This window comes from Amycolatopsis sp. NPDC104819 (assembly GCF_055583145.1).
In genome coordinates, this window is record NZ_JBVJON010000012.1 from 273,709 (window position 1) to 321,993 (window position 48,285).

Annotated in this window: 45 protein-coding genes and 1 tRNA gene; 21 read left to right on the plus strand and 25 right to left on the minus strand. The window is 70.4% G+C overall.

All coding sequences use genetic code 11. The features are described 5' to 3' along the window. Nucleotides 1-228 precede the first annotated feature (228 nt). Entirely contained in the window at nt 229-732 is a 504-nt protein-coding gene (locus tag ACZ63E_RS34255) for a DUF3145 domain-containing protein (protein WP_465314411.1), read from the plus strand. A gap of 111 nt (nt 733-843) precedes the next feature. Next, a complete protein-coding gene (locus ACZ63E_RS34260) occupies nt 844-1,437 on the plus strand; it encodes a hypothetical protein (protein WP_465340359.1) in 594 nt (197 codons plus the stop codon). Nucleotides 1,438-1,488: 51 nt separating this feature from the next. On the opposite strand, the gene ACZ63E_RS34265 is transcribed toward ACZ63E_RS34260, so the two are convergent. The 5 genes from ACZ63E_RS34265 to ACZ63E_RS34285 form a co-directional block, all read right to left on the minus strand. Beyond that, the gene (locus ACZ63E_RS34265) at nt 1,489-2,739 is read right to left on the minus strand and encodes a beta-ketoacyl-[acyl-carrier-protein] synthase family protein (protein WP_465340360.1); all 1,251 of its coding nucleotides are present in this window, start codon (nt 2,737-2,739) and stop codon (nt 1,489-1,491) included. 28 nt (nt 2,740-2,767) lie between these two features. Next, nucleotides 2,768-3,013: an acyl carrier protein gene (locus tag ACZ63E_RS34270; RefSeq protein ID WP_004559006.1), complete on the minus strand. Its 246-nt coding sequence runs from the start codon at nt 3,011-3,013 to the stop codon at nt 2,768-2,770. A 75-nt stretch (nt 3,014-3,088) separates the two neighbouring features. Next, complete coding sequence (locus tag ACZ63E_RS34275; protein ID WP_465340361.1) at nt 3,089-4,072, minus strand: beta-ketoacyl-ACP synthase III; 984 nt, start codon at nt 4,070-4,072, stop codon at nt 3,089-3,091. After that, entirely contained in the window at nt 4,069-4,992 is a 924-nt protein-coding gene (locus ACZ63E_RS34280; protein WP_465340362.1) for an ACP S-malonyltransferase, read from the minus strand. The genes ACZ63E_RS34275 and ACZ63E_RS34280 overlap by 4 nt, the downstream gene beginning before the upstream one ends. A 171-nt stretch (nt 4,993-5,163) precedes the next feature. Continuing rightward, nucleotides 5,164-6,378: a PucR family transcriptional regulator gene (locus ACZ63E_RS34285; RefSeq protein ID WP_465340363.1), complete on the minus strand. Its 1,215-nt coding sequence runs from the start codon at nt 6,376-6,378 to the stop codon at nt 5,164-5,166. A gap of 125 nt (nt 6,379-6,503) precedes the next feature. Here ACZ63E_RS34285 and ACZ63E_RS34290 point away from each other — a divergent pair, with 125 nt between their 5' ends. From ACZ63E_RS34290 to ACZ63E_RS34305, 4 genes are all read left to right on the plus strand, one after another. Then, entirely contained in the window at nt 6,504-7,412 is a 909-nt protein-coding gene (locus ACZ63E_RS34290) for an ABC transporter ATP-binding protein (RefSeq protein WP_465340364.1), read from the plus strand. Then, a complete protein-coding gene (locus tag ACZ63E_RS34295) occupies nt 7,409-8,632 on the plus strand; it encodes an ABC transporter permease (RefSeq protein WP_465340365.1) in 1,224 nt (407 codons plus the stop codon). The genes ACZ63E_RS34290 and ACZ63E_RS34295 overlap by 4 nt, the downstream gene beginning before the upstream one ends. A 300-nt stretch (nt 8,633-8,932) precedes the next feature. After that, the gene (locus ACZ63E_RS34300) at nt 8,933-9,709 is read left to right on the plus strand and encodes a mechanosensitive ion channel family protein (RefSeq protein ID WP_465314419.1); all 777 of its coding nucleotides are present in this window, start codon (nt 8,933-8,935) and stop codon (nt 9,707-9,709) included. A 186-nt stretch (nt 9,710-9,895) separates the two neighbouring features. Continuing rightward, complete coding sequence (locus ACZ63E_RS34305; protein ID WP_465314420.1) at nt 9,896-10,534, plus strand: nicotinamide mononucleotide transporter family protein; 639 nt, start codon at nt 9,896-9,898, stop codon at nt 10,532-10,534. Here the strand turns inward: ACZ63E_RS34305 and ACZ63E_RS34310 are convergent. Continuing rightward, nucleotides 10,515-12,125 carry an L-lactate permease gene (locus tag ACZ63E_RS34310; RefSeq protein ID WP_465340405.1) on the minus strand — a complete coding sequence of 537 codons (1,611 nt, stop codon included), beginning with the start codon at nt 12,123-12,125 and terminating at the stop codon, nt 10,515-10,517. The genes ACZ63E_RS34305 and ACZ63E_RS34310 overlap by 20 nt on opposite strands. A gap of 142 nt (nt 12,126-12,267) precedes the next feature. After that, nucleotides 12,268-12,858, minus strand: a complete 591-nt coding sequence (locus ACZ63E_RS34315; protein WP_465340366.1) for a TetR/AcrR family transcriptional regulator — start codon at nt 12,856-12,858, stop codon at nt 12,268-12,270. A gap of 82 nt (nt 12,859-12,940) precedes the next feature. Between ACZ63E_RS34315 and ACZ63E_RS34320 the strand changes: the two genes are divergently transcribed. Then, nucleotides 12,941-13,684, plus strand: a complete 744-nt coding sequence (locus tag ACZ63E_RS34320; RefSeq protein WP_465340367.1) for an SDR family oxidoreductase — start codon at nt 12,941-12,943, stop codon at nt 13,682-13,684. On the opposite strand, the gene ACZ63E_RS34325 is transcribed toward ACZ63E_RS34320, so the two are convergent. Together ACZ63E_RS34325 and aceE are read right to left on the minus strand one after the other, a co-directional pair. After that, entirely contained in the window at nt 13,681-14,892 is a 1,212-nt protein-coding gene (locus ACZ63E_RS34325; protein WP_465340368.1) for an alpha-hydroxy acid oxidase, read from the minus strand. The two genes, ACZ63E_RS34320 and ACZ63E_RS34325, sit on opposite strands and share 4 nt — an antisense overlap. A gap of 83 nt (nt 14,893-14,975) precedes the next feature. Further along, nucleotides 14,976-17,771 carry a pyruvate dehydrogenase (acetyl-transferring), homodimeric type gene (aceE, locus tag ACZ63E_RS34330; protein WP_465340369.1) on the minus strand — a complete coding sequence of 932 codons (2,796 nt, stop codon included), beginning with the start codon at nt 17,769-17,771 and terminating at the stop codon, nt 14,976-14,978. 418 nt (nt 17,772-18,189) lie between these two features. On the opposite strand from aceE, the gene ACZ63E_RS34335 reads away from it, so the two are divergent. The 3 genes from ACZ63E_RS34335 to ACZ63E_RS34345 all read left to right on the plus strand — a co-directional run bounded on the left by ACZ63E_RS34335 (nt 18,190) and on the right by ACZ63E_RS34345 (nt 19,271). Continuing rightward, the gene (locus ACZ63E_RS34335) at nt 18,190-18,621 is read left to right on the plus strand and encodes a DUF3052 domain-containing protein (protein WP_465314426.1); all 432 of its coding nucleotides are present in this window, start codon (nt 18,190-18,192) and stop codon (nt 18,619-18,621) included. A gap of 71 nt (nt 18,622-18,692) precedes the next feature. Further along, the gene (locus ACZ63E_RS34340) at nt 18,693-19,154 is read left to right on the plus strand and encodes a peroxiredoxin (RefSeq protein WP_465340370.1); all 462 of its coding nucleotides are present in this window, start codon (nt 18,693-18,695) and stop codon (nt 19,152-19,154) included. Nucleotides 19,155-19,196: 42 nt separating this feature from the next. Continuing rightward, nucleotides 19,197-19,271 (plus strand) — tRNA-Val (locus ACZ63E_RS34345). A gap of 89 nt (nt 19,272-19,360) precedes the next feature. On the opposite strand, the gene ACZ63E_RS34350 is transcribed toward ACZ63E_RS34345, so the two are convergent. The 4 genes from ACZ63E_RS34350 to ACZ63E_RS34365 all read right to left on the minus strand — a co-directional run bounded on the left by ACZ63E_RS34350 (nt 19,361) and on the right by ACZ63E_RS34365 (nt 22,178). Beyond that, nucleotides 19,361-20,536 (minus strand): methyltransferase domain-containing protein, encoded by a 1,176-nt coding sequence (locus ACZ63E_RS34350; protein WP_465340372.1) that lies wholly within the window; start codon nt 20,534-20,536, stop codon nt 19,361-19,363. Then, nucleotides 20,533-21,504 (minus strand): ATP-grasp ribosomal peptide maturase, encoded by a 972-nt coding sequence (gene tgmB, locus ACZ63E_RS34355; RefSeq protein ID WP_465340373.1) that lies wholly within the window; start codon nt 21,502-21,504, stop codon nt 20,533-20,535. Before tgmB ends, ACZ63E_RS34350 begins: the two co-directional genes overlap by 4 nt. 28 nt (nt 21,505-21,532) lie before the next feature. Continuing rightward, entirely contained in the window at nt 21,533-21,784 is a 252-nt protein-coding gene (locus ACZ63E_RS34360; RefSeq protein ID WP_465340374.1) for a hypothetical protein, read from the minus strand. A 253-nt stretch (nt 21,785-22,037) separates the two neighbouring features. Then, the gene (locus ACZ63E_RS34365; protein ID WP_465340375.1) at nt 22,038-22,178 is read right to left on the minus strand and encodes a hypothetical protein; all 141 of its coding nucleotides are present in this window, start codon (nt 22,176-22,178) and stop codon (nt 22,038-22,040) included. Nucleotides 22,179-22,504: 326 nt separating this feature from the next. Between ACZ63E_RS34365 and ACZ63E_RS34370 the strand changes: the two genes are divergently transcribed. Together ACZ63E_RS34370 and ACZ63E_RS34375 are read left to right on the plus strand one after the other, a co-directional pair. Further along, the gene (locus ACZ63E_RS34370) at nt 22,505-23,929 is read left to right on the plus strand and encodes a helix-turn-helix domain-containing protein (protein ID WP_465340376.1); all 1,425 of its coding nucleotides are present in this window, start codon (nt 22,505-22,507) and stop codon (nt 23,927-23,929) included. Next, nucleotides 23,898-24,455, plus strand: a complete 558-nt coding sequence (locus ACZ63E_RS34375) for an NUDIX domain-containing protein (RefSeq protein WP_465340377.1) — start codon at nt 23,898-23,900, stop codon at nt 24,453-24,455. Before ACZ63E_RS34370 ends, ACZ63E_RS34375 begins: the two co-directional genes overlap by 32 nt. Here ACZ63E_RS34375 and ACZ63E_RS34380 read toward each other — a convergent pair. Continuing rightward, on the minus strand, nt 24,452-24,685 hold the full coding sequence (locus tag ACZ63E_RS34380) for an NAD-dependent epimerase/dehydratase family protein (RefSeq protein WP_465340378.1): 234 nt from the start codon (nt 24,683-24,685) through the stop codon (nt 24,452-24,454). The genes ACZ63E_RS34375 and ACZ63E_RS34380 overlap by 4 nt on opposite strands. 54 nt (nt 24,686-24,739) lie before the next feature. Further along, the gene (locus tag ACZ63E_RS34385) at nt 24,740-25,072 is read right to left on the minus strand and encodes a hypothetical protein (protein ID WP_465340379.1); all 333 of its coding nucleotides are present in this window, start codon (nt 25,070-25,072) and stop codon (nt 24,740-24,742) included. Between the two features lie 118 nt (nt 25,073-25,190). Here ACZ63E_RS34385 and ACZ63E_RS34390 point away from each other — a divergent pair, with 118 nt between their 5' ends. Both ACZ63E_RS34390 and ACZ63E_RS34395 read left to right on the plus strand, forming a co-directional pair. Continuing rightward, complete coding sequence (locus ACZ63E_RS34390) at nt 25,191-26,633, plus strand: MFS transporter (RefSeq protein ID WP_465340380.1); 1,443 nt, start codon at nt 25,191-25,193, stop codon at nt 26,631-26,633. A 141-nt stretch (nt 26,634-26,774) separates the two neighbouring features. Continuing rightward, nucleotides 26,775-27,164, plus strand: coding sequence for an SDR family oxidoreductase (locus ACZ63E_RS34395; RefSeq protein ID WP_465340381.1), 390 nt, complete (start codon nt 26,775-26,777; stop codon nt 27,162-27,164). Nucleotides 27,165-27,202: 38 nt separating this feature from the next. Here ACZ63E_RS34395 and ACZ63E_RS34400 read toward each other — a convergent pair whose 3' ends face one another. Next, entirely contained in the window at nt 27,203-27,895 is a 693-nt protein-coding gene (locus ACZ63E_RS34400; protein WP_465340382.1) for an SdrD B-like domain-containing protein, read from the minus strand. Between the two features lie 91 nt (nt 27,896-27,986). Continuing rightward, complete coding sequence (locus tag ACZ63E_RS34405; protein ID WP_465340406.1) at nt 27,987-28,499, minus strand: carboxymuconolactone decarboxylase family protein; 513 nt, start codon at nt 28,497-28,499, stop codon at nt 27,987-27,989. 125 nt (nt 28,500-28,624) lie between these two features. Between ACZ63E_RS34405 and ACZ63E_RS34410 the strand changes: the two genes are divergently transcribed. Further along, complete coding sequence (locus ACZ63E_RS34410) at nt 28,625-29,089, plus strand: MarR family winged helix-turn-helix transcriptional regulator (protein WP_465340383.1); 465 nt, start codon at nt 28,625-28,627, stop codon at nt 29,087-29,089. On the opposite strand, the gene ACZ63E_RS34415 is transcribed toward ACZ63E_RS34410, so the two are convergent. Both ACZ63E_RS34415 and ACZ63E_RS34420 read right to left on the minus strand, forming a co-directional pair. After that, nucleotides 29,086-29,502: a cupin domain-containing protein gene (locus ACZ63E_RS34415; RefSeq protein ID WP_465340385.1), complete on the minus strand. Its 417-nt coding sequence runs from the start codon at nt 29,500-29,502 to the stop codon at nt 29,086-29,088. The two genes, ACZ63E_RS34410 and ACZ63E_RS34415, sit on opposite strands and share 4 nt — an antisense overlap. A gap of 18 nt (nt 29,503-29,520) precedes the next feature. Continuing rightward, a complete protein-coding gene (locus ACZ63E_RS34420; protein WP_465340386.1) occupies nt 29,521-31,014 on the minus strand; it encodes an AMP-binding protein in 1,494 nt (497 codons plus the stop codon). 79 nt (nt 31,015-31,093) lie between these two features. On the opposite strand from ACZ63E_RS34420, the gene ACZ63E_RS34425 reads away from it, so the two are divergent. Continuing rightward, nucleotides 31,094-32,044: an SDR family NAD(P)-dependent oxidoreductase gene (locus tag ACZ63E_RS34425; protein WP_465340387.1), complete on the plus strand. Its 951-nt coding sequence runs from the start codon at nt 31,094-31,096 to the stop codon at nt 32,042-32,044. Nucleotides 32,045-32,049: 5 nt separating this feature from the next. On the opposite strand, the gene ACZ63E_RS34430 is transcribed toward ACZ63E_RS34425, so the two are convergent. Continuing rightward, entirely contained in the window at nt 32,050-33,219 is a 1,170-nt protein-coding gene (locus ACZ63E_RS34430; RefSeq protein WP_465340388.1) for an aminotransferase class V-fold PLP-dependent enzyme, read from the minus strand. 46 nt (nt 33,220-33,265) lie between these two features. On the opposite strand from ACZ63E_RS34430, the gene ACZ63E_RS34435 reads away from it, so the two are divergent. Further along, entirely contained in the window at nt 33,266-33,898 is a 633-nt protein-coding gene (locus ACZ63E_RS34435; RefSeq protein ID WP_465340389.1) for a GntR family transcriptional regulator, read from the plus strand. Further along, nucleotides 33,895-34,650, plus strand: a complete 756-nt coding sequence (locus tag ACZ63E_RS34440) for a metallophosphoesterase (protein WP_465340390.1) — start codon at nt 33,895-33,897, stop codon at nt 34,648-34,650. The genes ACZ63E_RS34435 and ACZ63E_RS34440 overlap by 4 nt, the downstream gene beginning before the upstream one ends. Here ACZ63E_RS34440 and ACZ63E_RS34445 read toward each other — a convergent pair. From ACZ63E_RS34445 to ACZ63E_RS34465, 5 genes are all read right to left on the minus strand, one after another. Continuing rightward, nucleotides 34,625-36,250 carry a CocE/NonD family hydrolase gene (locus ACZ63E_RS34445; protein WP_465340391.1) on the minus strand — a complete coding sequence of 542 codons (1,626 nt, stop codon included), beginning with the start codon at nt 36,248-36,250 and terminating at the stop codon, nt 34,625-34,627. The two genes, ACZ63E_RS34440 and ACZ63E_RS34445, sit on opposite strands and share 26 nt — an antisense overlap. 71 nt (nt 36,251-36,321) lie before the next feature. Then, nucleotides 36,322-37,713: an aspartate ammonia-lyase gene (gene aspA, locus ACZ63E_RS34450; RefSeq protein ID WP_465340392.1), complete on the minus strand. Its 1,392-nt coding sequence runs from the start codon at nt 37,711-37,713 to the stop codon at nt 36,322-36,324. Further along, nucleotides 37,713-38,633 (minus strand): asparaginase, encoded by a 921-nt coding sequence (locus ACZ63E_RS34455; RefSeq protein ID WP_465340393.1) that lies wholly within the window; start codon nt 38,631-38,633, stop codon nt 37,713-37,715. Before ACZ63E_RS34455 ends, aspA begins: the two co-directional genes overlap by 1 nt. Next, nucleotides 38,630-39,967 (minus strand): amino acid permease, encoded by a 1,338-nt coding sequence (locus ACZ63E_RS34460; protein ID WP_465314444.1) that lies wholly within the window; start codon nt 39,965-39,967, stop codon nt 38,630-38,632. The genes ACZ63E_RS34455 and ACZ63E_RS34460 overlap by 4 nt, the downstream gene beginning before the upstream one ends. A gap of 77 nt (nt 39,968-40,044) precedes the next feature. Further along, the gene (locus tag ACZ63E_RS34465) at nt 40,045-40,692 is read right to left on the minus strand and encodes a FadR/GntR family transcriptional regulator (protein WP_465340394.1); all 648 of its coding nucleotides are present in this window, start codon (nt 40,690-40,692) and stop codon (nt 40,045-40,047) included. A gap of 427 nt (nt 40,693-41,119) precedes the next feature. On the opposite strand from ACZ63E_RS34465, the gene dnaE reads away from it, so the two are divergent. The 3 genes from dnaE to ACZ63E_RS34480 all read left to right on the plus strand — a co-directional run bounded on the left by dnaE (nt 41,120) and on the right by ACZ63E_RS34480 (nt 47,875). After that, complete coding sequence (gene dnaE / locus ACZ63E_RS34470) at nt 41,120-44,704, plus strand: DNA polymerase III subunit alpha (RefSeq protein ID WP_465314440.1); 3,585 nt, start codon at nt 41,120-41,122, stop codon at nt 44,702-44,704. A gap of 73 nt (nt 44,705-44,777) precedes the next feature. Beyond that, entirely contained in the window at nt 44,778-46,259 is a 1,482-nt protein-coding gene (locus ACZ63E_RS34475; RefSeq protein ID WP_465340395.1) for an MFS transporter, read from the plus strand. Between the two features lie 422 nt (nt 46,260-46,681). Next, nucleotides 46,682-47,875, plus strand: a complete 1,194-nt coding sequence (locus ACZ63E_RS34480; protein ID WP_465340396.1) for a low temperature requirement protein A — start codon at nt 46,682-46,684, stop codon at nt 47,873-47,875. The last annotated feature ends 410 nt before the right edge of the window (nt 47,876-48,285 follow it).

The window sequence follows — 48,285 nt, forward strand, 5'->3', positions numbered from 1 at the left end:
GCGTGGTGGTATCCATCGTGCGACACGGGGACGACGCGGCCGCAGGCCCACCGAAAGTGGGGCCCTGGGTGACTTGTGGTGTTCATGTGGCCAAACAGCACGGTTGGGGTGCAGAATGTGCTACAACGCATCGGAGGCGGTATTCGGGAGCCGCACTGAGGCCGCGCTGCAACTCGATTCAGGGCGTAGGGGAAGACGTCCCTCGTCGAGTTACAAGCGGAGGTAGCAGTGAGCACCCGTGGCAGCACCCGAGGTGTGGTGTACGTCCACTCGTCGCCGTCTGCGGTGTGTCCGCACGTCGAGTGGGCTATTTCGGGCACCCTGGGTGCCCGCGTTGACCTGAAGTGGACGGCGCAGCCGGCCAGTCCGGGTCAGCTTCGCGCCGAATGCGGCTGGCGCGCGCCCGCGGGCACCGGCGCCAGATTGGCGTCCGCCCTCAAGGCGTGGCCGATGATTCGGTTCGAAGTCACCGAAGAGCCCAGCGCGGGCCTCGACGGCGAACGGTTCTGCTTCGCGCCCGGCCTCGGCCTGTGGCACGGGCGGACCAGCGCCAACGGGGACATCGTGGTGGGCGAAGACCAGCTGCGCGCCCTCGTCGCCATGACCCGTGGGGGTGAGTCCCTCGCGCACAAGCTCGACGAACTCCTCGCCGCGGGCTGGGACGAGGCGCTCGAGCCCTACCGCCACGCCGGCGACGGCGCTCCGGTGACCTGGCTGCACCAGGTGGGCTGACCGGTTTCCCGCGAGCGGCCCGGCGCGACCTCGGGTGATCCCCGGCGCGCCGGGCCGCTCGCGCGTCCGGGCCCGGAGTCCCGCGCGGCCGGGGCCGGTACGCTTCCGGGCGTGACCAGCCCCGCCCCCAGCTCCCGCCAGCGCTGGCTGGTGCCCGTCGTGGTCGTGGTGCTCTCCGTGACCGTGGGTGCCGGCCTGCTCGCTCGCGAGCTCTACCGCCGGCCGGACCAGCCTGCCGACGACACGTCCTCGCCGGTGTCGGCGCCGTCCTCGGCCAGTGGCGGTGAACCGGCCGCGGCGGACGCCGTCGGGATGACCGACGACGCGCGGGCGCACCCGCAGGCCGACGCCGTCCGCAAGCTGCTGCAGCAGTACTTCGACGCCATCAACACCAAGGAGTACGCGCGGTGGACGGCCGTGGTCAGCGCCCAGCGCATCGCGGAGCAGTCGCAGACGACCTGGAAGAACGGCGTCCGCACCACAAAGGACAGTGACGCGCTCGTCTACCGGATCGAGCGCGGCTCGGGCTCGTCGCTGCGGGTTCTGGTCGGGTTCACCAGCGTCCAGGACCGCGAGGACGCGCCCCCGTTCTTCCCCGAGCCGTGCATCAAGTGGCGGCTCGTGCTGCCCGTGATCGTCGAGAAGTCCACCCTGAAGATCGACTCCGTCGACAAGGGCCCGCCGCCCGAACACGAAAAGTGCTGACACGAGAAGGGGCCCGGCCGAAGCCGGGCCCCTTCTCGTTCGTCAGTGCGTTCAGGCCGCCGGGGTGAACAGCAGCGCCGTGTTGTGCCCGCCGAAGCCGAACGAGTTGCTGATCGCCGCGGTCAGCTCGACCTTGCGGGCCTCGCCCGCCACGACGTCCAGCTGCACCCGCGGGTCCAGGTCGGTCAGGTTCAGGGTCGCCGGCACGATGCCGTGGTAGAGCGCCAGGATCGTGATGATCCCCTCGACCGCGCCGGCACCGCCGACGAGGTGGCCGAGTGCGCCCTTCGGCGCCGTCACGACCGGGTGTTCCCCGACCGCGTTGCGGATCGCCGCCGCCTCGCCGATGTCACCGACCACAGTGGACGTCGCGTGGGCGTTGACGTGCCCGACATCCGCGGGGGTGACCCCGGCCATCTTCATCGCCGCGCGCATGGCGGCGATCTGGCCGATGCCCTCGGGGTGGTTGCCCGTGATGTGGTAGGCGTCCGAGGTGATGCCGTGGCCGGCGATCGTCGCGTAGATCCGCGCGCCCCGGGCCTTCGCCTGGTCCGCGCGCTCCAGGATGACCACGCCGGAGCCCTCGCCGAGGACGAAGCCGTCCCGGTTGGCGTCGAACGGGCGCGAGGCCGCACCCGGGTCGTCGTTGCGCGTGGACACCGTGCGGGCCTGGGCGAACCCGGCCAGCGTGATCGGGTGGATGCACGCTTCGGCGCCACCGGCGACCACGACGTCGGCACGCCCGGAGCGGATCATCTCCACGCCGTTCGCGATGCCTTCCGCGCCCGAAGCACAGGCCGAAGCCGGCGAATGCACCCCGGCCCGCGCCTTCAGGTCGATGCCCACGTGCGCCGCCGGGCCGTTCGGCATCAGCATCGGCACGGTCAGCGGCGACACCTTGCGGAGACCCTGCTGGTGCAACAGGTCGTTCTGGGTGAGCAGGGTGACCGGGCCGCCGACACCAGTGCCGATCGACACGCCGAGGCGGTCGGGGTCGACGTCGGTGTGCTCGTCGGTCGGCTCGGCGTACCCGGCGTCGGCCCACGCCTGGCGGGCGGCGATCAGCGCGACCTGCTCGCAGCGGTCCAGCCGGCGGGCCTGCACCCGCGGGAGGACCTCCGACGGATCGACGGCCAGCTGACCGCCGATCTTGACCGGCAGCTGCAGCTCCTCGACCCAGTCGGCCTCGATCGCCCGGATCCCGCTCCGCCCGGCCAGCAGACCGTCCCACGTGGACGTCACGTCCCCGCCGAGCGGTGTGGTGGCGCCGAGACCGGTGATCACGACGTCGATGTTGCTCATGGGAGTCTCCTCAAGGAGGGAAGAGGACTTACTTGGAGTTGGCCGACACGTAGTTCACGGCGTCGCCCACGGTCTTCAGGTTGGCGAGCTCGTCGTCCGGGATCTTGACGCCGAACTTGTCCTCGGCCTGCACGGCGATCTCGACCATCGACAGCGAGTCGATGTCCAGGTCGTCCACGAACGACTTCTCGGCGGTGACGTCGTCCTGAGCCACACCGGCCACCTCTTCGACGATCTCGGCGAGGCCGGCGAGGATCTCAGCGTTGTCAGCCATGGGGTAGTTCCCTTCTCGGTGTTTCTTTGGGTCTGGGTGCCCACGGGCGAGTGCCCGCGGGGAGCGTAACGGTGGTCAGGGGCAGACGAACGCCTGCCCGGCGTAGGACAGGCCCGCGCCGAACCCGACCGCCAGCACCACGTCGCCGGACTTCGCCGTCCCGGCCTTGCGCATGTGGTCCAGCGCGAGGGGGATGGACGCCGACGAGGTGTTGCCGGAGTACTTGATGTCGTCGGCGACGACCATTTCTTCGCGAGCGCCCTGCGCCCGCAGCTTCTTGGCGATCGCCTCGACGATGCGCAGGTTCGCCTGGTGCGGGATGAGGACGTCCACATCGGACGGCTTCAGCCCGGCGACCTCCAGCGCCTGTAGTGCGATCGGCGCGATCTGGGTGGTCGCCCAGCGGAAGACCGACTGGCCCTCCTGGTAGATGAACTTGTCCTCGGTCATCCCGATCAGGTCGACGAGGTCACCCGCGCTGCCCCAGGAGACCGGGCCGATCTGCGGCTCGTCGGACGCGCCGACGACCGCGGCGCCCGCGCCGTCGGCGAAGATGATCGCGTTCGCGCGGTCGGTCGGGTTCACCGAGTCGGTGAGCTTCTCGGCGCCGATCACGAGGACCTTCTTCGCCGAGCCCGCGCGGACCAGGTCGGAGGCGACCCCGAGGCCGTAGCAGAACCCGGCGCACGCCGCGTTGAGGTCGAACGCGCCGGGGCTCGGGATGCCGATCCGGGCGGCGACCTGGGCGGCCGCGTTCGGGATCTGCGTCGGCATGGTGCAGTTCGGGAGGATCACCGTGTCCACTTCGGACGGGTCGACGCCCGCGTCGGCCAGCGCGGCGGTGCCGGCGGCGACGGCCATGTCGGTGAGCAGCTCGTCCTTCTCGGCGAAGCGGCGCTCGATGATCCCGACGCGCGTCTGGATCCACTCGTCGTTGGTCTCCATCAGCTTCGAGAGGTCGTCGTTGGTGACGACCTTCTTGGGCTGGTAGCTGCCGACGCCCAGCACGCGGCTCCCGCGGGAGCCCGGGTTGAGGCTCAGGGCCGGTCGGTCGGTCACGAGGCGTCCTCCTGGCGCAGCGCCGCCAGTTCGGCCGGCGTCTTCAGCGCGGTGGTAGTGGTCACGACGCCCTTGAGCTGCCGCTTGACCAGGCCGGTCAGCGTGCCCGCGGGCGCGAGTTCGACGGTGCGGGTGACGCCGAGCGCGACGAGGCCGTCCATCGTCAGGTCCCAGCGGACCGACCGGGTGACCTGCGAAACCAGGCGCTCCAGGTACTCGGCCCCGCTGGTGACGACCGCGCCGTCCGCGTTGGACAGCAGCGGGCGCGTCGGGTCGGCCGGGGTGAGCTCGGCGGCGTGGGCGCGCAACGCCTCTTCGGCGGGCGCCATGTACTGCGTGTGGAACGCGCCGGCGACCTTGAGAGCGCGGATCTTCGTGCCTTCAAGGGGTTCGGCGACGATCTTCGCGATCGTGTCGGCGGCGCCGGAGGCGACGATCTGCCCCGCTCCGTTGCGGTTCGCCGCGGTCAGGCCCTGCTCTTCGAGCCAGGCGACGACCTGCTCGGGGTCCCCGAGCATGACCGCGGCCATCGACGTCGGTTCGAGCGCGCACGCCTTCGCCATCTCGGCGCCGCGGACGGCGGCGAGCGCGACGGCGTCTTCGGGCTTGAGCACCCCGGCGATCGCGGCGGCCGCGAGCTCGCCGACGGAGTGGCCGGCGACCGGCGCGTCGGCGGGCACCGGCGCGGTGGCCTGGAGGTGCTCGAAGGTGAGCAGCGACAGCGCGACGATCAGCGGCTGCGCGATCGCGGTGTCCTGGATCTCCTCGGCGTCCCCCTCGGTGCCGAGGCGGAGCAGGTCGAGCCCCGCGCGCTCGGACCACTGGGCGACGCGCTCGCGGGCGCCGTCGAGGTCGAGCCAGGGCGTGAACATACCGGGGGCCTGAGACCCCTGACCGGGAGCGAGGACTGCTGCTGTCACCCTCTAAGACAACACGCTGGGGCCTGGTTCCCGTGATGCCGACGTTCACAGTGTCTGCCCGGCGTCTTTGTCGGAAACCTCCAAAGACGCGCCGGACGACCTCGCTCGTAACCCGGAAGCCTTGTCGGGTTCACTGTAATCTGGGTCACGCGCGGAGGGAAGGGCGGGCCGTCACCAGAGGCCGCGGGCGCGGGCCAGCCGGCCCACGGTGAGCGCGATCCGCAGCACCAGCGCGTCCCGCGGGTCGGTCGGCTGGCAGCCGGTCAGGTCCGCCGCCTTCCGCAGGCGGTAGCGGACGGTGTTCGGGTGGACGAACAGCGTCTTCGCGCACGTCTCCAGCACACCGCCGGACTCGAGGTAGGCCTCCACCGTGCGCTGCAGCGTCGGGCCGGCCTCTTCCAACGGCCGGGCGATCAGGTCGACCAGCAGGCGCTCGGCCTCGGCGTCGCCGGACAGCGCGCGCTCCGGCAGCAGGTCCGCCGAACGGACCGGGCGGGGCGCGCCGGGCCAGCCGACCACCGCGCGCAGCCCGGACAGCGCCTCCGTCGCGCTGTGGTGGGCCTCCGCGAGCGTCGCCACGGTCGGGCCCGCGACGACCGGGCCGTCGGCGAACGCCACCGACATCTTGGCCAGGATTTCGCGTTCCTTCAGGCCGCCGTCGGTCGGTCCGCCCACCACGACCACCAGCCGGGAGCCCTGCACCGACAGCAGCACCGGGCGCCCGACGCGGGCCGCGCGGCTGCGGACCTCGAACACTACCGTCGGCGGGTCCTCCGACGGCGGGTTCCCCACGAGCACCGTCGCGGCCGCGGACGGCTCCCAGCCCAGCGCGGTCGCGCGCGAGAGCACCGACTCCTCGGCGTCCCCGCGGACGATGCCGTCGACGACCAGCGCCTCCAGCCGGGCGTCCCACGCGCCGCGTGCTTCCGCGGCGGCGGCGTAGGAGTTCGCCGCGGCGAACGCGATTTCCCGGCCGTAGCGGAGGATTCCCTCGATCAGGGCGGCCCGTTCGGCTTCGTTCGCGGCGAATTCGGGCAGCTGCTCTTCGAAGACTTCGATGGCGAGCCGCACCATGCCGACCGCCTGGCGCAGGCTGACCCACCGGGAAAGCTCGGCCGGCGCGTCGCGGAACGCCTCCGTCGTGAGCTTCAGCGCTTCCTTCGAGTCCCGCAGCCAGCTGACAAAACCGGCGGCGCCGGCCTGCGTGATCAGCAGGACGCTCGCGCGCTGGTCGGCGGGCAGCCGGGCGAACCACGGCAGCCGCCGTTCCATCACCGCGACACTGGCGCTGGCCAGGCTGCCGGACGCGTGCTCGAGCCGCCGGAGTGTCTTCGCGGACAGTCCGTGGTGCTTGGGCACCCGGCGCGGGGCGGTCGTTCCATCCATGGCGGAGGCGATCCTACGTGCCCGCAACTTTCGTAGCCGCCGAAGGCAACGCCGGACGGTATGCGGGGCGTGGACGTACTGCCTAGGATCTCCGGCGAGGGCAGACCAGGAATGGGGGAACCGGAATGACCGGTTTAGAGATCGACGCGATCTCCAAACGCTACGGCGACGTGGTCGCTTTGCGTGAAATGACGTTCGACGTCCGGCCGGGTGAATTGTTCGGCTTCGTCGGCAGCAACGGCGCCGGGAAGACCACCACCATGCGGATCGCGCTCGGCGTGCTGTCCGCCGACGCCGGCCAGGTGCGCTACGAAGGCGAGCCGGTGACGCACGAAACCCGGCGCCACATCGGGTACATGCCGGAAGAACGCGGGCTCTACCCCAAGATGAAGGTCGGCGAGCAGCTCACCTACCTGGCCCGGCTGCACGAGATGTCCGCTTCGGACGCCAAGTCGTCGGCGGAGAAGTGGACCGAACGGCTGGGCGTGGCCTCGCGCCGCGACGACGAGGTCCAGAAGCTCAGCCTCGGCAACCAGCAGCGCGTCCAGCTGGCCGCGGCGCTGGTGCACGAGCCGCGGATCCTGGTGCTCGACGAGCCGTTCTCCGGCCTCGACCCGGTCGCGGTGGACGTGATGAGCCAGGTGCTGCGGGAAAAGGCCGCCGAGGGTGTGCCGGTCGTGTTCTCCAGCCACCAGCTCGACCTCGTGGAGCGCCTCTGCGACCGCGTCGGCATCGTCCGGAGTGGACAGATGGTCGAGATCGGCACGGTCGGCGACCTGCGCTCCGGCGGCGCCGTGCGGCTGCGGGTCGACGTGCCGTCGGCAGGCGACGACTGGGCCGACGGCCTGCCCGGCGTGAAGGTGCTCGGGCGCAAGGGCACGGTGACCGAGCTCGAGCTGGGCGAGGGTGCCGACGACCAGGACGTCCTCAAGGCCGCGCTGGCCACCGGGCCGGTGCGCGAGTTCGCCCGCGAGCAGCCGACGCTGGCCGACCTGTTCCGTTCCGTCGTGACCACCGAGGAGGTCCCCGCATGAGCACGCCGCTTCCCGATGTGCGGATGAGCCCGATGGGCGCGGTCGGGCTGGTCGCCTCCCGCGAGATCTCCACCCGGGTGAAGTCGAAGGCCTTCCGCGTCGCCACCGCCGTCATGCTGCTGCTGATCGTCGCCGGCATCGTGTTGGTCAAGCTGATCTCCGGTGGGGACAGCGCCGACTCGACGGTCGGGTACACCTCGGCGACCGCGCCGTTCGCCGCGCCGCTGAAGGCCGGCGGCCAGGCCGTCGACGAGAAGATCGACGTCACCCAGGTCGCCGACGAGGCGGCCGGACGCGCGAAGCTCGAGGACGGCTCGATCGACGCGCTGCTCACCGGCGACGGCAAGAGCGTGCACGTCCAGGTGAAGAAGGACCTCGACAGCAAGCTCGCGAACGTGCTGCAGCTGCTCGCCCGGCAGGCCGCGATCAACCAGCAGATCACCGGCCTGGGCGGCAACCCGGCGCAGTTCCAGGCAGCCGTCGCGGCGGCGAAGTTCGTCGAGGACCCGCCGCTGGAGCAGCCGTACGACTACAACGGCACGCAGCTCGTGCTGGGCATCGTGGCGGGCATCCTGATCTACCTCTCGCTGATGATCAACGGCCAGACCGTCGCGCAGGGTGTCGTCGAGGAGAAGACCTCGCGGGTGGTCGAGCTGCTGCTGTCGACGATCAAGCCGTGGCAGCTGATGGCCGGGAAGGTGCTCGGCATCGGGGTGGTGGGGCTGATCCAGATGGTCGTGATCGGCGTCGGCGGCCTGATCGCCGTGACGGCGACCGGGGCGCTGCCGGATCTCTCGCTGTCTTCGGCGATCGGCGCCGTCGTGTGGCTGATCGTGTGGTACCTGCTCGGGTTCTTCATGTACTCGATCGTGTTCGCCGCGCTGGGTGCGCTGGTTTCGCGCCAGGAAGACGTCGGCGGCGCGACGATGCCGGCGTTGATGTTCGTGATCGCCGGGTACGTGATCGGCATTTCGGTGCTGCCGTCGAATCCGGGCAGCACGTTCGTCGAGGTGCTTTCCGTGATTCCGGTGTTCTCGCCGACGCTGATGCCGATCCGGCTCGCGATGGGCGGGGTGCCGGTGTGGGAAGCGGTGTTGTCGGTGGGGCTGGTGGTGCTGATGATTCCGGGATTGATCTGGCTCGCCGCGCGGATCTACCGCAACGCCGTGATGCGCAGTGGCGCGAAGGTGAAACTGCGCGACGCCCTGCGCGCCGCCTGACGTTCTTCCGCTGTTCATCCGGCCCTCGGGAGCTTCGGCTTCCGGGGGCCGGTTTTGTATACCCGGTAAATGCTCGAGGCCGCCCGGCGCTTGCGGTTTACGCTGCGCCGGACGGCCTCGTCTCCCCGGTCCCCACCGGTAGAACCAGTATGGCCGTGGCTGATCTTCGCGCGCCAGTCGTCTCACTCGATCGTGGGGCGCACGAGTTGCCGCGGCTGGGTACCTGATCAACGATCCGGTGCACAACACCGCGCACCACCCGAATCGTGATTCGGTGCGAACACCTAGAGGGAGTCGGACATGGGCCAGCAACTGAAGGACGGACTCGGGCAGGCGTGGAACCTCGTCGCCACGTTCGTGCCGAAACTCGTCGGATTCCTGATCATCCTGCTGATCGGCTGGCTGATCGCGAAGGCGGTGTCGAAAGGGCTGAGTCTGGTCCTCGGAAAGGTCGGGTTCGGCAAGCTGATCGAGAAGACCGGCCTTTCCGCCAGCATCGGCCAGCAGAAGATCGACGCCGCCGGGATCCTCGTGAAACTGGTCTACTACTTCATTCTGCTGATCGCGCTGCAGCTGGCGTTCGGCGTGTTCGGGCCGACCAACCCGGTGAGCCAGCTGCTCAACGACATCATCGCGTTCCTGCCGCGGATCGTGGTCGCGCTGGTGCTGATCGTGGTCGCGGCGGCGATCGCGAAGGTCGTGCGTGACGTCGTCTCGTCGGCGATGTCGGGCCGCCCGGCCGGCCGTTACCTGGCGACCGGCGCGTACTGGCTGATCATGGCGTTCGGCATCATCGCGGCCCTCGGCCAGGTGAACATCGCGACGGCGATCACCGGCCCGGTCCTGATCGCGGTCCTGGCGACGATCGGTGGAGTGATCGTGGTCGGCTTCGGCGGCGGCCTCATCAAGCCGGCTCAGGACCGCTGGCGCGGCTGGATGGCGAACATGCAGCAGCAGCTGGCCGAGACCCCGGCCCAGCGCACGGGCGAGATGGGCACGAGCGCCCCGCCGCGGGCGACCGTGGGCGCCGACAACACCCCGACTCCGCCGGCGGGCATGCAGCGCCCGCAGGTCTGAGCGGGCTCAGCGGTTGACGGGACGGGCCCGGCGGACGGGGAAGCCGCCGGGCCCTTTCCTGCCGCACCCCTCGCGCCACATTGGGACGGTTTGGTCCCACGCCTCGGGATGTCTCGCCGCTCACAGTCTCTGGGGAATTCACCCTTCGCGGAGCATGTTGGAGCGGGAGGACGAAAGGGGCGTGTCGTGGACTTCCTGCTGCACCACGGGATCACCGTGCTCGGACAGTGGATCTCGATCGCGGAGCTCGCCGGGCAGGTGTTCGCGCTGGCCGTGGTCTTCCTCGCTCAGCGTCGCACCTTGTGGACGTGGCCCGTGCAGGTCGGGGCGACCGTCCTGCTCTTCGCCGTCTACGTCTCCGCGCACCTCGGGGGGCTCGCCGCCCGGCAGGTCGCCATCCTCGCCATCTCCGTCTACGGCTGGTGGGCCTGGACGCGCCGCCAGGACCCCGTCTTCGGCGTCGTCGTGCGGCAGGGCCGGCTCGTCGAACGCCTGGCCATGCTCGGCGCCTTCGTCGTCGGCACCACCGTGATGGCGCTGGTCCTGGACGCGCTGCACGCGTCGTGGGCGCCCTGGCCGGACGCCGCCATCTTCGTCGGGACCCTCGTCGCCTTCGGGGCGCAGGGTGCGGGGCTCGTCGAGTTCTGGCTGGTCTGGCTGGTCGTCGACGCGATCGGCGTGCCGCTGCAGATCTCGTCCGGGCTCTACTTCTCCGCCGCGATCTACATCGTCTTCGCCGGGCTCGTCGTGCACGGCTGGTGGAGCTGGAACCGCTCCGCGAAGCAGACGATCGCCGCCCACGACGTCATGGCAGCATCCAGCTGAGCACCGGCGTGCTCTGACCCCACACGATCAGGCACATCACCAGCAGCAGCCCGACGCTCCACGGCAGCACCTTCCGCAGGAGCTTGCCCTCTTCACCGGGCAGGTTCGCGGCGACACACGCGATCGTGAGGTTCTGCGGCGAGACCATCTTGCCGAGCACCCCGCCGGAGCTGTTGGCCGCGGCGAGCAGGTCCGCGGGCAGGCCCGTCTTGTTCGCCGCCGTCACCTGCAACGCGCCGAACAGCGCGTTCGCCGAGGTGTCCGAGCCCGAGACGGCGACGCCGAACCAGCCCAGCACCGGGGAGAGGAACGCCAGGCCCGCGCCGGCGGCCGCGATGAACGTGCCGATCGTGCTCGTCTGGCCGGACAGGTTCATCACGTAGGCCAGCGCGAGCACCCCGGTGACGGTGAGGATCGCGAACCGCAGCTCCTTCACCGTGGCCAGCCACTCGCTCGCGGCGCCGCTCGCCGACACCGCCAGCAGCACCGTCGTCAGGATGCCGGCCAGCAGCACCAGCGTGCCGCCGGTGTTGAGGAACGGCAGCGAGAAGGTGTTGCCGGACACCGGTTTCCCGTTCGGCCCCGCGACGTTCAGGCCCGGCCAGTGGAACTTCCACGTCGCCTTGTCGAGCAGCTTCTTGACCGGCGGCAGCACGGCGACCGAGAAGATCACGATGATCAGGAGGTAGGGCAGGTAGGCCTTGACGACGTCGTTGCGGGAGTCTTCCGGCGGCGTCTCCTCGGTGGCCGCGCCGCCCGTGCCGATCCGGACGGACTCGGGCACCGCGCGGCGGGTCTGGGGGAGCGCCACGAGCGCGGCCGCGCCGGCGAGCGCCGCGCCGATGTCGGCCAGCTGCGGCGAGACGAAGTTCGACGCGAGGAACTGCACGAGCCCGAACGCGACCCCGCAGACCAGCGCGGGCAGCCAGGTGTCGCGCAGGCCGCGCTTGCCGTCGACGATGATCACCAGCAGCAGCGGCACGACCAGCGCGAGCAACGGCGTCTGGCGGCCGACGATCGAGGAGACCTGCTCCAGCGGCAGCCCGGTGACCTGGGCGAGCGTGACGACCGGGGTGCCCATGGCGCCGAACGCGACCGGGGCGGTGTTCGCGACCAGCGCGACGACGGCGGCCTTCACCGGGTGGAAGCCGACGGCCACCAGCATCACGGCGCTGATCGCGACCGGCGCGCCGAAGCCGGCGAGGGCCTCCATCAGCGCGCCGAAGCAGAAGGCGATGATCAGCGCCTGGATCCGCGGGTCGTCGGAGATCCGGCCGAACGAGCGGCGCAGGACGTCGAAGTGCCCGGTCCGCACGGTGAGCCGGTAGATCCACAGCGCGTTGACGACGATCCACATGATCGGCCACAACCCGAACGCGGCGCCCGACAGCGCGCCGGAGACGGCCTGGACGACCGGCATCCCGAACGCGGCGATCCCGACGACGAGCGCGACCAGCAGCCCGATCAGAGCGGCGTGGTGCGCCCGCATCCGGACGACGCCGAGGAGGACGAGGACGGTGGCCAGCGGCAGCACGGCGACGAGCGCAGACAGGCCCAGCGAGCCGAGGGGAGTCACGTCTTGAATGAACAGGGCCTGCACGAACACGGGCGACCTCCGTTTTCCACGATGCGAAAACGGCCTTTCGGCGAGTGCCCGAGATCTTCGTCACAAACCAGGCGGTCCGTCAAGAAGTTGAGTCCGGTTGGCCCAACGGGTCAGGCGGTAACGCGAGTTACGGCTTCGGCAGGACGGCCAGCGTGGTCTCGGCGATCGTCTGCAGCTCCGCCGGGCTTGAACCGCCCTTGCCGAGTGCTTCGATGCCGCGGTTGACGGCGAGCAGGAGGCTCGCCAGGTGGGCCGGGTCGTGGCCGCCGGCGATGTCGCCGGCGCGCTGGGCCGCCGCGATGCAGTCCGCCAGCTGGGCGTGCAGCTCGCGGAACGCGCGCTCGGACCGGGCGGCGATGGCTTCGTCGTGCTGCGCGCACTCCGCCGTGCTCTTCGCGATCAGGCAGCCGCGCCGGTCGTGATCGGCCGCGGTGTCCGCGGCGATCGCCAGGACGTGCTCGCGCAGCCGCTGGTAGGCGGTGGCGTCCGGCCCGGACAGCGCGCGCCGGGTGCCTTCGGTGGCCTCGGTGCAGTAGTCGTCGTAGACGCGCAGGAACAGCGCGTGCTTGTCCCCGAAGGCGCCGTAGAGGCTGCCCTTGCCGAGGCCGGTCGCCGCCGCGATGTCGTCGATCTTCGTACCCGCGTAACCGGTCGCCCAGAACTGGTCCCGTGCGGCGCGCAGGACCGCGGCCTCGTCGAAGCTCCGGGGTCTCGCCATGAAGCCAGCCTACCCATTCTTGACTATCTCGTCCAGAACCGCGTACGTTCTGGACGAGATAGTCAAGAATTTGGAGGGCGAGATGAACCTGAAGGACAAGACGGCACTGGTGACCGGCGCCGGGACCGGCATCGGCCTGGGCATCGCGAAGCGGTTCGCGGCCGAAGGCGCGCACGTCGTGATCACCGGGCGGCGCAAGGAGGTCCTCGACGACGCCGTCGCCGAGATCGGCGGCAGCGTCCAGGCGATCCGCGCCGACTCCTCGAACCTCACCGACCTCGACGAGGTCTACCGGGTGATCGCCGAGCGCGGCCGCGGTCTCGACGTCGTCGTGGCCAACTCGGGCGGTGGCGTGACCCAGCCGCTCGGCGAGATCACCGAGGCGCAGTTCGACGCGACCTTCGGCACGAACGTCAAGGGCGTCGTCTTCACCGTGCAGAAGGCCCTGCCGCTGCTGAACGACAAGGCGTCGGTCATCCTCACCGGCTCGACGACGTCGACGCGCGTGGCGCCGGGCATGAGCGTCTACGCGTCGACGAAGTCCGCCGTCCGCAGCTTCGCCCGCACCTGGGCGCTCGACCTGCAGGGCAAGGGAATCCGCGTCAACGTGCTCAGCCCCGGGCCGACGCTCACCCCGGGCCTGCTCGGCCTGGCCGAGCCGGACGCGCGGCAGCAGCTCGTGGACGGCATGGCGAGCCAGGTGCCGCTCGGGCGCCTGGGCGACCCGAGCGAGATCGCCGCGGCGGCGCTGTTCCTGGCGACCGACGAGGCGAGCTTCGTCAACGGCGTCGAGTTCTTCGTCGACGGTGGCCAGGCGCAGGTCTAACGCAGGGTGGCGTGCGAGGGTGTCAGGTCCTTCAGGGTCCGGACGCCCAGCAGCTGCATCGTGCGGACCAGCTCCGTCCGCAGGATGTCGACGCAGCGCTGGACCCCGCGCTCACCGCCGGCCATCAGGCCGTACAGGAACGCGCGGCCGACCAGCACCGCGTCGGCGCCGCGGGCGATCGCCGCCACGATGTCGCCGCCCGAGAGGATGCCCGTGTCGATCCAGACCTCGGCGCCGCCCTGGAGCTCGTCCAGCACCGCCGGGAGCAGCTCCAGGGGCGTCGGGGCGCGGTCGAGCTGGCGGCCGCCGTGGTTCGAGATCAGGACCGCGTCGGCGCCGTGCTTGACGACGTCGCGGGCGTCGTCGACGTTCTGCACGCCCTTCACCACGAGCTTCCCGGGCCAGGTCCGGCGCACCCAGTCGAGGTCGTCGAAGTTGAGCGTCGGGTCGAAGAGCTTGTTCAGCAGTTCGGCGACGGTGCCGCCGAAGTGGTTGAGCGAGGCGAAGTTCAGCGGCTCGGTGGTCAGCAGGTTGAACCACCACGCCGGGTGCGTCGCGCCGTCGAGGAACGTCTTGAGGGTCAGCGCCGGCGGGATGGTCAGGCCGTTGCGGACGTCACGCAGGCGGGCGCCGCCGACCGGGGTGTCCACGGTCAGCATGAGGGTGTCGTAGCCGTGCTCCCACGCGCGATTCATCAGATCTTCACCCGCGCCGTGGTCGCGCCAGACGTAGAGCTGGAACCACTTGCGCGCGCCGGGCGCGGCGGCCGCGAGGTCCTCGATCGACGTGGTCGCCATCGTCGAGAGGCCGACCGGGATGCCGTTGCGCTCGGCGACGCGCGCCACCGCGCTCTCGCCCTCGTGCTGCATCATCCGGGTGAACCCGGTGGGGGCGAAGGCGAACGGCAGCGCGGACGTCTTCCCGAGGATCTCGCGTGTGGTGTCCACATCGGACACTCCGCGCAGCACGTTCGGGTGGAACTCGATCCGCCGGTAGGCCTGCCGCGCGCGGCGCAGGCTGTCTTCGAGCTCGGCCGCGCCGTCGGTGTAGTCGAAGGCCGCCCGGGGAGTGCGCTTGCGCGCGATCGTCCGCAGGTCGGCGATGGTGTGCGCGTTCGCCAGCCGCCGGTCGGTCGGGTTCAGCACGATCGGCTTCGGCCGCAGGATCTGCTTCAGCTCGTCCGGCTTCGGCAGTCGGCGCTTCGTCACCTTCATCAACTCCCTGACGACCAACACGGCGAGCGGGACCCGGCAGACATCGGATGTCTGCCGGGTCCCTTTCTAGCACCAGGTCACGCGCTACCGGAATCCGACGTCTGCGGCCCGGCGGCCGCGATGTCGTCGAGCCGGTACTTCGTGGCCGCTTCGAGGACCTTCGCCGCGTCGACCTCGCCGCGCTTGGCCAGGATCGACAGCGCGCCGACGGTGATCGACTCGGCGTCGACCAGGAACTTCCGCCGCGCCGCCGGCCGGGTGTCGGAGAACCCGAACCCGTCGGTGCCCAGCGTCAGCATGTCGGTCGGCACGTACGGGCGGATCAGGTCCGGCACCGCGCGCATCCAGTCCGACACCGCCACGACCGGGCCGTTCGCGCGTGAAAGCTTCTCGGTCACGTACGGCACGCGCGGCTCGCTGCCCGGGTAGAGCAGGTTGTCGTGGTCGATCTCCACGGCCTCGCGCCGCAGCTCGGTCCACGACGTCGCCGACCAGACCGACGCCCGCACACCCCACTCCTCGGCGAGCAGCCTCTGCGCCTTGAGCGCGTCCGGCATCGTGACGCCCGAGACGAGGATCTGCACCTCCGGACCGTCTCCCGAGGGCGCGTCCGCGTACTTGTACAGGCCCTTCAGCAGGCCGTCGACGTCGAGGTTCTCCGGCTCGGCGGGCTGCTGGTACGGCTCGTTGTAGATCGTCATGTAGTAGAAGACGTTCTCGCCGTTGCCGTCCGGGCCGGTCTCGCCGTACATCCGGCGCAGGCCGTCCTTCACGATGTGCGCGATCTCGAACGACCACGACGGGTCGTAGGCCACCGCGGCCGGGTTGGTCGCCGCCAGCAGCAGCGAGTGCCCGTCCGCGTGCTGCAGGCCCTCACCCGTCAGGGTGGTCCGGCCGGCGGTGGCGCCGAGGACGAACCCGCGGGCCATCTGGTCGGCGGCGGCGTAGAGGCCGTCGCCGGTGCGCTGGAACCCGAACATCGAGTAGAAGATGTAGATCGGGATCATCGGCTCGCCGTGCGTCGCGTACGACGTGCCGACGGCGGTGAACGACGCGGTCGAGCCGGCCTCGTTGATGCCCTCGTGCAGCAGCTGGCCCTTTTCGGACTCCTTGTAGGCCAGCATCAGGCTCGCGTCGACCGAGGTGTAGGTCTGGCCGTGCGGGTTGTAGATCTTGGCCGTCGGGAACATCGAGTCGAGGCCGAAGGTGCGGGCCTCGTCCGGGATGATCGGGACGACGCGCTTGCCGATCTCGGAGTCCTTCGCCAGCTCACGGACCAGCCGGACGAACGCCATCGTCGTGGCGACCTCCTGCTTGCCGGAGCCCTTGCGCAGGCCCTCGTAGACCTTGTCGCCGGGCAGCACGAGCGCCTTCGACGCCTTCGGGCGCCGCTCGGGCAGGAAGCCGCCGAGCGCCTTGCGGCGGCCGACCATGTACTCGATCTCGGGCGAGTTCGCGCCCGGGTGGTAGTACGGCGGCAGCTTCGGGTCGCGCTCGAGCTCCTCGTCGCTGATCGGGATCCGCTGCGAGTCGCGGAACAGCTTGAGGTCGTCGAGGGTGAGCTTCTTCATCTGGTGCGTGGCGTTGCGGCCCTCGAACGCCGGGCCCAGGCCGTAACCCTTGATCGTGTGGGCCAGGATCACCGTCGGCTGGCCGTGGTGCTCCAGCGCCGACTTGTACGCCGCGTACACCTTGCGGTAGTCGTGGCCGCCGCGCTTGAGGTTCCAGATGTCGGCGTCGGAGAGGTCCTTGACCAGGTCCTTCGTCCGCGGGTCGCGGCCGAAGAAGTGCTCACGGACGAACGCGCCGTCGTTGGCCTTGTACGTCTGGTAGTCGCCGTCCGGCGTCACGTTCATCAGGTTGACCAGGGCGCCGTCGCGGTCGGCGTGCAGCAGCGAGTCCCACTCGCGGCCCCAGATGACCTTGATGACGTTCCAGCCGGCGCCGCGGAAGTACGACTCCAGCTCCTGGATGATCTTGCCGTTGCCGCGCACCGGGCCGTCGAGCCGCTGCAGGTTGCAGTTGATCACGAAGGTCAGGTTGTCGAGGCCCTCGTGCGCCGCGACGTGGATCAGGCCGCGCGACTCGGGCTCGTCCATCTCGCCGTCGCCGAGGAACGCCCAGACGTGCTGGTCGCTGGTGTCCTTGATGCCGCGGTCGCGCAGGTAGCGGTTGAACCGGGCCTGGTAGATGGCGTTCATCGGGCCGAGGCCCATGGACACCGTCGGGTACTCCCAGAACTCCGGCATCAGCCGCGGGTGCGGGTACGACGGCAGGCCGCCGCCCTCGCCGGCGTGCGAGAACTCCTGGCGGAAGCCGTCGAGCTGCTGCTCGGTCAGCCGGCCTTCGAGGAACGCGCGGGCGTAGGTGCCGGGGGAGGCGTGACCCTGGAGGTAGACGTGGTCGCCCCCACCCGAGTGGTCCTTGCCGCGGAAGAAGTGGTTGAACCCGACTTCGTACAGCGCGGCGGAGGAGGCGTAGGTCGAGATGTGCCCGCCGACGCCGACGCCCGGGCGCTGCGCCCGGTGCACCATGATCGCGGCGTTCCACCGGATGTAGGCGCGGTAGCGGCGCTCGATCTCCTCGTCGCCGGGGAACCAGGGCTCGTTCTCCGTCGGGATGGTGTTGACGTAGTCCGTCGACGTGAGCGCCGGCACGCCGACGTGGCGTTCGCGGGCGCGCTCCAGGATGCGCAGCATCAGGTACCGGGCCCGCTGCTGACCTCCCCTGGCCAGCGCCTCGTCGAAGGAGTCCAGCCACTCGGCGGTCTCCTCCGGGTCGATGTCGGGCAGGTGCGCCGCCAATCCGTCACGGATGACGCGTACGCGTGCCGGGGTCTCCTTGCCGGAGGCGCCGTCGTTCTGCGGGGCCAAGGGGTCTCCTTGCGAAAAGTTGTAGCCGGTGGTGCTCGTACGCGGGGGTGTACGACTCTCCATCGTCGTCTTCCGTCCCGGCTTCCGCACCGCTACTTGGCGGTAACATCGGCCGACCCGGGCGAGCCACTCCCAGCGCGCGGTGTATCGCGCGCGCGTTTTCTTCCTCCCCACCCTAGGGGACGGGTCCTGGCGGGGTGCCAGACCGGTCGCCGGAGGCACCCGAAACGCCGTCGCGGCGGGTCCCCGCCGCCCCGTATCCTGCGACACGAGTTGTCAAAGATCCGGTGTGGACGGTTGCGCGCAGCGCCGCACCAGTGTTCGCTATCGGCAACCGGGTAGCCGAGTGTGGCGCAGCCGTACCCTCCACGAGGGTGCCGGACCGCCACGCTCCGTCGTAGTTGGAGGAGTGAAAGCAGTGGTCGCCGCGGGAGACGCTGATCAGAGCAGCGTCGCCGAGAGGCTCGGCATCAAGCCCGAGATGGTGGTCCAGGAGATCGGCTGGGACGAGGACGTCGACGACGACGTCCGCGCGGCGATCGAGGAGCAGATCGGCGGGGACATCCTCGACGAGGAAGCCGACGAGGTCATCGACGTGGTGCTGCTGTGGTGGCGCGAAGACGACGGCGACCTCGGCGACGCGCTCATCGACGCCAGGGGCCCCCTGGAAGAAACCGGCGTGATCTGGGTCCTGACCCCGAAGACGGGACAGCCCGGGCACGTCGAGCCGAGCGAGATCGCCGAAGCGGTCCCTGCCGTCGGGCTGGCCCAGACCGCCAACATGAGTGTGGGGGCGAACTGGATCGGCACCCGGCTGGTGTCCCCCAAGTCGAAGTCCAAGCAGCGCTGAACCGGCTCGCCCGGGTGACACGATAGGGTTGTCGTCGCAGGCACGTGTCCGTTCGGGAGAGGAAACGCGGTATGGCCCTCGAGGTCGGCTCTGAGGCCCCTGACTTCACGCTCAACGACTACAACAAGCAGCCGGTCCAGCTGTCGTCCTTCCGGGGTGACAAGCCGGTGCTGGTGGTCTTCTACCCGTTCGCGTTCAGCGGCATCTGCACGGGCGAGCTCTGCCAGCTCCGTGACGAGTTCGCGGACTACGACGGCAAGGGCGTCCAGGTGCTGGGTGTCTCGGTGGACACGCCGTTTTCGCTGAAGGCGTGGGCCGAGAAGGAGGGCTACCAGTTCCCGCTGCTGTCCGACTTCTGGCCGCACGGCGAGGTGGCCCGCGCGTACGGCGTCTTCAACGAGCAGGCGGGCCTGGCGGTCCGCGGCACGTTCCTGGTCGACACCTCCGGTGTGGTCAGGTTCGCCGAGGTCAACGCCCCGGGCGAGGCCCGCGACCAGCAGGCCTGGAAGAAGGCCGTCGCCGAACTGGTGTGAGGTTTCCCGGCGGCGGCCCCCTGGGTGGGGACCGCCGCTGGCGGGCGCATAGCTCAGCGGAAGAGCACTCGGCTTACACCCGAGCGGTCGCAGGTTCGAACCCTGCTGCGCCCACCACGTGCTCGTAAATGAGAAGTCGTTTAGAGGACGACCGGGCCGTGACGTACTTCATAGTGCGACGCCGGAGCTGCTGCTTCCTCGTCTCGCTACAGCGGCAATGACCAGTGCGTGTCCGTGTCCGGAAGGGCCAGAATCTGCTCTCCCTCCGGTGTGATCAAGATGGTGAAGTCCGCCGGGAGTGGCCGCCCGAGCTGGAGCCACAGCTCGTGCGCGGCCTCCAGTTCGTTCCACAGCCGCCGGTCACCGCCTTGGGTGACCTGGCGGTCGGCTTCCGGATCACCCTGCATGGTGGCTACCCGCGCCCAGGACCCGGTACTGGGGTCGGTCAGGCAGAAGTACAACGGGCCGTCCGTGACCTTGACGTGCCCGGATGAGGTTCCGGGCATCGCCAGCTGGGCGAAGAACGCGAACACGCGCCCGCGCTCCCGCAGCACCCCGGGAGCCAGCTGGGTAGTGCGGCCCGAGCCGGCCTCGTGGACAGCGCGGCTGGACAACTCGGGGACGGGGCGGAACGGTTGGTCCGGGCTTCGCAGCGGCATGAAGTTCACCTTCGTGGACAAGAACCGGCCGCGGGCGGTCCGGTCGGCGCCCACTGTCAGGCGAGCCAGGTTGCCCCCGAAGGCCCCTCGGATGTCGGTGAGGATCGTCCCGCCGGGCCGGAGCTGCTCAAGCCAGGCCGGAGGTATCCGTCGCAGCGACGCCGTAGCGATGATCCGGTCATACGGGGCGCGCTGCCGATAGCCGAGATACCCGTCCGCCACCGCGAGCGTCGGGGCGAAGCCGAGATCGTCCAGCCGCTCCCGGGCCTGGTCCACGTACGCCGGGTTGACGTCGACCGACGTCACCGACCCCGATCCCAGGCGGTGTGACAGCAGGGCGGCAGTCCACCCGGTGCCCGTGCCGATCTCCAGCACGGAGTCGCCCTCGGTGGCTCCGCTCTCCTCCAGCATGGTGGACACCACGGTTGGGGCGGAACACGAGCTGACGAGGACGCCTTGCCCGTCGAAGTCGGTCAACAGCGCCTCGTCGTGGTAGATCGCGCGCAGCCAGTGTTCACGCCGGACAATGTCCGCGGCATCGTGTGCGTGGCCGCCCAGGTTGTCCGGCAAGGTGAACTTCGGCGCGAACAAGTGCCGGGGGATCTCCTCGATCGCGGCTTGCCACTCGCGCGTGGTCAGTGCTCCCTTGTCGACCAGTTGCCGGATCAAGGCGTGGTTGAGTTCGTCGGCCAGTCGCTGTAGCCGGCTGTCGAGATCGATCACCGGTCTTCTCCTGTCAGGTGCGCGGCGAGGGCTGCGGCGATGGGAAGCCCGGTCGCTTGCTGAATCCAACCCCATTGCCCGCTCGGGTTCAGGTCGACGAAGTGGTGCCGGCCGTCTGCCGTCACGACGAAATCGGCTGCCGCGAAGACGAGGCCAAGGTGGTCAAGCAGGGCGAGCAAGGAGGTTTCGACCTCGCCTGGGAGGTTGACCGGCTCGTAGCGAAGCGCCGCATAGTTCGTCCGCCAGTCGATCATGTCCGTGTCGGGTGACAGGATGTCGGCTGCGAAGACGCGGCGGCCGACCACGGTCGCCCGTACGTCGCGGACTTTCGGCACCCGCTGCTGGAACTGGTGTGCGGTCAGCGCCACGCGGAGATCAGCCATGCCCGAAGCCGACACCTTGGTCGTCGGAATGAAGGCCACCCGGTTGCCATCGGCGACGGTCGCCGACGCAAGTGCTTTGTACACGGCTGCCGGTCCCAGGAATGCGCCGTGCTCGGCGGCGCGCTCCGGGGCGTTGGTGATCACAGTGCGCGGCACCGATAGCCCGGCCGCGGCCGCGGCCTGGAGCTGGAACGGCTTGTACTCGGCGTCGGCCGCCCGGGATGGGTGGTTGACCCAGGTGCAAAGCAGGCTCAGGAGCAGCCCGCCGATTCCTCGGCGAGCTTCCCGGCCCGCGAACCGCTGCTCGGCATCGGTCATCACCTCCGGGAACTTGAACATTGTTGGTCGGCGTACGTAGATGCTGCGGATGTCGTTCAGCTCGACGGAGTGATCCGCGCTGCGAATCTCGCCGTGCCACGTGCCGTCGAAGCGCGCGCTCACCTGGAGTGAGAGCGGGAAGTCGGCGGTGTCGACGCGCATCACCGGCGCGCCCCGGTCGGCCAGCTCCTTGATCACGAGATCAGCCGTCGTGTCGCTCGCCTCGGTTAGCACCAGCACGGTGCCGGCAGAAGTTTGCGGATTCATCGCTGGTGTCTGTCTCCTCGCCGGGCTGCTAGTCGTCAGTAACGTCGAATCGCACGTCTTCGTCCTCGCCGCTGCCGTCACTGGTGATCTCGGTGACCGCTTCCGTGGCGTTATTTTTGCCGCCGCGAATATCGACGCGGCTGGGCGTGGTCCGAAGGGTGAGGCCAAAGGGTGTTGCCGCGGTGTCCGAAACTCGTCCGGACGTGGGCGTCCACCCCAATGGCGGCCCGAGTGCGAACCGCTTGTCGGCATCGATGACGGGCAGCTCGGTGGTAGTCATCTGCTGTTTTCCTTTCCTGTCACAACACAAGAACTTCGGCAGCTGGTGCAGGCTGTCGACGACACGGGTTGTGAGTTTCTTCGCGCAGCGCGGACCTCGGCGTACTCGTACTTGACACGGCTGCGGATACCGGCCACCGTCCGCTCGGGCTGGGACCGGACCCGGCGGTTGTGCCGGGCGTCCGAGAGCAGCAGCACGACCACCAGAACCACTGGAACGGCCATGACGACCAGCACCGCCAGCACCCCGCCGTTCACGATGCCGGCGGCTCGGGTGATTTGGGCTCGGCGGTCGAGACTTCGGCGAGCGCCTTGAGCAACTCGCTGACTTCCTTGAGGTCGCTCCCACCGAGGGTTCCGGTTTCGAACCGGAGATCGCCGGTCTCGCGCTTCACGTCGGCCTTTCCGTCAACCCGTTTCACGGCAATTGCAGTGGAGCGCCCGTCCGCTGGACGGTGGCTCGCTTTACCGGGGCGGCGCCGAGGCGCGAGCGTCGGCGGTCGCCTCCGGTTGTAGTGGCCTACGCGAGCCGTCATGTCGTCCCTGCTTCCTGGTCGGTCTGAGAGCGGTGTGACCGCCGGGGGTGCCGAAATGACCATGGAGCGGCCGTCCCTGGTCCACCAGGGGGACGAAACCGGGCGAATGTCGGCCCGATGGGGTGGCGAGCAGTCTGACCTGCGGTAATGTGATGATCTCGCATTGTGACCGAGGGGGCGATTTCATGGGCGGACGGCGACATGGGCTGATCCGGGCTCGCAAAGCCGCGATCTACACCCAGGAGTCGCTCGCTCACGAGCTCGGCATGGACACGAAGACGATCGGCACGTGGGAGCGCGGCGAGGCCGAGCCGCTGCCTTACAAGCGGCCGAAGCTGGCCCGGTTGCTCGGGGTGACGCTGACCGAGCTGGAAGCCCTCCTGGCGGAGGGCACTTCTCGGACAACCGCGGAGCCGATCCCGGCCACCCAGCCCGTTACGTCCGGCCTGGCGAAATCGGCGCGTCTGTCTGAGCCATCGGCCGAGGTGCCTGCGCCTCGGTATACCTCGTCGCTCGATGAGGCCTTGACCATACTGGAGACCGTCGCGCTGGTTGACGCGCACGGAGTGTCCGACCACCAAGCGGCAGCGTTCTTCGGCCGGCTTCCCGCCCAAGCCATCCGGGCTTGGCGAGCCGGTGCGATCATCGACGACGTGCCGCGTTCAGGCGAGCCCGTTCGCCTGCGCGACATCGACGAGATCATTGCCACGACCAAGTCCCTCGACCAGCTGGACCGTCAGTTCGGCGGGGATTACAGCCGGGGACTGGCCGCGAAGTACCTGAATGACCGGGTGCTGCCACTGCTGCACCGCCCCGCGTCCGGCTCGGTGCGCCGCGAGCTGTTCCAGGCCGCCGCTGTGTTGTGCGAGGTCATCGGCTATATGGCCTACGACGCGCAGCTCCACCGCCGGGCTCAGCACTACTTCATCCAAGCCCTGCGCTTCGCCCAGGAAGCCGGTAACCAAGCGTACGGCTCGTTCGTACTGGCCACGATGAGCCACCAAGCGCTGTACCTGGACCGGCCCGACCAGGCTTTGACATTGGCCCAGGCAGCTGAACGGAGCGCGCCATCTCAGTCGCCGGCCGTCGCGACGGAGGCGGCCATGCTTGAAGCGGCGGCCAGCGCGGCGCTCGGAGACGCCAGTGGCAGCACGCAGGCTCTTACCCGGGCGGAGGTCTTGTACGAGCGTCACACCCCCGCCGCCGAAACGCCGTACTGGATGACTCACTGGGACGAGTCGGTCTTTGCCAGCTTCGCCGGCTCAGCCTGGCTTGATCTCGGTGACCGCAAGGCAGCCGAACCGTACCTCCAGACGTTGTGGAGTAGAGCCGGCCGGCAGGTCAGGCGGCAGGTCTTCGCCGCCGGTCAACTCGCCCGGGCGGCGCTGCTGGAGCACGACGTGGAGCAAAGCGCCCACTATGGGAGCATGGCGGCCGAAGCCGCGGCGGCCACCCGGTCGAAGCGCTCGCACCGAATCGTTCGTGACCTGCTGGTTCGCCTGGATGGCCATCAGGAACTGCAGCCGGTCCGCGAGCTGACGGAGACGGTGACCGCGCTCCTACCAAACGAGGCGCCCCTTGAACGACGAGCAGCCGAACCACTGCGGTGACCGCACAGTGTTCGCGCACGACTTTCGCGACGAGGGCGAGCCCGAAGTCGAGTTCAATCCTGGTATCGCAGCCCGGCTGCCGCGCAAGAACGTGGCCGCGGGTGTCCTCATCCGCGATGAGGCAGGCCGGGTGCTGTTCATCTCGCCGACCTATAAGCCATTCCTCGAAATTCCTGGCGGCCTGACCGAAGACGACGAGTCGCCGCTGGCTGCCTGTCACCGAGAGGTGCGCGAAGAACTCGGCATTGACCTGGTGATCGGTCGGCTGTTGCTCGTGGACTGGATGCCGACTCACGGCGTCTGGCGTGACAGCGTTCAGCTCATCTTCGACGGTGGCATCCTCAGCGCAGACCAGACCGACGCGATCCGGCCGGCGGCCGATGAGGTGGCTCGGTTCGAGTTCTTGGAGGTGGACGCAGCCAAGCAGCGCCTGCGGCCATCCATGGCGCGGCGCGTGGAACTCGCGCACCGGGCGCTGCTGGACGGTGAAGCTCTGTACGGGGAGTTCGGTCGCGGCACCGCTTAGCTCGGGCTAGGCAGTTCGCTCAGAAAGTGGCCTTGTCGTTGTTGCACCGGCTCGCAGCAAACGACAGCGTCGGCCGGTTCGCCGAACAGCGCGTCGAGCGAAGCGGGATCCCGGAGATCGGCGCGCACCGAGGCCGTCCGCGAGACGCGGACGACCTCGTGACGCGGTTCGAGAGCGGCGGTGACGGCCCGGCCGACGAGCCCGGTCGCGCCCAGCACGATGATCTTCACGCCGTCGACGCTACCGGCGCCGGCCTCCGGTCCGCCCCGGGATTTCCCGCGCGCTCAGAACGGCCGGGAGAAGTTGCCGAGGACCATGCAGTCCGGCGGCAGCCCGTCGGGCGTCTGGAGGTAGGAACACCGGGTGATCCGGATCCGGTCGAACCCGCCGACCAGGTCGGGGTCGCCGAGCGTGAAGTGGATGGACCGGCTTCCGTGCGGGTAGTCGTCGAAGGTGACCGTGCGGCCATCGGAGGCGACCCGGGCGGAGCCCTTCATCGCGTCGAAGACGATGTTGATCATCGTGACCGGGTTGGCGTCCCCGCTCATCCGCCAGTCGGAGTCGAACCTCGTCGAGTCGCCGACCTGCCCGGCGCTCGCCGTGCCGGTGGTGGCCACCAAGCTACTCGCGCAGCGGGCCCCGAGGTTTTGTGTGACCCAGGTCTCATTTTCCCGTGTCCGGTCCCGGCCCGCGGCGACGACCCCTCGGTGACCGCACCACCGAGAAGGAGTCGAAATGGACAAGCCGGCCGGACGGCGCGAGTGGCTGGGGCTGATGGTGCTCGTGCTGCCCACCCTGCTCGTCGCGATGGACATGACCTCGCTGTTCCTCGCGCTGCCACAGCTGAGCGCGGACCTCGGCGCGAGCGCCACCGAGCAGCTGTGGATCACCGACAGCTACGGCTTCGTCGTCGCCGGGTTCGTGATCACCATGGGCACCCTCGGCGACCGCATCGGGCGACGGCGGCTGCTGCTCACCGGCGGCGGCGCGTTCGCCGCACTCTCGGTCGTCGCCGCGTTCTCGACCAGCCCGGAGATGCTCATCGTCGCGCGCGGGGCGCTCGGCATCGCCGGGGCGACGCTGATGCCCTCGACGCTCGCCCTGATCACGAACATGTTCCGCGACGACCGGCAGCGCGGGAAGGCCATCTCGATCTGGGCCACCTGCCAGTTCGCGGGCGGCTCGGCCGGTCCGGTGCTCGCCGGGTTCCTGCTGCAGCACTTCGCGTGGGGTTCGGTCTTCCTGGTCGCCGTCCCGGCGATGGCGGTGCTGCTGGTGGCCGGCCCGTTCCTGCTGCCGGAGTCCCAGGCGCCCGCGACCGGGCGGCTCGACTTCGCCGGCGTCGCGCTCTCGCTGGCGGCCGTGCTGCTCATCGTGTTCGGCCTCAAGCAGCTGAGCGCCGGCGAGCTGACCGTGCCGCTGGTCGCGATCGCCGCCGGCGCCGGGCTGGGCACAGTCTTCGTCCGGCGTCAGCTGAGCTCGTCGTCGCCGTTGCTGGACCTGCGGCTGTTCCGGAATCGCCCGTTCACCGCGGTGCTGGTCGCGCTCGTGTTCGCCGGGGTCGCGATGGCCGGGGTCGGCCTGCTGGTGACGCAGTACCTGCAGAGCGTCCTCGGGTATTCGCCGCTGGTGTCGGCGCTGCTGTTCGCCCCGATGGGGCTCGGCGTCGCGGCGGGCACCCTGGCGGCGCCGGCGCTGACCGGCCGGATGACCCCGGCCACGGCGATCGCGGGCGGCCTGGCGGTCTCGGCGGCGGGCAGCCTCCTGCTGGCCTTCGCGGACGGCCTGCCGCTGGTCGTGGCGGGCATCGCGGTGCTGACGCTGGGCACGGGCCCGCTGTTCGCGCTCGGCATCGGCCTGGTGGTCGGCGCGGTCCCGCCGGAACGCGCGGGCTCGGCGGCCTCGATGGCCGACACGGGCAACTACCTGGGCGGCTCCCTGGGCCTGGCCCTGATCGGCCTCCTGGCGACGGCGGTCTACCGCGCGGTGTTCCCGGCGGGGACAACGCTGGCGGTGGACGTCACCCGGCCGGAGCTGGCCGCGGAGGCCAAGGCGGCGTTCACGACCGCGGTGAACGTCACGGGCGTGATCGCGGCGGTGCTGTTCGCGGGCCTGGCCCTGCTGGTGACGACGATGCGTCAGCGCGACGTGGTGGGCCTGGTCGAGGTCTTTTCATGACCGGTCCCCACCGCCGCCGGGAGACTGCTCGAGCAGCCGGTACCGCGCGTCGGCTAAAGGATCGACCGTCCCCTCACCTCCCCGTCGCGAATCGCGAACCGCCCAGCCGGGCAGGCGAACGCCTCGTGCCGCGGCGCCCACGTGCCGCTGCGGCCGCTGGCCGAGCTGACCGACGAGCAGGTCCTGGACGACCTGCGCGGCAAGCTGCTCGGCCAGGTGGCCCTCGCGAAGCGAGCCGCGCAACACCTGAACGACGGCGGTTCGATCACCCTCACCGGCGGGACGTTCGACGAGCCGATCCCGGGCAGCGGCCTGGGCGCGCTCGTCAACGCCGGCCTCGAGGGGTTCGTCCGCTCGGCCGCGGGCGAGCTGCCCCGTGGCCTGCGGATCAACGTCGTCAGCCCGGGCTGGATCACCGAGACCCTCGAGGCCATGGGAAAGACCGGCGGGACACCCGTGGCCGTGGTCGCCGACGCCTACCGTGCGCTCGTCGAGGGCGACGCGAACGGCAGCACCGTCAGACCGGGGTAGCCGGTGGCGGCGGAAGTTCACCGCCACCGGCGCCCGGCTCACCGCACGACGAACCCCACGTCGTTGTTGGGCAGGTAAGAGCCCGGCCAGATCGACAGCGGATCGGACGACAGCCGGCTTCCCAGCCCGCTGTGGAAGTCCGAGTCCAGGTACCACTCCGTGCCCGCGTGGTACTTCGTCGCCGTCATCCCCGGCGGGGCGGTCGTCTGCAGCTTGTACGTGCCCTGCGGGACGTCTTCGAAGTAGTAGTCCTCACCGCCGGTGGTGGTCACCGTGCGGTTCAGCAGTCCTTCGAACCCACTCGGGCCGACGAGCGAAAACTGCGTCTCCCGGCGGGGTTCGGTGTCCTGGCGGACGCCGTCGCCGTTCGTGTCGTCCCAGGCGCGGCCGTGGATGCGGCCGCCCTGCTGCCCGAAGTGGTCGTAGCCGGTGGGATGCGGCAACGCCAGCGTGCGGTCCTGCGTGTTCCACCCGCTCGTGCGGTAGCCGTCGTCGATCGCGTGGACGGTGTAGTCGCCGAGGGCGAGCCCGGTGAACGCGTAATGGCCGTCCTGGTCGGTGTAAGCGACGTAGTCGGCCGGCGGTGACACCTGGTGGAGGACGACCTTCGCGCCCGCCCGGCCCGGCTCGCCCTGGTTCTCGATGTTGTTGCCGTCGCGGTCGAACCAGACGCGGCCCTCCAGGTCGCCGGGACCGGTGTCCGCCACCGCCGGAGCGGTCACCGCCCCCATCAGCACGACCGCCAGAAGCGCCGCTCTTCCCCACAGCCCCACGGTGAATCCCCCTTCTCGGGCGGCCTGTTCGCCGCCGACGGGAAAAACACTAGCGAGGGGCACCGACAGTTTCGGGACTCCAGGCGTGGGCGGCGAAGACCTCGTCGAGGGGCGCGTCCGTCAGGCGGTTCGCGAACGTCGACAGCGTGTAGGTGCCGATGCCCAGCACCACCTCCAAGGCGTTCCGCGGCGTGTATCCGGCGTCGGCGAACGCCGCGAGCGCGGCCGGGGGCACGTCGCCCGTCGTGTCCATGACGGCGTGGACGAACTGCCGCAACGCCTCCAGCCGCGGGTCGGGGAGCGGGGCCTGCGCCCGCAGCGCCGTCACCAGTTCGGGTGACGCCGAGAGCCGCACCAGCGCGGCCGTGTGCATGGCGACGCACACGTGACAGCCGTTGCGCGCGGTCACCGTCATGACCAGCACTTCGCGATCCAGGGCGGGCAGGGTGGTGGATTCGAAGAGCGCGTTCAGCTTGAGGAAGCCGTTCAGCAGTTCGGGTGACGTCGCCAGCCGTCCGACGGCGGCCGGGACGTGGCCGAACTTCTTCGCCGTGGCCGCCATCGCCGGGCGGGCGGCCGGGGGTGCAGACTCCGGGGTGTGATCGGGGAACAAGACGTCTCCGGACGTAGGATCGACAATGTGGTTGTCGAAACCGTAAACCTGGTTGTCGAACTTGGCAAGGGGTCATGACCGACGCGCCCGGCTACGAGCTGCCCTTCCTGCTCTTCGGCGGCTTCCGCACGCTCATCGACCGCCTGCACGCCGAGCTCGCGCTTCGGGGCCACCCGCACGTCCGGCCGTCGTACGGCTTCGCGATGCAGGCCATCGGGATCCCGGGCGCGACGGCGTCGGAGATCGGCCGCCGCCTCGGCGTCTCCAAGCAGGCGGCCGGCAAGACCGTCGAACGGCTCGAAGCGCTCGGGTACGCCGAGCGCGCCGAAGACCCGGACGACGCGCGCCGCAAGATCGTCCGGCTGACCGCGCACGGCGTCGACGCGCTGACGAAGTCGGCCGAGATCTTCGACGATCTGCGCGCGGACTGGGCGCGCACGGTCGGCGCCGAGCGCATCGCCGCTCTCGAGGCGGACCTGCGCGCGGTGGTCGGGCCCGCGGCGTACCGCCTCGACGCCGCGGGCTGGTTCTCGGCCTAGAAGCCGCAGCCGGGGTCCGGCGCGTCCTCCGAGAGCGGGCTGCCCGCCGGGAGCACGTACAGGACCTCCAGCACCAGCGGCGTCGACCCGAGGTTGCGGCCGATGTGCACCTGGTCGGGGTGCTCGGTGAACGCGCGCCCGGTGCCGAAGACGCCGTCGACGCTGCAGTCGGCGAGGTTGTGGGTGAGCGTTCCCGCCTTCACGTAGGCGTAGAGCGTGCCGTCGTGGAAGTGCCAGCCGGTGTACCCGCCGGGCTGGACGGTGATCTCGCGCAGGGTGTAGTCGGTGTGCCCGATCGTCTTCTGCGTGAGGATCGTGCCGGTCACGCCGCTGCCCGGCGTCGCGGACGCGGTCGAGGGCAGCAGGACCGCGGCGAGCGCGGCGGCGGTGAGCACGGTCAACGGCTTGCGCATCGGGGAGCTCCTCTGTGGTCAGTCCCGCCGCAGGGTGCGGCGCAGCATCTTGCCCGACTCCGTCCGCGGCAGCAGCTCGGTGAAGTCGAACCGTTTCGGGGTCTTGAACCCGGCGAGCGCGGCCCGGCAGTGGTCGGCCAGGCGCGCGGCCAGCGCGTCGTCCCCGGGCACTCCCGGCACCGGCTGGACGACGGCGACCACCCGCTGCCCCCATTCGTCGTCCGGCTCGCCGATCACCGCCGCGTCGGCGACGTCCGGGTGGCCGAGCAGCCGCGCCTCGACCTCGGCCGGGTAGATGTTGACCCCGCCGGAGAGGATCAGGTCCGTGCGGCGGTCGAGCAGGAAGACGCGGCCTTCGGGGTCGCGGTAGCCGAAGTCGCCGACGGTGAGGAACTCGCCGGACCGCGCGGCCGCCGTCTTCTCCGGGTCGCCGAGGTAGTCGAGCGTGGTGTGCGCCGAGCTGAAGTAGATCGTGCCCGGCTCGCCGTCCGGCACGTCCTCGCCGTCTTCGCCGACGACCTTCAGCCGCACGCCGGTCAGCGGCCGGCCGACCGTGCCCGGCGCGGCGAGCCAGTCCGCCGCCGTGACGCCGCAGATCAGGCCCTCGGACGCGCCGTAGTACTCGTGCACCACCGGCCCGAGCCAGGCGATCATCCGCTCCTTGACCTCACGCGGGCACGGCGCCGCGCCGTGGATCACGCTGGCCAGGCTCGACGTGTCGTACCGCGAACGGACGTCTTCGGGCAGCCGCAGCATCCGGTGGAACATGGTCGGCACCAGGTGGGTGCTCGTCACGCGGTGACGCTCGACCAGCCGTAGCGTCTCCTCGGCGTCGAAGCGGTCCATGAGCACCGCCGAGTGCCCGAGGTGCATCGCGTTGACGGCGAACGAGCCGGGCGCGGCGTGGTAGAGCGGGCACGCGACGAGGTGCACCCCCGGGCCCGGGTGGACGTCGAACATCGCCAGCAGGTCGCGGTGGATCGCGTGCAGCGACGGCGGTTTCCCGCTGAGCGCGCGGCGGACGCCCTTGGGTCGCCCGGTGGTCCCCGACGTGTAGAGCATCGTCTGGCCGGCGGTCCGCGGCTCCGGCGCGGTGTCCGGCTCGTCCTCGCCCCACGACGCGTAGTCGCGCCAGCCGTCCGCCTCGCCGATCGCGAACCGGTGCACCGAGCCGAGATCGGCGCACGTCCGCGCGATGTCGGCGTCGGCGACGACGACCCGCGCGCCGCTGTTGCCCACGACGTAGGCGATCTCCTCGGCCGAAGACCGGTAGTTGACCGGCGTGAAGTACAGCCCGGCCTGCAGGGTGGCGAACAGCAGCTCGAAGTAGGGGAGTCCGTTGTGGACGATCGCGACGACGACGTCACCCTCGCCGAGCCCGAGCCGCCGCAGCGCGTGGGTCAGCCGGTTCGCCCGCGCGGCCAGCTGCCCGAAGGTCGCGGCCGTCCCGTCCGGCGCGAGCACCGCGAGCCGGTCCGGGTGCTGTTCGGCGACGTCGTAGAAGGTGCTCACGCTCCGCACGCTACCGCGCACTGATCCGTGGATCACTCCGGCTTGCGCTGGAGTTCACTCCAGCTCCTAGCGTCGGGGTATGACCACTGCACAGCACAAGATCGGCTCGGGCTTCGGCGCCACCAGCACCGCGGCCGACGTCCTGGCCGGGATCGACCTGACCGGCAAGCTCGCGATCGTCACCGGCGGCTACTCGGGCCTCGGCCTGGAGACGACTCGGGCGCTGACCCGGGCGGGCGCGCACGTCGTCGTCCCGGCGCGGCGGCGCGCCACGGCGGAAGAAGCGTTGCGGGGCATCGAGAACGTCGAGGTCGACGAACTCGACTTGGCCGACCTCGACAGCGTCCGCGCGTTCGCCGAGCGGTTCGTCGCTTCCGGGCGCGGGATCGACGTCTTCATCGGCAGCGCCGGGATCATGGCGGCGCCGGAGACCCGCGTCGGGCCGGGCTGGGAGGCGCAGTTCGCGACCAACCACCTCGGGCACTTCGCCCTGGTGAACCGGCTTTGGCCGGCCTTCGCACCGGGCGCCCGCGTCGTTTCGGTGTCTTCGCGCGGCCACCACTTCGGCCCGGTGCGCTTCGACGACCTGAACTTCGAGCAGGGTTACGACAAGTGGCTCGCCTACGGCCAGGCGAAGACGGCGAACGTGCTCTTCGCGGTCGAGCTCGACAAGCGGGCGCGGGAGCGGGGGATCCGCGCGTTCGCGCTGCACCCGGGCCGGATCATGACCGACCTGGTGCGCTACCTCGACCGCGAGGAGCTCGTCGCCGCCGGGATGCTCGACGCCGACGGCGAGGTGACCGGCGACGTCAAGACGCCCGAGCAGGGCGCCGCGACCCAGGTCTGGGCCGCGACGTCCCCGCAGCTCGACGGCCTGGGCGGGGTGTACCTCGAGGACTGCGACATCGCCGAGCCCGCTCCGGCCGACGGCGGGCGGTCAGGGGTGAAGGACTACGCGGTCGACCCGGCGCAGGCCGAGCGCCTGTGGACGGTGTCGGCCGAGCTGACCGGCGTCGACGCGTTCGCCTGAGACAGTCAGAGCTTCTCGACCTGCTTCACCAGCAGGTCGATCTCCTCTTCGGTGTTGTAGTAGTGCACCGACGCCCGGACCATGTCGGGCAGCTCGCGCGCGGTGAAGTCGTACTGCGCCGACGTCCTCGACGACACCGATGTGTTGATGCCCGCCTCGGCGAGGCGGGCCTTGACGTCCGCGGCCGGGGTGCCGTCGACGCTGAAGGTCGTGATGCCGCACTTCTTCGCGCCGATGTCGTGCACCCGGGCTCCGGCGTCGGCCAGCCGGCTCCGCAGGGTCGCGGCGAGGGTGGCGACGCGCGTCTCGATGGCCGGCAGGCCCCAGGCGAGCGCGTAGTCGATGGCCGCGCCGAGGCCGTACACGGCGGCGAAGTCGCGTTCCCACACTTCGAAGCGCTTCGCGCTCGGGTCGACGACGTACTCGGTGGGCGACGTCCAGCTCGCGGAGTGCAGGTCGAGCATCGCCGGCTCCAGCCGCTCCCGCAGCCGCGGGTGCGCGTAGAGGAACCCGGTGCCGCGCGGGCCGCGCAGGTACTTGCGGCCGGTCACCGACAGCGCGTCGCACTTCAGGCGGGTGACGTCGAGGTCGACCTGGCCGGCCGACTGGCACGCGTCGAGCAGGAACGGGATGCCCGCCGCCTCGGCGACCGCGCCGATCTCCTCGGCGGGGTTGACCAGCCCGCCCTGGGTGGGCACGTGGCTGACCGCGATGAGCTTCACGCTGCCGTCGACGCGCCGCTTCAGGTCTTCGACGTCCAGCTGCCCGGTCTCGTCGTCGCCGACCACCTCGACCACCGCGCCGGTGCGCCGCGCGACCTGAAGGAACGCGATGGCGTTGCTGGCGTACTCCGCGCGGGAGGTGAGGATCCGGTCCCCGGCGGCGAACGGCAGCGCGTAGAAGACGGCTTGCCAGGACCGCGTCGCGTTGTCGGTGATCGCGATGTCGTCGGCCTCGCCGCCGACCAGCCGGGCCGCCGACGTGTACACCGCGTCCAGCCGGTCCTTCGTTTCGGCGGCCGCCTCGTAGCCGCCGACCAGCGCTTCGTGGCGCAGGTAGTCGACGACGGTGTCGGTGACGACGGCCGGGGGCAGTGCGGAGCCGGCGTTGTTGAAGTGGACCACTTCGGCGCAGCCGGGCGTTTCACGGCGGGCGCGTGCGACGTCGAAGGTCATAGGAACTGAATACAGTAGCTGCTATCTGTATGCAATACTCCCGGCCATGGCCCGGACCCCGCTGCGCAGCGACCTCATCGAGGAGATCACCACCCGCGTCCTCGACGGGCGGCTCGCCGCCGGCGCGCGGGTCAACGAAGTGCACCTGGCCCGCGAACTGGGCGTCAGCCGGACACCGCTGCGAGAGGCGCTGATCGGGCTGGCCGACCGCGGCCTGCTCGTCTCCGCGCCGGGCCGCGGGTTCCTGGTGCCGCCGTTCGACCCGGACGAGGCGCGCCGGCTCTACCCGCTGGTCGCCGAGCTCGAGGCCCTCGCCCTGCGCTGGACGTCGCCGCTGGAGCTGGCCGGGCTGCCCGACGTCCTCGACGCCGTCGCCGACGAGATGGCCACGACGCTGGCCGACGGCGGCGATCCGTCCGAAGTGGACGATCGCTGGCACGCGCTGCTGCTGTCCCGCTGCCCGAACCCGCACCTGCTGCGCCTGATCGGGCAGACCAAACCGCTGCTCAAGCGGTACGAGTCGTGTTACTTCGGCGGGGCGGCGCGCGCCGAGGAGAGCATCGGCGAGCACCGCCGGATCGCCGCGGCGCTGCGGGACGGCGACCTGCCCGAAGCGTCCGCGGTGCTCGTCCGCAACTGGGTGAAAGCGCTGGCGTACCTGGGAAAGGACGAACGGTGATCATCGCGCACCTCAGCGACCTGCACCTCGACGGCGAGCCACGGGCAGACGAACGCGCCGCCGCGGTCATGGCCTACCTGGCCGAGCTGCCGGTTGACGCCGTGGTCGTCAGCGGCGACATCGCCGACCACGGCGCGCCCGCGGAGTACGCGCGCGCCGCGCAGCTGCTGACGCACCCGGCGCCGGTGCTCGTGTGCCCGGGCAACCACGACGTCCGCGCCGGGCTGCTCGGGCTGCCGCCGTCCGACGCGCCCGTGAACCTCGCGCGGGAGGTCGACGGCGTGCTGTTCGCCCTGTGCGACTCGACGATTCCCGGCCGCGGCGCGGGTTTCCTCGCCGACGAGACGCTCGACTGGCTCGACGGCGTCCTCGCCAAGGGTGACGGCCCGGCGTTCATCGCCTTCCACCACCCGCCCGTCGAGGTCGGTGTCCCGCTCGTGGACGCGATCCGGCAGTCGGGAGAGGAGCGGCTGGCCGCGGTGCTCGGCCGGCACCCGCGCGTGACGGCGCTCCTGGCCGGGCACGTGCACACGGGCGCGGCGACGACCTTCGCCGGGGTGCCCCTGCGGATCGCGCCGGGTGTGGTGTCGTCATCGCTGCTGCCGGGGGAACCGGGCGCCGGGCGCGGCTGGGACGAGGGCGGCCCGCTGGACTTCGAGCGGCCGCCGTCGCTGCTGCTGCACGTGCTGCACGACGACGGCCGGGTGACCACCCACCACCGCGTGGTCAGCCGCCGAACACCGGCAGCGTGATCCGCGACGGCCGGGCCGCGTCGTGGAAGACCTCGAACCGGTTCGGCTTCCCGTCGACCGCCGAGGTGATCGGCTCGTCCGTCCCGTGGTTGCGGGCGAACCGCGGGAACGCCCCGCCCGCCACCTGCACCCGCAGGCGGTGGCCGCGGCGGAAGCGGTAGGCCGTCGGGTCGAGGGCGACCTCCGCCGTCACGACGCCGTCCGCGTCCGCCGCCGGGACGCCCGGCCGCAGCCGGAGGATGCCGTCGGTGACGTTGCGCGAGACCCCGCTCGTGTCGACGTCGCACAGCCGGACGTAGACGTCCGCGTACGGCAGCTCGGTGCGCACGTGGACGGTCGCCGACACCTCGCCGATGACGTCCAGCTCCGAGGGCAGCGGCTCGCCGGTGAACACCAGGACGTCCGGCCGGGCCTCGACCTCCTGGTTGTCCTTCTGCTTCCAGTCGCCGGTCAGCAGCGGCCCGCCGACCGCCGGGGTCGGGTCGGCCGGGTCGTAGGTGAACGTCGTCGGCAGCGCCTCGTCACCGACACCCTCGCCGAGCCCGCCGATCGGCCGCAGGTGCGACGCGGTCGCGGTCGAGGGCGGCGGCCACGACTCGAAGTCCAGCCAGGTGCCGGCGCCCTGGAGGAAGAGCCGGACCGGGGCGCGCTGCAGCTGCGTGCGGTCGCCGAGCAGGTGGGCGCGCAGGAAGCCGAGCTGGTCGCGGATCATCGGGCCCATGCTGGCCGGTTCGCCGTGCGCCCACGGGCCGATGGTGAGCCGCGGCGCCTTGCCCGCCTCGGCGAGCCGGCGGTAGTCGCGCAGCTGCGAGCCGATGAACAGGTCGTACCAGCCGGTGGCCATCGACACCGGGACAGCCAGCTTTTCGACGTCGGCGCTGTGGTCCGACATGGCCCAGTAGGTGTCGTCCGGCACGAAGTGCTCGGTGACGTCCTGGAGGAACTGCACCGGCTTGCCGATCGCGGCGACGTCGGCGCGGCTCAGCGGCAGGAACGACATCGCCTGCCGCGTCTTGCGCTTCTGGAGCGGGTTCGGGAACGCGGCGAAGCGTTCCTCCTGGCGGCCGATCATGGCCGACCACGAGACCATGTTGTCCGCCGCGAGCACGCCGCCCGGGTAGAACGTCGAGACGAACTCCGACGCCGTGACGCCGAGGCACATCGCCTTCAACGGCGGGTCGAGGTAGGGGCCGACGGCCCACTGGGTGTGCCCGAGGTAGCTGGCGCCGGCCATGCCGAGGTTCCCGTCGCACCACGGCTGCGCGCGCAGCCACTCGGCGGTCGCGACGCCGTCCTCGCGCTCGAGGTGGAAGGGCCGGAACTCGCCGCCGGAGCCGAACGAGCCGCGGGTGCTCTGGATGACCGTCTGCAGGCCGTGCCGGGCGAACGTGTCGCCGAAGAGCTTCGAGAGCAGGCCCTTGCGCCCGTACGGCGTGCGGATCAGCACCACCGGCGCCGTCGTCGTCCCGGCCGGGGCGTACCGGTCCGCGAGCAGCGTGACGCCGTCGGCCATCGGCACCGGCAGGTCGCGCGTGACGACCGGTTTCGGGCCTTCGGCGCGGGGGAGCCCGAGCATCCTGTCGACAAGTCGGTCCAGCACGGGCGCCCGCCTTCCGAAGTGGAGTCACACCTTCCGGATCCGACGGTACCCCGTACCGGCCGCCTGGCAAGTCAGCTCAGCCGGGCGAGGGTCTCCGGCCGCAGCAGCTTCGCCAGCTCCTCGGCGGGGATCAGGCCCTTCTCGACGACCAGCTCGGCGACGCCCCGCCCGGTGGCCAGCGCCTCCTTCGCGATCTCCGTCGCGGCCGCGTACCCGATCGCCGGGTTCAACGCGGTCACCAGGCCGATCGAGTTTTCGACGTAGGAGCGCAGGACGTCGGTGTTGGCGGTGATCCCGGCGACGCACCGCCGCGCGAGCACCCGGCAGGCCGCGCCCAGGTGCGTGATGCTCTCCGACAGCGAGTGCAGGATGACCGGCTCGAACGCGTTGAGCTGCAGCTGCCCGGCTTCGGCGGCCATCGTCACGGTGACGTCGTTGCCGATCACCTCGAACGCCACCTGGTTGACCACCTCGGGGATCACCGGGTTGATCTTGCCGGGCATGATCGACGACCCGGCCTGCACCGGCGGCAGGTTGATCTCGTTGAGCCCGGCGCGCGGTCCGGACGACAGCAGTCGCAGGTCGTTGCAGCTCTTCGACAGCTTCACGGCGATCCGCTTGAGCACACCGGAGAGGTGCACGAACGCACCGCAGTCCTGCGTCGCCTCCACAAGATCTGCCGCAGTGACGACGGGCAGCCCGGTGATCTCGCGCAGGTGGCGGCACGCGGCTTCGGCGTAGCCCGGCGGGGCGTTGAGGCCGGTGCCGATCGCGGTGGCGCCGAGGTTGATCTCGTGCAGCAGCGCGACGGCTTCGTTCAGCCGCAGCCGGTCCTCGCCGAGCATCACCGCGTAGGTGCCGAACTCCTGGCCGAGCGTCATCGGGACCGCGTCCTGCAGCTGCGTGCGGCCCATCTTCAGGACGTCGTGGAACTCGACGGCCTTGGCGGCGAACGCCTGCTCCAGCACGACCATCGCGTCGGACAGTTCGCGCACCGCGAGGATCGTCGCGACGTTCACCGCGGTCGGGTACGCGTCGTTGGTCGACTGGCTCAGGTTGACGTGCTCGTTCGGGTGCACGACGTGGTAGTCGCCCTTGGCGTGCCCGAGCAGTTCGAGCGCGCGGTTCGCGATCACCTCGTTGGCGTTCATGTTGGTCGAGGTCCCGGCGCCGCCCTGGATGACGTCGACGACGAACTCGCCGTGCAGCGCGCCCTCGCGGATCTCCCGGCAGGCCGCGCCGATCGCGTCGGCGATCTCGGGTTCGAGCAGGCCCAGCTCGGCGTTCGCGCGGGCCGCGGCCTCCTTCACCGAAGCCAAGGCCTCGATCAGGTGCGGGTAGGCGGCGATCGTGGCGCCGGTGATGGGGAAGTTCTCCCGGGCGCGGGCGGTGTGCACGCCCCAGTACGCGCCGGCGGGGACGTCCTTGTCGCCGAGCAGGTCGTGTTCGCGGCGGGTGGTCATCACAAGCTCCCCACGGAGGCGGCCAGTTTTCCGGTGACACGCAGGTTTTCCGGTCCGGACGGGACGTCGGCGCCGCACAGTTTCAGCGCCGCGGCCAGCACAGGCAGGCGGGCCCGGTCGCCGCCGTCGGCGATCTTGACGGCGATCGCCGTGCCGTCCGGCAGCGCGGCGACCTGGACGGCCTCGAAGCCGTCCTTCGCGATCAGCCCGGGCACCGCGCGCATGACGGCGGTGACGTCGCGACGGCTGCCGCCGACCAGGTTGGGGTGCTGCCGGATCCCGTCGGCGACCAGGCGATCCGGGGTGCCGGGCGCGGCCGTGGCGATCTTCGCCACGGCCGTGGCGAGCCCGCGCAACGTCGTCGCGAACAGCGGCGCGCCGCAGCCGTCCACCGCGACCCGCTCGATGCCGCGCCCGGTCAGGTCCTCGACGGTGGCGGCGATCGCGCGCTGCAGCGGGTGCGCCGGGTCGAGGTAGCCGTCGGTCGGCCAGCCGTTCAGGGCGCAGGTCGCGAGCATCGCCGCGTGCTTGCCGGAGCAGTTGTGCGCCAGCCGGCTCGGGGCGCGGCCCGCGGCGACCCAGCGGTCGCGCTCGACCGGGTCGTACGGGAAGTCCGCGGGGTTGCCGAGCGCGTCCGGGGAACGTCCGTCGAGGACGGCCGACGCGGCGTCGAGGTGCTCCGGTTCGCCGGAGTGGCTGGCCGCCGCGATGGCGAACCCGGCGGGGGAGAGGCGCAGGCCGAGCCGGGCCATCGCCGTGGCCTGCAGCGGCTTCGCCGTCGACCGCGGGTACATCGGCGCGTCCGGGTCGCCGGCGGTGAACAGGGTCGTGCCGTCCGGGGCGAGCACGACCGCCGAGCCGTGGTGGACCCCCTCGACCAGGCCGTCGCGCACCAGCTCGACGAGCGGTTCGTGGCTCACAGGCCCTCCTCGTCGAACGCGCGCATGTCGATCCGCTTGCGCACGGCGAACCAGCCCACGACCAGCGCGACGGCAATCGCGGGCAGCGCCAGGAGCGTGATCCGGCCGGTCTCGTCGAAGCCCATCAGCACCACGACGGCGGCCAGGAACACCAGCGTCGCGATCTCGGTGTACGGGGAGAACGGCAGCCGGAACGACGGCCGCTCGACGCCGTCGCGCTTCGCCTTGCGCACGAACAGCAGGTGGCAGAGCACGATGATGGCCCAGGTGGCGAGGATGCCGATCGCGGCGAAGTTCAGCACGATGTCGAAGGCGTCCTTCGGCACGACGTAGTTCAGCCCGACCCCGAGCACGCAGACGGCCGCGGTGAGCAGGATCCCGCCGTAGGGCACGTGGTTGCGGTTCATCACGCCGGTGAACTTCGGCGCCGACCCGGCCGTCGCCATCGAACGCAGGATGCGGCCGGTGGAGTAGAGGCCGGAGTTCAGGCTCGACAGCGCCGCGGTGAGCACGACCAGGTTCATCACGCTGTCGGCCGCGGGCACACCCAGGTGCGAAAGCACGGTGACGAACGGGCTCTGGTCCTTCGTGTAGGAGCTCCACGGCAGCAGCATCGCCAGCAGCACGACCGACCCGACGTAGAACACCGCGATGCGCCACATGATCGAGTTGATCGCCTTCGGCATGATCTTCTCCGGGTTCTCGGTCTCGCCGGCGGCCACGCCGACCAGCTCGACCGAGGCGTAGGCGAACACGACGCCCTGGACGATCAGCACCATCGGCAGCAGCCCGGTCGGGAAGAGCCCGCCGTGGTCGGTGATCAGCTGCGGGCCGGGGACGGCGCCGTCGATCGGCGTCTGCGTCACCAGCAGGAAGATCCCGATCACCATGAACAGCACGAGCGCGGCGACCTTGACGATGGCGAACCAGAACTCCATCTCGCCGAACAGCTTCACCGAGACGAGGTTGAGCGTCAGCACGACGGCGAGCGCGATCAGGGCGAGCACCCACTGGGGGATCGGCGAGAAGAACGACCAGAAGTGCGCGTACAGCGCGATGGCCGTGATGTCGGCGATGCCGGTGGTCGACCAGTTGAGGAAGTGCATCCAGCCGGCGACGTACGCCCCCTTCTCGCCCATGAACTCGCGCGCGTAGGAGACGAAGGCGCCGCTGGAGGGCCGGTACAGGATCAGCTCGCCGAGCGCGCGGACGACGAAGAACGCGAAGAGCCCGCAGACGCCGTAGACGATCGCGAGCGCCGGCCCGGCCTGGGCGAGCCGGCCGCCCGCGCCGAGAAACAGGCCGGTGCCGATGGCGCCGCCGATGGCGATCATGGTCACGTGCCGGGGCTTGAGCGCCTTGGCGTAGCCGGCGTCCCCGGCGTCGGCGGCCCGGGTGAGGGTCTTCTCGGTCACTGGTCCCCGTTCACGATGCTGGTGAGCGTGTCTTCGACGTGCTGCAGGTGGGCGGTCATGGCGGCGACGGCGGCGCCTTCGTCGCCGCTCTCGATCGCCGTGACGATCTCCCGGTGCTCGACGTTCGACTGCCGCCGCCGGCCGCCGAGCTGGTTGAGGAAGGCGGACTGCCGGGCGAGCGCGTCGCGGATCTCCTCGATCACCTTCCCGAACGCGGGGTTGCCCGAGGCCTGGGCGATGGTGATGTGGAAGAGCGAGTCGAGCGCGACCCAGGCGGTGTTGTCGGTCTCGGCGTCCATCCGGTCGACGAGGTGGGCGAGCAGGTCGAGGTGGTCCTGGTCGCGCCGGACGGCGGCATAGCCCGCGACGGGGATCTCGACGTGCCGGCGCACCTCGATGAGGTCGCGGGCCGAGTAGGGCCCGAAGGTCGGGTGCTCGGCGGGCCCGGTGGCGGTGACGAAGGTGCCCTTGCCGGTCTTGGACTCGGTCAGGCCGAGGGCCTGCAGACCGCGCAGGGCCTCCCGGACGACCGACCGGCTGACCTCGAACTCCCTGCTCAGCGCGGCCTCTGAGGGCAGCTTGGCGCCGACGACGTACTCGCCGTCCTCGATCAGCCGGCGCAGGTGGGCCAGCACGGCCTCCATGGCGCTGACCCGCCGCGGACCACCTTGTCCGACTGTCCGGCTGTCAGACAGGTTCATGCGGGGAATGCTCGGTCCCGGGGGACGCGCTGTCAACGCGAGCCCGGGCCGCTGTGGCTCACCTCACCGGCTCACTTCACCGGGGTTCGCGCGCGTCGCGAACGGGTCATTCGGGACGTCTCCCGCCCCGAATGGGTCATTCGCGACGGTCGGGCCCGGCCGCCTCCCGCCGTGCCCACCCGAACCGGCCCGCACGGCCCCCGCGTGCCCACCCGGCAGCACCGCGTGCCGTGATCATCACCGCCCGAAATGGGTGCGCGTCGTGCCGCCCGGCGCGGCCGCCCGAGGGGCACAATCGAGCCCGGCGAGTGCGGGATAGGCTGGGGGACCGGGCTCGCCGGTCCGATCCACTCAGGGGAGGTTTTCGCTGGTGTCGAACGATTCCTTCGTCCACCTGCACGTCCACACCGAGTACTCGATGCTCGACGGTGCGGCGAAGATCGCCCCTCTCTTCGCGGAGGCGGCGCGCCTCGGCATGCCCGCGGTCGGCATGACCGACCACGGCAACATGTACGGCGGCGACGAGTTCTACCAGCAGTCGAAGAAACACGGCCTCAAGCCGATCATCGGCATCGAGGCCTACATCGCGCCGGAGAGCCGCTTCCACAAGAAGCCGGTCTTCTGGGGGCAGTCGAACCAGCGCGGCTCCGACGAGCTGGGCGAGGGCGGCGACGTCTCGGGCGCCGGCGCGTACACCCACATGACGATGCTCGCGCAGAACGCGACCGGCCTGCGGAACCTCTTCAAGCTGTCGTCCCTGGCCAGCATGCAGGGCTACTACCGCAAGCCCCGGATGGACCGCGAGCTGATCGCGGAGAACCACTCGGGGATCATCGCGACCACCGGCTGCCCGTCCGGCGAGGTGCAGACCCGGCTGCGGCTGGGCCAGAAGGAGGCGGCGATCCAGGCCGCGTCCGACTACAAGGACATCTTCGGCGCCGACAACTTCTTCCTCGAGCTGATGGACCACGGCCTGCCGATCGAGCGGTCGGTCCGCGAGGGCCTGCTCGAAGTCGGCCGGCTGCTCGACCTCAAGCCGATCGCGACGAACGACTCGCACTACGTCACCAAGGACCAGGCGGACACGCACTCCGCGCTGCTCTGCGTCCAGGCCGGCAAGACCCTCAACGACCCGACCCGGTTCAAGTTCGACGGCGACGGTTACTACCTCAAGGCCGCCGCCGAGATGCGCGAGTACTGGGACAAGGAGGTCCCGGGCGCGGCGGACAACACGCTGCTGATCGCCGAGCGCGTCGAGTCCTACGAAGACGTCTACGCGCACAAGGACCGGCTGCCGTTCTTCGAGGTGCCGGAGGGGTACGACCAGGGCGGCTGGCTGCGCGAAGAGGTCGCGAAGGGCCTCGCGTGGCGCTTCCCGGGCGGTCCGCCGGAGGGCTATCCCGAGCGGATCGAGAAGGAGCTCGACGTCATCATCGGGAAGGGCTTCCCGGCCTACTTCCTGATCGTCGCCGACCTCATCAGTTACGCCCGCCGGGTCGGCATCCGCGTCGGCCCCGGCCGTGGTTCGGCCGCCGGCTCGCTCGTCGCGTACGTCCTGGGCATCACGAACCTGGACCCGATCCCGCAGAAGCTGCTGTTCGAGCGGTTCCTGAACCCCGAGCGCGTCTCGATGCCCGACATCGACATCGACTTCGACGACCGCCGGCGCGGCGAGATGATCCGGTACGCGACCGACAAGTACGGCTCGGACAAGGTCGCCCAGGTCATCACGTTCGGCACCATTAAGACCAAGGCGGCGATCAAGGACTCCGCGCGGGTCCACTTCGGCCAGCCCGGCTACGCGATCGCGGACAAGATCTCCAAGGCGCTGCCGCCGCCGATCATGGCGAAGGACATCCCGCTCTCGGGCATCGTCGACAACAAGCACGAGCGCTACGGCGAGGCCGCCGAGGTCCGCGCGCTGGTCGAGACCGACGACGAGTGCAAGACGATCTTCGAGACCGCCCGCGGTCTCGAGGGCCTGATCCGCAACGCGGGTGTGCACGCCTGCGCGGTCATCATGTCGTGCGACCCGCTGACCGACGCGATCCCGCTCTGGCAGCGTGACGACGGCTCGATCATCACCGGCTGGGACTACCCGTCGTGCGAGGCCATCGGCCTGCTCAAGATGGACTTCCTGGGCCTGCGGAACCTGACGGTCATCGGTGACGCGATCGACAACATCAAGGCCAACCGCGGGATCGACATCGACCTCGACACCCTGGGTGTCGAGGACCCGGAGACGTACAAGCTGCTCGCCCGCGGCGACACGCTCGGCGTGTTCCAGTTGGACGGCGGGCCCATGCGCGACCTGCTGCGCCGCATGGAGCCCACGGTGTTCGACGACATCGTCGCGGTCGGCGCGCTCTACCGCCCCGGCCCGATGGGCATGAACGCGCACAACGACTACGCCGACCGGAAGAACAACCGGCAGAAGGTCAAGCCGATCCACCCGGAGCTCGACGAGCCGCTGCGGGAGATCCTGGCCGACACCTACGGCCTGATCGTGTACCAAGAGCAGATCATGCACATCGGCCAGAAGGTGGCCGGCTACACGATGGGTCGCGCGGACGTGCTCCGCCGCGCGATGGGCAAGAAGAAGAAGGAAGTCCTCGACCTCGAGTACGAGGGCTTCGAGGCCGGCATGAAGGCGAGCGACCTGCTCCCGGGCGGGTTCTCGGCTGAGGCCGTCAAGGCGCTCTGGGACACGATCCTCCCGTTCGCCGGCTACGCGTTCAACAAGAGCCACGCGGCCGCGTACGGCCTGGTCTCCTACTGGACGGCGTACCTCAAGGCGAACTTCACGGCCGAGTACATGGCGGCCCTGCTCACGTCGGTCGGCGACAACAAGGACAAGTCGGCGGTCTACCTGTCCGAGTGCCGCCGCCTCGGCATCAAGGTGCTCCCGCCGGACGTCAACGAGTCGGCCCTGCGGTTCGCGGCCGTCGGGGACGACATCCGCTTCGGCATGGGTGCCGTCCGCAACGTCGGCGCGAACGTCGTCGAGTCGATCATCAAGACCCGCGCGGAGAAGGGCAAGTACGCCTCCTTCACCGACTTCCTCGACAAGTCCGAGCTCGTGGCCTGCAACAAGCGGGTCATCGAGTCGCTGATCAAGGCGGGCGGCTTCGACTCGCTCGGCCACACGCGCCTGTCGATGATCCAGGTCCACGAAGACGCGGTGGAAGCCGTCGTCCCGCTCAAGCGCCAGGAGGCGATGGGCCAGTTCGACCTCTTCGGCTTCGGCGGGGACGAGGGGGAGGCGCAGCCGTCGTCGTCGCCGCTCGCGCACCTGAAGTTCGGCGAGGAGGAGTATCCGCGCAAGCAGCTGCTCGCCTACGAGCGCGAGATGCTCGGCCTTTACGTCTCGGCGCACCCGCTGGACGGCGCCGAGCGGATCCTGCGCAAGCACGCCCCGAAGCCGATCGCCGGCATCCTCGCCGACCCGCCCAAGGAGGGCGAGCTCGTCATCTCCGGGCTGATCACGTCGCTCGAGCGGCGGGTCAACAAGAAGGGCGAGCCCTGGGCGATCTGCACGGTCGAGGACATGGACGCCTCGCTGGAGGTGCTGTTCTTCCCGAAGTCGTACGCGCTGTTCTCCTCCGAGCTGATCGAGGACAACGCGGTGCTGGTCAAGGGCCGGGTCAACTGGCGCGAGGACAAGATGTCCATCTTCGGCGGCGGGCTGGCGACGCTGGACCTGTCCGAGGTCGGCACGGGCAACGGCGACGACGAGCCACCGCTGGTGCTGCTGGCCGCGGCGGAGAAGATCGACCAGTCGGTGGTCAGCGAGCTCCGCTCCACACTGCTCGCCCACAAGGGTGAAACGATGGTCCACCTGAAGCTGGTGGGCCGGAACCAGACGGTGTTCGCCCTCCACGACTACCCGGTGAAGGTCAGCTCGATGCTGATCGGCGAGCTCAAGGGGATCCGCGGGATCACCGCTTCCACGTAGGTTCTGCGCGAAACGGGCGGGACCGCGGCGGACAACGCGCGCGGATCCCGCCTTTCGTGTTTTGCTGAGCTGGATGACTTACGAACCCGACCCCCGTCGCTGGAAAGCGCTCGCCGTCTCGCTGACGGCCGGGTTCATGGGGCTGCTCGACGTCAGCATCGTCAACGTCGCCCTCCCGTCCATGCAGTCGGGCCTGCACGCGAGCAGCGGCGGGATCCGCTGGGTCGTCTCGGGGTACGCGCTCGCGTTCGGGCTGGTCCTGGTCACCGGCGGCCGCCTCGGGGACGCGTTCGGCCGCCGGACCATGTTCCTCGGCGCGCTCGCCGCGTTCGTCGTCACGAGCGCGCTGGCCGGCGCGGCCCCGAACGAGACGACGCTCGTCATCGCGCGCCTCGCCCAGGGCGTGGCCGCGGGCATGCTCACCCCGCAGAACACCGGCCTGATCCAGGACCTCTTCCGCGGGCCCGAACGCGGCCGCGCGTTCGGGATGTTCGGCGCGGTCGTCGGGATCTCGACGGCGGTCGGCCCGATCCTCGGCGGGGTGATCCTCGCCCTCTTCGGCGCCGAGGACGGCTGGCGCTGGGTGTTCTACGTGAACGTCCCCATCGGCGTGGTCGCGTTCGGGCTGGCCCTGCGGCTGCTGCCACGCGGCGAGAACCGTCACCTGCGGATCCGGGACGAGATCGACTTCGCCGGGATCGCGCTGCTCGCGGTCGCGGTCCTCGGGGTGCTGCTCCCGGTCGTCGAATCCGACCAGGACGGGCTCGCGAGGCTGTGGTGGCTGTTCCCCGTCGCGGTGGTCTTCGGGGTGGCGTTCGTGCGCTGGGAGCACCGGGTCGTCCGGCTCGGCCGGTCCCCGCTGCTCGACACCCGGCTGTTCACCGGCACGCCCGGGTACGCCGTCGGGGCGTCGGTCGGCGCGCTCTACTTCGTCGGGTTCGCCGGGATCTGGCTGGTCTTCGCGATGTTCTTCCAGCAGGGCCTCGGTTACTCGCCGCTGCAGTCCGGGTTGTCGGTGACTCCGTTCGCGCTCGGCTCGGCCGTCTCCGCGGCGGTCGCCGGTCGGCTGGTGCCCCGCTTCGGCCGGCTGCTGACCGTCACCGGGCTGAGCATGGTCGCGGTCGGCCTGCTCGTGGTGGCGCTGCTGGCCGAGCTCGTCCCGCCGTCCGCGTCCGGCTGGGCGTTCGCGCTGCCGCTGCTGTTCGCGGGCGTGGGCGGCGGCATGGTGATCTCGCCGAACACGACGTTGACGCTCGAGTGCGTGCCGGTGCGGATGGCCGGGGTCGCGGGCGGCGCGCTGCAGACCGGGCAGCGGATCGGCACGGCGATCGGCACCGCCGTGCTGGCGTCGGTGTTCGGCGCCGTAGTCGGCGCGGCGGCCGGCTACCCGGTGGCGCTCACCGTCGCGCTCGGCTGCGCCGCCCTCCTGACGTGCGGCGCGCTGGCGCTCGCCGTCGCCGAGCTCCGGACGCGGCGCCACCGAGAGCAGGCTTCCGACCATGAACGCGAAGCACTGGAGGCGCACACCTCCGCCGCGGACGTCCAACGGGGCTGAGACACTACTTTCGGCAGATTCGCGATGCTCCATCCGAGTGACGAGCACGGAAAGACACTGGTGCTACGCAGAGCAACCGGGTAGATCTTATGGAGCCTTCACTGCGCGGCTTCGGCTACCGACAGTGGCAATCGGTCGGCCACCCGGGGATGGGGTGACCGGCCTGAGCGATCGAGGCGTCCGGAGTTCGAGGGAATGGACACACTCGGTCACCTTCCATCCAGTGAGTTGTCGGCGTCCGCGGGGGACCGTCCGGCACTCGCGGAAGGGCTGCCCATCGGCTGCCGGCAGCGCGCGTGACGGCGGCGGGCGGGCCCGGGTGAGGGGGAACCGGGCCCGCCCGTTCTTCGTGTCGTGCTTCCACCCGGCTCGTGATCATGTTGGGATGACCGCATCCCACCGGCACGAGACCAGGAGCTTCGATGACCGAGCAGCCGTCTTGGCCCGGGAGCCGGATCCGCGTGTGGCACCGGCCGATGCGGTCGCGGGACAGCAGTGAGCAGCACCGCGTCGCGACCCCTCTGGAGCTGCTGTTCGACCTCTGCTTCGTGGTCGCGGTGGGCCAGGCGGGGGCGTCCCTGCACCACGCGCTGGCCGAGGGCCACGCCGCCCACGGCGTCGCGTCGTTCGCCATGGTGTTCTTCGCGATCTGGTGGGGCTGGCTGAACTTCAGCTGGTTCGCCTCGGCGTTCGACACCGACGACGTCCCGTACCGGCTGGCCACCCTCGTGCAGATCGCGGGCGGGCTGACCGTCGCGGCTTCGGTGTCGAGCGCGTTCGAAGGCGACTTCCGGCTGATGGTCGTCGGGTACGTCCTGATGCGGCTGGCGATGGTGTTCCAGTGGCTGCGGGCCGCGCGGTCGGACCCGGGGTGCCGGCCCGCCGCGCTGCGCTACGCCTCCGGGATCGCGGTGGTCCAGGTGCTGTGGGTCTCCTACCAGTGGCTGCCGCAGGGGATCCGCGTCGTCGCGTTCGTCGTGTTCGCGGTGCTGGAGATGGCCGTCCCGGTCTGGGCGGAGAACCGGCGGGGCACCACGTGGCACCCGCACCACATCGCCGAGCGGTACGGCCTGTTCACGCTGATCGTGCTCGGCGAGGTGATCCTCGGCGCGACGAACGCGATCAAGGAGGGCGCCGCCGAACCCGGGCACGTCGGCGCGCTGATCTCGCTGGCCGCGGCCGGGCTGGTGCTGGTGTTCTCGATGTGGTGGCTGTACTTCGACCGCCCGGGGCACACGCGGCTCGTGCGCCGTCCGACCATGTTCACGTCGATGAGCTGGGGCTACGGCCACTACTTCATCTTCGCGTCGGCCGCGGCGGTGGGAGCGGGGCTCGAGGTGGCGGTCGGCTACGACACGGGTGCGCTGCACGGGCTCGGCGGGGTGGCCGCGGCGTTGCCGACGACGGTGCCGGTCGCGGTCTTCCTGCTGAGCGTGTGGCTGCTGCACATCGGGCCGACCAACGAGTGCCGCCCGATCGCCATCGGGTTCCCGGTGACGGCGGTGCTCGTCTTCGCCGCGTCGTTCACGCCGGCGCCGATCCACATCGCGGCGGTGCTGACGGCCGCGCTCGTCGTGCTGACGGTCGTCGCCACCCACGGGGAGCCGCAGACTTAGCTTCTGCCCGGCTACCTGCCGGATCGACGCAGGTCAGCGGCCTGGCGCGAATAAAGGGGACCCCCTGTGCGAGGCCGTTTCGGGGCATGTAAAGTTCTCCAAGTCGCCAGGGAAACCGGGCGGCCGCCGGGGCCACGAACCAAGCTCCCACGAACGTGGTAGAGTGGGTGGTCCTGAACCGAGGTGGTAGCCTCGGAACAAAGCTTGAAACAATCGCCGAGAGTTTCAGCCGCCGATAACGCGGGTGGATTCAGAGTGTGTTGCTTGAGAACTCAACAGTGTGCTAGTGAACTAAGCCAGTAGAGCTTATGTATGTGAACCTCGTATGAGGTTCCTTTGAGAGCAAGTATTTTGCCTCGATTAAACTGTTCATTGTTGGAGAGTTTGATCCTGGCTCAGGACGAACGCTG

Coding starts and splice junctions, on each gene's coding strand:
- ACZ63E_RS34265 (WP_465340360.1), bottom strand. CDS start 2,739: ATGAGCAACATCGACGTCGTGATCACCGGTCTCGGCGCCACCACACCG.
- ACZ63E_RS34270 (WP_004559006.1), bottom strand. CDS start 3,013: ATGGCTGACAACGCTGAGATCCTCGCCGGCCTCGCCGAGATCGTCGAA.
- ACZ63E_RS34285 (WP_465340363.1), bottom strand. CDS start 6,378: ATGGATGGAACGACCGCCCCGCGCCGGGTGCCCAAGCACCACGGACTG.
- ACZ63E_RS34290 (WP_465340364.1), top strand. CDS start 6,504: ATGACCGGTTTAGAGATCGACGCGATCTCCAAACGCTACGGCGACGTG.
- ACZ63E_RS34295 (WP_465340365.1), top strand. CDS start 7,409: ATGAGCACGCCGCTTCCCGATGTGCGGATGAGCCCGATGGGCGCGGTC.
- ACZ63E_RS34300 (WP_465314419.1), top strand. CDS start 8,933: ATGGGCCAGCAACTGAAGGACGGACTCGGGCAGGCGTGGAACCTCGTC.
- ACZ63E_RS34315 (WP_465340366.1), bottom strand. CDS start 12,858: ATGGCGAGACCCCGGAGCTTCGACGAGGCCGCGGTCCTGCGCGCCGCA.
- ACZ63E_RS34320 (WP_465340367.1), top strand. CDS start 12,941: ATGAACCTGAAGGACAAGACGGCACTGGTGACCGGCGCCGGGACCGGC.
- ACZ63E_RS34340 (WP_465340370.1), top strand. CDS start 18,693: ATGGCCCTCGAGGTCGGCTCTGAGGCCCCTGACTTCACGCTCAACGAC.
- tgmB (WP_465340373.1), bottom strand. CDS start 21,504: ATGAATCCGCAAACTTCTGCCGGCACCGTGCTGGTGCTAACCGAGGCG.
- ACZ63E_RS34360 (WP_465340374.1), bottom strand. CDS start 21,784: ATGACTACCACCGAGCTGCCCGTCATCGATGCCGACAAGCGGTTCGCA.
- ACZ63E_RS34370 (WP_465340376.1), top strand. CDS start 22,505: ATGGGCGGACGGCGACATGGGCTGATCCGGGCTCGCAAAGCCGCGATC.
- ACZ63E_RS34390 (WP_465340380.1), top strand. CDS start 25,191: ATGGACAAGCCGGCCGGACGGCGCGAGTGGCTGGGGCTGATGGTGCTC.
- ACZ63E_RS34400 (WP_465340382.1), bottom strand. CDS start 27,895: ATGGGGGCGGTGACCGCTCCGGCGGTGGCGGACACCGGTCCCGGCGAC.
- ACZ63E_RS34405 (WP_465340406.1), bottom strand. CDS start 28,499: ATGGCGGCCACGGCGAAGAAGTTCGGCCACGTCCCGGCCGCCGTCGGA.
- ACZ63E_RS34410 (WP_465340383.1), top strand. CDS start 28,625: ATGACCGACGCGCCCGGCTACGAGCTGCCCTTCCTGCTCTTCGGCGGC.
- ACZ63E_RS34415 (WP_465340385.1), bottom strand. CDS start 29,502: ATGCGCAAGCCGTTGACCGTGCTCACCGCCGCCGCGCTCGCCGCGGTC.
- ACZ63E_RS34425 (WP_465340387.1), top strand. CDS start 31,094: ATGACCACTGCACAGCACAAGATCGGCTCGGGCTTCGGCGCCACCAGC.
- ACZ63E_RS34430 (WP_465340388.1), bottom strand. CDS start 33,219: ATGACCTTCGACGTCGCACGCGCCCGCCGTGAAACGCCCGGCTGCGCC.
- ACZ63E_RS34435 (WP_465340389.1), top strand. CDS start 33,266: ATGGCCCGGACCCCGCTGCGCAGCGACCTCATCGAGGAGATCACCACC.
- aspA (WP_465340392.1), bottom strand. CDS start 37,713: ATGACCACCCGCCGCGAACACGACCTGCTCGGCGACAAGGACGTCCCC.
- ACZ63E_RS34460 (WP_465314444.1), bottom strand. CDS start 39,967: ATGATCGCCATCGGCGGCGCCATCGGCACCGGCCTGTTTCTCGGCGCG.
- ACZ63E_RS34465 (WP_465340394.1), bottom strand. CDS start 40,692: ATGGAGGCCGTGCTGGCCCACCTGCGCCGGCTGATCGAGGACGGCGAG.
- ACZ63E_RS34475 (WP_465340395.1), top strand. CDS start 44,778: ATGACTTACGAACCCGACCCCCGTCGCTGGAAAGCGCTCGCCGTCTCG.
- ACZ63E_RS34480 (WP_465340396.1), top strand. CDS start 46,682: ATGACCGAGCAGCCGTCTTGGCCCGGGAGCCGGATCCGCGTGTGGCAC.